44 protein-coding genes and 1 tRNA gene (1 of these 45 only partly in view) are annotated in these 47,957 nt (G+C 63.0%); 22 read left to right on the plus strand and 23 right to left on the minus strand.

The annotated features are described in order from the left end of the window. From AC5ZG1_RS30340 to cyoA, 8 genes are all read right to left on the minus strand, one after another. A protein-coding gene (locus tag AC5ZG1_RS30340; protein WP_496135002.1) for a GAF domain-containing protein crosses the window boundary here: on the minus strand, positions 1–2,776 show its 5' portion. It extends 272 nt beyond the left edge of the window; only the first 2,776 of its 3,048 coding nucleotides appear in the window; its start codon is at positions 2,774–2,776; its stop codon lies off the left edge, out of view. 147 nt (positions 2,777–2,923) lie between these two features. Then, positions 2,924–3,457 carry a response regulator transcription factor gene (locus tag AC5ZG1_RS30345; protein WP_130225987.1) on the minus strand — a complete coding sequence of 178 codons (534 nt, stop codon included), beginning with the start codon at positions 3,455–3,457 and terminating at the stop codon, positions 2,924–2,926. After that, entirely contained in the window at positions 3,447–4,784 is a 1,338-nt protein-coding gene (locus AC5ZG1_RS30350; RefSeq protein ID WP_456641427.1) for an ATP-binding protein, read from the minus strand. Before AC5ZG1_RS30350 ends, AC5ZG1_RS30345 begins: the two co-directional genes overlap by 11 nt. 25 nt (positions 4,785–4,809) lie before the next feature. Continuing rightward, entirely contained in the window at positions 4,810–5,634 is an 825-nt protein-coding gene (locus AC5ZG1_RS30355; protein ID WP_456641426.1) for an SURF1 family protein, read from the minus strand. Beyond that, positions 5,631–6,026 (minus strand): cytochrome o ubiquinol oxidase subunit IV, encoded by a 396-nt coding sequence (gene cyoD, locus AC5ZG1_RS30360; RefSeq protein WP_130225985.1) that lies wholly within the window; start codon positions 6,024–6,026, stop codon positions 5,631–5,633. Before cyoD ends, AC5ZG1_RS30355 begins: the two co-directional genes overlap by 4 nt. Next, entirely contained in the window at positions 6,023–6,652 is a 630-nt protein-coding gene (gene cyoC / locus AC5ZG1_RS30365; RefSeq protein ID WP_130225984.1) for a cytochrome o ubiquinol oxidase subunit III, read from the minus strand. Before cyoC ends, cyoD begins: the two co-directional genes overlap by 4 nt. Further along, positions 6,649–8,658: a cytochrome o ubiquinol oxidase subunit I gene (gene cyoB / locus AC5ZG1_RS30370; RefSeq protein ID WP_496135003.1), complete on the minus strand. Its 2,010-nt coding sequence runs from the start codon at positions 8,656–8,658 to the stop codon at positions 6,649–6,651. The genes cyoC and cyoB overlap by 4 nt, the downstream gene beginning before the upstream one ends. A gap of 10 nt (positions 8,659–8,668) precedes the next feature. Then, positions 8,669–9,835, minus strand: a complete 1,167-nt coding sequence (cyoA, locus tag AC5ZG1_RS30375) for a ubiquinol oxidase subunit II (RefSeq protein WP_130225982.1) — start codon at positions 9,833–9,835, stop codon at positions 8,669–8,671. A 186-nt stretch (positions 9,836–10,021) separates the two neighbouring features. On the opposite strand from cyoA, the gene AC5ZG1_RS30380 reads away from it, so the two are divergent. After that, complete coding sequence (locus AC5ZG1_RS30380) at positions 10,022–11,338, plus strand: MFS transporter (RefSeq protein ID WP_496135004.1); 1,317 nt, start codon at positions 10,022–10,024, stop codon at positions 11,336–11,338. A 121-nt stretch (positions 11,339–11,459) separates the two neighbouring features. Here AC5ZG1_RS30380 and AC5ZG1_RS30385 read toward each other — a convergent pair whose 3' ends face one another. Both AC5ZG1_RS30385 and AC5ZG1_RS30390 read right to left on the minus strand, forming a co-directional pair. Beyond that, positions 11,460–12,956 carry a M48 family metalloprotease gene (locus AC5ZG1_RS30385; RefSeq protein ID WP_456671158.1) on the minus strand — a complete coding sequence of 499 codons (1,497 nt, stop codon included), beginning with the start codon at positions 12,954–12,956 and terminating at the stop codon, positions 11,460–11,462. Positions 12,957–13,134: 178 nt separating this feature from the next. Next, the gene (locus AC5ZG1_RS30390) at positions 13,135–13,929 is read right to left on the minus strand and encodes a thermonuclease family protein (RefSeq protein ID WP_456641422.1); all 795 of its coding nucleotides are present in this window, start codon (positions 13,927–13,929) and stop codon (positions 13,135–13,137) included. Between the two features lie 212 nt (positions 13,930–14,141). Here AC5ZG1_RS30390 and AC5ZG1_RS30395 point away from each other — a divergent pair, with 212 nt between their 5' ends. Genes AC5ZG1_RS30395 through AC5ZG1_RS30405 form a run of 3 tightly spaced genes read left to right on the plus strand, consistent with a single transcriptional unit; the run spans position 14,142 to position 16,387 of the window. After that, complete coding sequence (locus AC5ZG1_RS30395; protein WP_130225979.1) at positions 14,142–14,660, plus strand: Mpo1 family 2-hydroxy fatty acid dioxygenase; 519 nt, start codon at positions 14,142–14,144, stop codon at positions 14,658–14,660. A gap of 25 nt (positions 14,661–14,685) precedes the next feature. Next, complete coding sequence (locus AC5ZG1_RS30400; RefSeq protein ID WP_456641421.1) at positions 14,686–15,735, plus strand: NAD-dependent epimerase/dehydratase family protein; 1,050 nt, start codon at positions 14,686–14,688, stop codon at positions 15,733–15,735. A 25-nt stretch (positions 15,736–15,760) separates the two neighbouring features. Beyond that, positions 15,761–16,387: a methyltransferase family protein gene (locus AC5ZG1_RS30405; protein ID WP_496135005.1), complete on the plus strand. Its 627-nt coding sequence runs from the start codon at positions 15,761–15,763 to the stop codon at positions 16,385–16,387. A 133-nt stretch (positions 16,388–16,520) separates the two neighbouring features. On the opposite strand, the gene AC5ZG1_RS30410 is transcribed toward AC5ZG1_RS30405, so the two are convergent. Both AC5ZG1_RS30410 and AC5ZG1_RS30415 read right to left on the minus strand, forming a co-directional pair. After that, positions 16,521–17,555: a LysM domain-containing protein gene (locus AC5ZG1_RS30410; protein ID WP_130225976.1), complete on the minus strand. Its 1,035-nt coding sequence runs from the start codon at positions 17,553–17,555 to the stop codon at positions 16,521–16,523. Positions 17,556–17,701: 146 nt separating this feature from the next. After that, the gene (locus AC5ZG1_RS30415) at positions 17,702–18,445 is read right to left on the minus strand and encodes a hypothetical protein (protein ID WP_051396755.1); all 744 of its coding nucleotides are present in this window, start codon (positions 18,443–18,445) and stop codon (positions 17,702–17,704) included. A gap of 511 nt (positions 18,446–18,956) precedes the next feature. On the opposite strand from AC5ZG1_RS30415, the gene AC5ZG1_RS30420 reads away from it, so the two are divergent. The 3 genes from AC5ZG1_RS30420 (at position 18,957) to AC5ZG1_RS30430 (ending at position 21,851) form a co-directional block, all read left to right on the plus strand. Then, complete coding sequence (locus AC5ZG1_RS30420; protein ID WP_496135006.1) at positions 18,957–20,165, plus strand: ABC transporter substrate-binding protein; 1,209 nt, start codon at positions 18,957–18,959, stop codon at positions 20,163–20,165. Positions 20,166–20,304: 139 nt separating this feature from the next. Continuing rightward, on the plus strand, positions 20,305–21,099 hold the full coding sequence (locus AC5ZG1_RS30425; protein WP_496135007.1) for an enoyl-CoA hydratase: 795 nt from the start codon (positions 20,305–20,307) through the stop codon (positions 21,097–21,099). 2 nt (positions 21,100–21,101) lie between these two features. Continuing rightward, on the plus strand, positions 21,102–21,851 hold the full coding sequence (locus AC5ZG1_RS30430) for a VOC family protein (protein WP_496135008.1): 750 nt from the start codon (positions 21,102–21,104) through the stop codon (positions 21,849–21,851). Positions 21,852–21,972: 121 nt separating this feature from the next. On the opposite strand, the gene AC5ZG1_RS30435 is transcribed toward AC5ZG1_RS30430, so the two are convergent. Genes AC5ZG1_RS30435 through AC5ZG1_RS30445 form a run of 3 tightly spaced genes read right to left on the minus strand, consistent with a single transcriptional unit; the run spans position 21,973 to position 25,032 of the window. Then, on the minus strand, positions 21,973–22,773 hold the full coding sequence (locus AC5ZG1_RS30435; RefSeq protein WP_496135009.1) for an enoyl-CoA hydratase/isomerase family protein: 801 nt from the start codon (positions 22,771–22,773) through the stop codon (positions 21,973–21,975). 18 nt (positions 22,774–22,791) lie between these two features. Next, positions 22,792–23,952, minus strand: coding sequence for an acyl-CoA dehydrogenase family protein (locus AC5ZG1_RS30440; RefSeq protein WP_496135010.1), 1,161 nt, complete (start codon positions 23,950–23,952; stop codon positions 22,792–22,794). Between the two features lie 15 nt (positions 23,953–23,967). Next, complete coding sequence (locus AC5ZG1_RS30445; protein ID WP_496135011.1) at positions 23,968–25,032, minus strand: acyl-CoA dehydrogenase family protein; 1,065 nt, start codon at positions 25,030–25,032, stop codon at positions 23,968–23,970. A 270-nt stretch (positions 25,033–25,302) separates the two neighbouring features. Here AC5ZG1_RS30445 and AC5ZG1_RS30450 point away from each other — a divergent pair, with 270 nt between their 5' ends. Continuing rightward, positions 25,303–26,085, plus strand: a complete 783-nt coding sequence (locus tag AC5ZG1_RS30450; protein WP_464346404.1) for an SDR family NAD(P)-dependent oxidoreductase — start codon at positions 25,303–25,305, stop codon at positions 26,083–26,085. Between the two features lie 183 nt (positions 26,086–26,268). On the opposite strand, the gene AC5ZG1_RS30455 is transcribed toward AC5ZG1_RS30450, so the two are convergent. Both AC5ZG1_RS30455 and AC5ZG1_RS30460 read right to left on the minus strand, forming a co-directional pair. Then, positions 26,269–26,547: a GlsB/YeaQ/YmgE family stress response membrane protein gene (locus AC5ZG1_RS30455; RefSeq protein ID WP_028164282.1), complete on the minus strand. Its 279-nt coding sequence runs from the start codon at positions 26,545–26,547 to the stop codon at positions 26,269–26,271. Between the two features lie 51 nt (positions 26,548–26,598). Further along, positions 26,599–27,204, minus strand: a complete 606-nt coding sequence (locus tag AC5ZG1_RS30460) for a YidB family protein (RefSeq protein WP_028164283.1) — start codon at positions 27,202–27,204, stop codon at positions 26,599–26,601. A 155-nt stretch (positions 27,205–27,359) separates the two neighbouring features. Here AC5ZG1_RS30460 and AC5ZG1_RS30465 point away from each other — a divergent pair, with 155 nt between their 5' ends. Both AC5ZG1_RS30465 and AC5ZG1_RS30470 read left to right on the plus strand, forming a co-directional pair. Continuing rightward, a complete protein-coding gene (locus AC5ZG1_RS30465; RefSeq protein WP_496135012.1) occupies positions 27,360–28,355 on the plus strand; it encodes a 2-dehydropantoate 2-reductase in 996 nt (331 codons plus the stop codon). A 60-nt stretch (positions 28,356–28,415) separates the two neighbouring features. Next, complete coding sequence (locus AC5ZG1_RS30470; protein ID WP_028164285.1) at positions 28,416–28,634, plus strand: hypothetical protein; 219 nt, start codon at positions 28,416–28,418, stop codon at positions 28,632–28,634. A 103-nt stretch (positions 28,635–28,737) separates the two neighbouring features. Here the strand turns inward: AC5ZG1_RS30470 and AC5ZG1_RS30475 are convergent, their stop codons facing one another. After that, entirely contained in the window at positions 28,738–29,352 is a 615-nt protein-coding gene (locus AC5ZG1_RS30475) for a hypothetical protein (RefSeq protein ID WP_496135013.1), read from the minus strand. A gap of 371 nt (positions 29,353–29,723) precedes the next feature. After that, positions 29,724–31,073 carry a protoglobin domain-containing protein gene (locus AC5ZG1_RS30480; protein ID WP_496135014.1) on the minus strand — a complete coding sequence of 450 codons (1,350 nt, stop codon included), beginning with the start codon at positions 31,071–31,073 and terminating at the stop codon, positions 29,724–29,726. A gap of 299 nt (positions 31,074–31,372) precedes the next feature. Between AC5ZG1_RS30480 and AC5ZG1_RS30485 the strand changes: the two genes are divergently transcribed. Beyond that, a tRNA-Arg gene (locus AC5ZG1_RS30485) sits at positions 31,373–31,449 on the plus strand. A gap of 168 nt (positions 31,450–31,617) precedes the next feature. Here the strand turns inward: AC5ZG1_RS30485 and AC5ZG1_RS30490 are convergent. Beyond that, entirely contained in the window at positions 31,618–32,547 is a 930-nt protein-coding gene (locus AC5ZG1_RS30490; RefSeq protein ID WP_496135015.1) for a LysR family transcriptional regulator, read from the minus strand. Positions 32,548–32,733: 186 nt separating this feature from the next. On the opposite strand from AC5ZG1_RS30490, the gene AC5ZG1_RS30495 reads away from it, so the two are divergent. From AC5ZG1_RS30495 to AC5ZG1_RS30525, 7 genes are all read left to right on the plus strand, one after another. Beyond that, positions 32,734–33,720 (plus strand): ABC transporter substrate-binding protein, encoded by a 987-nt coding sequence (locus AC5ZG1_RS30495; RefSeq protein WP_130225967.1) that lies wholly within the window; start codon positions 32,734–32,736, stop codon positions 33,718–33,720. A gap of 5 nt (positions 33,721–33,725) precedes the next feature. Continuing rightward, positions 33,726–34,595: an ABC transporter permease gene (locus tag AC5ZG1_RS30500; protein ID WP_496135016.1), complete on the plus strand. Its 870-nt coding sequence runs from the start codon at positions 33,726–33,728 to the stop codon at positions 34,593–34,595. Further along, the gene (locus AC5ZG1_RS30505) at positions 34,592–35,353 is read left to right on the plus strand and encodes an ABC transporter ATP-binding protein (RefSeq protein ID WP_496135017.1); all 762 of its coding nucleotides are present in this window, start codon (positions 34,592–34,594) and stop codon (positions 35,351–35,353) included. Before AC5ZG1_RS30500 ends, AC5ZG1_RS30505 begins: the two co-directional genes overlap by 4 nt. Before the next feature lie 17 nt (positions 35,354–35,370). Then, the gene (locus tag AC5ZG1_RS30510; protein ID WP_496135018.1) at positions 35,371–36,165 is read left to right on the plus strand and encodes an enoyl-CoA hydratase/isomerase family protein; all 795 of its coding nucleotides are present in this window, start codon (positions 35,371–35,373) and stop codon (positions 36,163–36,165) included. Between the two features lie 206 nt (positions 36,166–36,371). Next, positions 36,372–37,340, plus strand: coding sequence for a thiolase family protein (locus AC5ZG1_RS30515; RefSeq protein ID WP_496135019.1), 969 nt, complete (start codon positions 36,372–36,374; stop codon positions 37,338–37,340). Positions 37,341–37,342: 2 nt separating this feature from the next. Further along, positions 37,343–37,759, plus strand: a complete 417-nt coding sequence (locus tag AC5ZG1_RS30520) for a Zn-ribbon domain-containing OB-fold protein (RefSeq protein ID WP_496135020.1) — start codon at positions 37,343–37,345, stop codon at positions 37,757–37,759. 9 nt (positions 37,760–37,768) lie between these two features. After that, positions 37,769–39,325 (plus strand): class I adenylate-forming enzyme family protein, encoded by a 1,557-nt coding sequence (locus AC5ZG1_RS30525; protein ID WP_496135021.1) that lies wholly within the window; start codon positions 37,769–37,771, stop codon positions 39,323–39,325. A 152-nt stretch (positions 39,326–39,477) separates the two neighbouring features. Here AC5ZG1_RS30525 and AC5ZG1_RS30530 read toward each other — a convergent pair whose 3' ends face one another. Genes AC5ZG1_RS30530 through AC5ZG1_RS30540 form a run of 3 tightly spaced genes read right to left on the minus strand, consistent with a single transcriptional unit; the run spans position 39,478 to position 42,202 of the window. Beyond that, on the minus strand, positions 39,478–39,801 hold the full coding sequence (locus AC5ZG1_RS30530) for a 2Fe-2S iron-sulfur cluster-binding protein (RefSeq protein WP_496135022.1): 324 nt from the start codon (positions 39,799–39,801) through the stop codon (positions 39,478–39,480). An 11-nt stretch (positions 39,802–39,812) separates the two neighbouring features. Then, entirely contained in the window at positions 39,813–41,027 is a 1,215-nt protein-coding gene (locus tag AC5ZG1_RS30535) for a cytochrome P450 (RefSeq protein ID WP_456641406.1), read from the minus strand. 26 nt (positions 41,028–41,053) lie between these two features. Continuing rightward, positions 41,054–42,202: an ABC transporter substrate-binding protein gene (locus tag AC5ZG1_RS30540; RefSeq protein WP_456641405.1), complete on the minus strand. Its 1,149-nt coding sequence runs from the start codon at positions 42,200–42,202 to the stop codon at positions 41,054–41,056. Between the two features lie 217 nt (positions 42,203–42,419). Here AC5ZG1_RS30540 and AC5ZG1_RS30545 point away from each other — a divergent pair, with 217 nt between their 5' ends. From AC5ZG1_RS30545 to AC5ZG1_RS30560, 4 genes are all read left to right on the plus strand, one after another. After that, positions 42,420–43,211, plus strand: a complete 792-nt coding sequence (locus tag AC5ZG1_RS30545) for a helix-turn-helix transcriptional regulator (protein WP_456641404.1) — start codon at positions 42,420–42,422, stop codon at positions 43,209–43,211. 156 nt (positions 43,212–43,367) lie between these two features. Continuing rightward, positions 43,368–44,534: a cytochrome P450 gene (locus AC5ZG1_RS30550; protein WP_456641403.1), complete on the plus strand. Its 1,167-nt coding sequence runs from the start codon at positions 43,368–43,370 to the stop codon at positions 44,532–44,534. 250 nt (positions 44,535–44,784) lie between these two features. Then, positions 44,785–45,012 carry a formate dehydrogenase gene (locus AC5ZG1_RS30555; RefSeq protein ID WP_456671159.1) on the plus strand — a complete coding sequence of 76 codons (228 nt, stop codon included), beginning with the start codon at positions 44,785–44,787 and terminating at the stop codon, positions 45,010–45,012. 12 nt (positions 45,013–45,024) lie between these two features. Next, a partial coding sequence (locus tag AC5ZG1_RS30560) for a formate dehydrogenase subunit alpha (protein WP_496135023.1) occupies positions 45,025–47,957 on the plus strand: 2,933 nt, incomplete at its 3' end.

Below are 47,957 nucleotides of genomic sequence, written 5' to 3' on the forward strand. Positions count from 1 at the left end.
CGCTGACCTCCGGTTCAAATCCTGGACCATTTTCACTGCCCCGCTTGGCGACCGCATAAAAGCCGTTCGAAATCAGGTTCAGCAACACACGCGTGATCTCCTGCGGGAACACCTCGGCCGTGCCGGCATCCGGGTCGAGGTCGCACCTGAGGGTCACGTTGAACCGCGGCTTCTCGGCGCGTGCGCCGTGATAAGCGAGGTTGAGACTCTCCTCCACAAGCGCGTTCACGTCGGTCGGCCGGTGCTCACCGCCGCCCTCCCGCGAATGTAGGAGCATGTTCTTGACGATGGAATCGGCGCGTTTGCCGTGCTGCACGATTTTTTGCAGATTGCCCTTCAGGAGGCCGCTCAGCTCATCGACCTCGTCGCGGACGCTGTCGGCGAGTGACGCTGACGCCAGCAAATCGCTCAGCTCGCCCGTCAGTTCCGCGGAAAGTGCGGCAAAATTGTTGACGAAGTTGAGCGGATTCTTGATCTCGTGCGCGATGCCGGCCGTGAGCTGACCAAGGGAGGCGAGCTTTTCGGTCTGGATCAGGCGATCCTGCGCGGCGCGCAGATCGTCGAGGGACTTTGCAAGTTCCCTGGTGCGGGCCTGCACTTGCTCGAACAGCCGCACATTGCCGATCGCAATCACGGCCTGGTCGGCAAAGGTCTGCAACAGTGCAATCTGCTTGTCGGTAAACGGGTGCACCTCGTTGCGGCGGAGCACGATCGCGCCGATGCTCTCGTTTTCCCGCAGCAGCGGCACGCTCAAGATGGTGCGGTGTCCCATTTGAAGCGCAAGCTCGCGGCCTTCCGGAAAGTCAGTTTGCTCGTCACGGAGATCGGCGACATGCACAGGGGTCTGGTCGACAAAGGCGCGGCCCGCAGTCCAGTTGCGATTGATCGGCCATTTCTCAAGGGGAATGGGAATCGGCCCGTGATGAGCGCTGAATCGCAGATCGTTGCCGTCCTTTAGCGCCACGGCGGCGTCATAGGCATCGCAAAGCTCGCAGGCGCTGTCGACGATTGCCTTCAATGCCGGTCCGACATCTGTCGGCGAGGACGCAATCACTTTCAGGATGTTCGCGCTGCCGGTCTGATAGGTGAGGGCTTCCTGCAGATCGCGGGTCTTGGCCTGCACTTCGTTGAACAGCCGCGTGTTCTCGATGGCGATCACGGCCTGATCGGCAAACGTCCTGAGCAGGGCAATCTGGTTGTCGGCGAACGGGCCCGCTTCGGCGCGCGAAACACCGATCGTGCCGATCGCAACGCCTTCGCGCAGCATCGGCACGACGATGATGCTTCGATATCCTCTGGCGCGCGCCATCTCCTTGACGGCCTGGGAGACATCGGGTTCGGTTTCGATATCGTTGCGAAATGCGATGGTTGAACTCTGTGCGACCCGGCTGTGAATCCCCGGGGACGTCAGCGGGGTAGGGAACGAATTCTCTATCTCCCTGTCCCCGGCTTCGCTTCCCGCCGTGTGGGCTGCCAGATGAAGCATGTCATCCACAACGCGCGTGACGAGCGCCGTCTGGCCGCCGAGCAGCCGCTTCGCACTTTCGGCGATGGCGTCGAATACCGGCTGCACGTCGGTTGGCGAGCTCGCGATGACGTTGAGAATGTCGGCGGTCGCCGTCTGTCGCTCCAGCGCTTCTCTTGTCGCGTTGAACAGGCCGACGTTCTTGATCGCGATCACGGCCTGGTCGGCGAAAGTCTGCAACAGCCGGACCTGGTGCTCGCCGAACGCGCCGGTCGCCCGGCGCGTGGTGATGATGATGCCGATGATCTCGCTCTCGCTGACCAGCGGGGCGAACAACATGCTGCGATAGCCGCGCGCACGCGCGATATCCCGTGCGGCCGGCTCGAGCTCGGTGTCGGGCAGTTGCGCGGCCGTACCATCAGCCACGAGCTGGTAGGGCGGGAATTGAGCGAAGGGCATTGGAAACGCCGCCTGCAGCGCAAGGTCACCGGCAGGATCGGTCGGGGTGAAGGCCGCCAGATGGGCCGCGCCGCCCGCATAGCGAAGCACCGCGGTGGAAAAGCCGCCGATCAGCCGGTTGGCGTTGGCCGCGATGGCCTCGAACACCGGCTGCACGTCGGACGGCGAACCTGCCATCACATTCAGGATATCGGCGGTGGCGGTCTGCCGCTCCAGCGCTTCCCGCGTCTCGTTGAACAGACGCGCGTTCTCGATCGCGATCGCGGCCTGATCGGCGAAGGTCTGCAGCAACTGCACGTGGTCAGCGGCGAACGCGCCAGGCTCGGCACGTGTGACGCTGATCATGCCGACGGGCGTTCCCCTGTTCATCAGCGGCATGAACAGGACGCTGCGGAAACCGCGCAGCCTTGCCAGCTCCTTGTTCAGTTGCGGGACGTCGTCGGCCTCGCTGTCCGGAAACTGAACCGTCTTGCCATCGCGAACCAGGGCAAAGGTCGGAAAGTCTGCGATCTGTCGCGGGAATGATGACTTCAGTCCCTCGTCCGCCTCCAGGCTGATCGGCGTGAACGCCACCAGATGCAGCTCGTCGCCGATGAATTGGAGCACGGTCGCGGAGAAGGCGCCAAGCAGGCGCTTGGAGCTGGACGCGATGGCCTCGAACACCGGCCGGGCATCGGACGGGGAGGCTGCGATGGTGCGCAGGATCGCCGCGCCCGCGCTCTGGCGATCACGCGCAACCGCAAGGTCGCTTTGCAGGCGTGCATTCTCGGCTGCACCGGAGCGCAATTGCTGCTCGAGCTCGTCGATCCTGCGCCTCAGCTCGGCGGCGATATCCTGGGAAAGCGCGGTCATTCGTGATCCGGTTCGGCGTCGCTGCACGAGCAGGCGCACTGCGCGGCCGACGGAGGCCGGCCTGTCTATTTGCCGCATTATCACATTCCGCCCGGCCGGGGGCCAGTGCCCGCAAGCTGCCGATATCTGCGCTCGAGAACGCTCCAGTCACTTCACCTGGCGTTTTTCCAGCTTTCGGGCCAGGGTCCGGCGGTGCATGCCAAGCCGCCTTGCGGCTTCGGAGATGTTGAAATCGGTTTCGATCAGGGTCTGGTGAATGCGTTCCCATTCCAGGGTCTTGATCGAGGTGGGACGCGCGGCCACCTCGATATCGGCGTTGCCCTCCGCCTTGCGGAAGGCGGCTTCGATATCGTCTGTGTTCGACGGCTTGGCGAGATAATGGCAGGCGCCGAGCTTGATGGCTTCCACCGCGGTGGCGATGCTGGCAAATCCGGTCAGCACGACGATCAGCATCTCGGGATCGTGCATATGCAGCGCTTCCACGCAGGCCAGCCCCGAGGCGCCGCCCAGCTTGAGATCCACCACGGCATAGCCGGGGGTTTTCTCTTCAAGCACTTTGCGGGCCTCGTCGAGCGAGGCCGCCACGACGACCTGATAGTCGCGCCGCTCGAACGAACGTTTGAGGGTGCGGGCAAAGCCTTCTTCGTCTTCCACGATCAAAAGCAGCCGTTCATCCGTCAAGGCTGCCTCCGATCGCAAGCGTTGCCAGGGGCAGTTCGAGGCTGATGGTTGCACCTCCCTCTGCATTGTTTCGCGCCGTCACGACCCCGCCGAGCTTGCGCACGACATTGACGACCAGGAACAGGCCGAGGCCGCTTCCCGGGCGGCCCTTGCTCGATTGGTACGGCTTGCCCAACTGCGCCAGCATTTCCGGCGCAAAGCCCGGTCCGCGATCGGTGACCGACAGCATAAGCCGGTCGTCGGCGCGCTCGGCCGCGAGCTCGATCCAGTCGCGCGAGACTTCTGCGGAATTGTCGAGCACGTTGAAGATCGCCTGTTTGAGCGCGACCTCGGAGACAACGGGCAGGTCGGTGCCGAACTCGTTCCGGAAGTACAGCGTAGCCGACGGGCGCGTCGTGCGCCACTCCTGGACCAGCGCCGCGAGAAATGCAGTTACAGTCGTCGGCGACGATTCTTCGCCGCGCGCCTCGCCGGCCGAGACGAGAATACCCGTGACGATCGACTTGCACCGTTGCAGCGACGTCTCCATCTCGAACAGATCGTCCGAGAGCTCCGGATTCGATGTGAGGGCTGGCATGCGGCGCCAGTCGCTCAGGATCACCGACAGCGACGCCAGCGGAGTGCCGAGCTCATGGGCCGCCCCGGACGCGAGCAGGCCCATGCGAACGATGTGATCCTGCTCGGCGGCATGCTGGCGCAGCGCGGCCAAATTGGCATCGCGTTTCCGCAGGTTGTGGTTGATGCGCGTCACGAACACCACGAGCAGGACGGCATTGAGCGCAAAGCCGATGAACATGCCGGCGACATGAAGGCTGAACGGATCGCTGAAGCCGTACTGCGGCAGCCCGAGCGGGCGATAGGCGACGGTCAGCCCGGCGAAGCTCAAACAAGCCAGCCCGACCAGCGACCAGGTCGAGCGCGCATCGAGCAGGACCGCGCCGAGCGTCACCTGCAGAAGGTAGAGCGATGTGAACGGATTGGTCGCGCCGCCGCTCAAATAGAGCTGGCAGGTCAATGCAGCGACGTCGAGCATCAGCGCGAGCAGGAGTTCGCGATTGTTGATCTCCGCCCGGTAGCGCACCCAGACCAGGCTCAACAGGTTGAGCGCCACGAGGGCTGCGATCACGCCGGCCATCGGCAGGATCGGCAGGGCGATGCCAAGCCATTGATCGACGAACGCGATCGTCACGATCTGGCCGATCACCGCGGTCCAGCGGAGCTGGATCAGCAGCGCCATGTTCTTGCGGTTGGTGGTGTCGTCGGTCGATTTTGGCGCATCCAGCGCGACCGGGGCTGTGCCGGCGCCGGCCTTCGCCGGCTCCGTCATGGCCTCGCCCGCCGTTTTCCCGTGGTCATGCTGATCCGATATGCGCTCGAGCATCTGGGCCCGTCTTGCGAGATAAATTGCGTGCGGCGGCCACCAGGCTCCGCACGGCATCGCGCCGCGCATCGAAGTCGCGGACATGGTCCCTGACGCGCAAAGCGCGCAGGAGTGCGGCCGCCAGCATAATGGCCATGGCGAACCATGTCAGCGCGTAAATCAGATGGTTGTTTGGGAACCTGACGACGGTCAGCCCGCCGATCGGATAGCCGCCGCCGTTCGGGGTCGCGTCCGCATCGACGAAGAACGGTGCGACCTGCGACTGTCCACGCGCCGCGGCGATCGCTGCGACGTCGCGGGAATACCAGCGGTTTGCCGCCGGGTCGTTGCTGCGCAGGAAGCCGCCCTCTGGCTCGGTGATCCGCAGCAGGCCGGTAACGCTCACTATTCCGGGCGGGTTTCCCTCGCGCCGTGTTGAGGGCTCCCGCCGCTCCGGGGGAACAAAGCCGCGATTGACCAGGACCGTGACGCCGTCCGTCGTCTGCAGCGGCGTCAGGACCCAGAAGCCGCGGCCATAGTCGGTCACCGCCGCCACCAGCGTCTCGCGCTCATGCAGGAAGTGGCCGCTGACGGTTACCCGCCGGTATTCGTCGCTCGACGCGGTAATCGCGTGCCACGACGAGGGCGCGGGGATCGGCTGAGGGGCTGCATGCTGGCGCTGCTCGACCCGGTCGATCAGTGCCAGCTTCCATGTCCTGCGCTCAAGCTGCCACACGCCGAGCGCGGTCAGCGCGACCACGCCCAGCGCCGCAAGGGCGACCAGCAGCAGCGAGAGGGCAGATGGGCGCGCCGTCACTGCATGGTGCTCATGTCATGCCCGGGCATCATGTTGACGTTGAGGTGATGCATGACCCAGAGCGTTCCGGTCAGTCCGATCACCACCATGATGATGGTGAAGATCAGCGCCATCATGGTCCAGCCGCCCTCGGAGCGGGTGTTCATGTGCAGGAAATAGACCATGTGGACCACGATCTGGATCGCCGCCAGCGCCGTGATCGCAAGCCCGGTGAGCTGCTTGTCTCCGAGCACGCCGCTCATCACCAGCCAGAACGGGATCGCGGTGAGGATGACGGAGAGGCCGAAGCCGATCAGGTAGCTTTCGCGCGAGCCGCCGGCATGGTGCTCGCCATGTCCGTCTGCAGGGTGTGCGTCGTGAGCGGGTTGCAGGGAGTGAGTATCGGCTTTCATCGGAGCATTCCCATCAGGTAGACAAAGGTGAACACGCCGATCCAGACCACGTCGAGGAAGTGCCAGAACATGCTGAGGCACATCAGACGCCTGCGGTTGGCCTCGATCAGGCCGTAGCGCGCGACCTGCACCATCAGCGTCACCAGCCAAACCAGGCCGAAGGTGACGTGCAGGCCGTGGGTGCCGACCAGCGTGAAGAAGGACGACAGGAAGGCGCTGCGCTGTGGCGTCGCGCCCTCGTGGATCATGTGGGCAAACTCGAACAGTTCGATGCTGATGAATGCCAGGCCGAACAGCCCGGTTATCACGAGCCAGGCCTGCATCGCGCCGACGCGCGACTTCTCCATCGCCAGCATCGCGAAACCATAGGTGATCGACGACAGCAGCAGCATCGAGGTGTTGACCGCCACCAGCGGCAGGTCGAATAGATCCTTGGGCGCCGGGCCTGCCGCGTAGTTGCCGCCGAGCACGCCAAAGGTCGCGAACAGCATCGCGAAGATGAGACAGTCGCTCATCAGGTAGATCCAGAAGCCGAGCATGGTGCTCGCGCCTTCCGGATGCTCGTGCTCGTCGACGACGTAGAAGACCGGTTCGGAATTTTGTGGAGGGACGACGGCGAGTGTCATGACTTGGCTCCAGCGGCAAGCAGGTGCGTGCGCGCATCTTCCACCCGGACGACCTCATCGGCCGGAATGTGATAGTCGCGGTGATAGTTGAAGGTGTGGCCGATCGCGACCGCGAGCAGGCCGATGAAACTCACGGCCGCCAGCCACCACATGTACCAGATCAGGCCGAACCCCATCGCCGTGGCCAGCGCGGCGAGGATGACACCCGTGCCGGTGTTGCTCGGCATGTGGATCGGCTTGAACCCGGTGAGCGGACGCCGATAACCGCGGCGCTTCATGTCCCACCAGGCGTCGTTGTCGTGAACGACGGGGGTGAAGGCGAAGTTGTAGGCCGGCGGCGGCGACGAGGTCGCCCATTCCAGCGTGCGTGCATTCCAGGGGTCGCCGGTCACGTCCTTCAGCGCTTCGCGCTTGAGCACGCTGACTGCGATCTGAACCAGGAAGGAGATGATGCCGAGGAAGATCAGGAATGCACCAATGCCGGCGATGATGAACCAGATCTGCAGGCTTGGGTCGTCGAACACCCGCAGGCGGCGTGTGACGCCCATCAGGCCGAGCACGTAGAGTGGCATGAAGGCGAAGTAGAAGCCCACCACCCAGAACCAGAACGACAGCTTGCCCCAGAATGGATCGAGCCTGAAGCCGAAGGCCTTCGGAAACCAGTAGGCGATGCCGGCAAACGCGCCGAACACCACGCCGCCGATGATCACGTTGTGGAAATGGGCGATCAGGAACAGGCTGTTGTGCAGGACGAAGTCGGCCGGCGGCACCGCCAGCAGCACGCCCGTCATGCCGCCGATCACGAAGGTGAACATGAACGCGACCGTCCACATCATCGGCAATTCGAAGCGGATGCGGCCGCGATACATCGTGAACAGCCAGTTGAACATCTTCGCTCCCGTCGGGATCGAGATGATCATGGTGGTGATGCCGAAGAAGGAATTCACGCTGGCGCCCGAGCCCATCGTGAAGAAGTGATGCAGCCAGACCAGATAGGACAGGATCGTGATGACGACGGTGGCGTAGACCATCGAGGTGTAGCCGAACAGGCGCTTGCCCGAGAAGGTCGAGGTCACCTCGGAGAAGATGCCGAACGCCGGCAGCACCAGGATGTAGACCTCGGGGTGGCCCCAGATCCAGATCAGGTTCACGTACATCATCGGGCTGCCGCCGAAGTCGTTCGTGAAGAAGTTGGTGCCGATGTAGCGATCGAGCGACAGCAGCGCCAAAACCGCCGTCAGCACCGGGAAGGAGGCGACGATGAGGACGTTGGTGCACAGCGAGGTCCAGGTGAAGACCGGCATCCTCATCATCGTCATGCCGGGCGCGCGCAGCTTGACGATGGTACAGATCAGGTTGATGCCTGATAGCGTCGTGCCGACGCCGGCCACCTGCAGCCCCCAGATGTAGTAATCGACACCGACGTCAGGACTGTAGCCGATATTCGACAGCGGCGGATAAGCGAGCCAGCCGGTGCGCGCGAATTCACCGACGAACAGCGAAATCATCACCAGCACCGCGCCGCCGACCGTCATCCAGAAGCTGAAATTGTTGAGGAAGGGGAACGACACGTCGCGCGCGCCGATCTGCAGCGGGACGACGTAGTTCATCAGCCCGGTGACCAGCGGCATGGCGACGAAGAAGATCATGATCACGCCATGCGCGGTGAAGATCTGATCGTAGTGGTGGGCGTTGAGATAACCTTCGGAGCCGCCAAAGGCGATCGCCTGCTGCAGGCGCATCATGATGGCGTCGGCAAAGCCGCGCAGCAGCATCACAATGCCGAGGATCATGTACATGATGCCGATGCGCTTGTGGTCGACGGTGGTGAACCACTCGCGCCACAGATAGCCCCATAGCCGGAAATAGGTGACGGCGCCGAGCAGGGCGACGCCACCCAGCGCCACGACGACGAAGGTGCCGACGACGATCGGCTCATGCAGCGGCAGCGATTCCAGTGTCAGGCGGCCGAAAATCGCTTTGGCGAGGGAGGAAGTATCGAACATGCGGCGCTCTTTAGGAGTCTGATTTCGGACGCGGTCCGAGAAGAAGGGAACTCGAGGATGGATTGGCGGGCGAGAACAGCGGACGCTTGAGGCCGGCCCCGCGCAGCGGTGTCGTGTCGAACGGGACGGTGCTCTCCGGCTCGGATTGCCCCTTGAGTTCGTCGACCGAGCAGATGCCCGCCACGTAGGTCGGTTCGGGCCCGAACACCGCGCCGCGCCGGGCATATTTGTCGTAAGTCAGCGGCAGCGTGTTGTTCAGTCCTTCGCGACCAAGCCCACCCTTGGCATCGATCGCCATCATCTCGCTGGCGCACATCTTGCCGGGCTCGACGCACATGTTGACGATCGCCTTGAACAGGTCGCTATCGACGGAGCCGTAGCGGCGGACCGGCTCGTTGGCGCTCGGGCGTTCGAGCACGAGGTATTCGTTGCGGCCGAGCATGTCGCCGCTTGCCTTGACGTTCGTGATCCACTTGTCGAATTCGGCCGTCGTCAGGCTGTGGAACGCGAAGTACATCCCGGAGAAGCCGGCGCCGCTGTAATTGGCGGAGAAACCCTTGTAGACGCCGGGCTTGTTGGTCACGGCGTGCAGCTTCGTCTCCATGCCCGGCATGGCGTAGACCTGGCCGGCCAGCGCCGGAATGTAGAAGGAGTTCATCACGGAGGAGGCCGTGATTCGGAAACGAATCGGGCGATCGACGGGAGCTGCAAGCTCGTTGACGGTGGCGACGCCGTACTCCGGATAGATGAACAGCCATTTCCAGTCGAGCGCGACCACCTCGACATTGAGCGGCTTGTCTTGGGCCTCGATCGGGCGGTCGGCGTCAATGCGGCCAAGCGCGCGGTAGGGGTCGAGCAGGTGGGTGGCCATCCAAGTCAAGGCGCCCAGGCAGACGATGATCAGGAGCGGCGCCGACCAGATGACGAGTTCGAGCTGGGTGGAATGGTCCCATTCGGGCTCATAGCGGGCTGATGTGTTCGACGCCCGGTAGCGCCAGGCGAACAGCGCGGTCAGCGCCATCACCGGCAGGACGATCAAGAGCATCAGAACGGTGGAGATCACGACCAGGTCGCGCTGCTGCACGGCCACGTCGCCGGCCGGGGCGAGTACGACAAAATCGCAACCTGAAAGAGCGGCTGCGAGCGGCAGCAACGCCAGAATCCTCAAGACACGCACGGTGGAACCTTGTTGGAAATTTCCTATGTGAAACAGGGGGTAGCTGCGATGCAACAAAGAGGACATTGGACAATTTGTCCAATGTTGCAGTGCGCAATAGCGGCCCAAACAGCGCCTTTGAGGCCGCTAGCGGCAAGACCGGATGGTGGCCGTCTCAATCAAGAACGGAATAAGGCATAAGGCGCGATGGCGATGACACAGGCCCCAGCAATGGCTCACGGCCACCCGATGACGGCAGGTCACGAACCGGCGCGCCCGGGGGAGATCGCCATCGGCGTCATCATCGGCCGCACGTCCGAATTCTTCGATTTCTTCGTCTATGCGATCGCATCCGTGATCGTGTTTCCGCGCCTGGTGTTCCCATTCGCGAACGAGCTGACCGGGACACTTTATTCTTTCGGCATCTTCGCGCTGGCCTTCGTGGCGCGTCCGCTCGGGACCGTCATCTTCATGACGATCGACCGCCATTACGGTAAGAGCGCGAAGCTGATTATCGCGCTGTTCCTTCTGGGCACGGCGACGGTGGCGCTCGCCTTCCTGCCCGGCTATGAGACGATAGGCGTCGTCGCGATCTGGCTGCTGGCGCTGGCGCGTGCCGCCCAGGGCCTGGCCTGGGGCGGGGCCTGGGACGGCCTTGCCTCGCTGCTGGCGATCAACGCGCCGCGACATCACCGCGGCTGGTACGCCATGGTGCCGCAGCTCGGCGCGCCGCTCGGACTGATCGTGGCAAGCGCCCTGTTCGCGTTCTTCGCCGGCAACCTGTCCGCGGAGGATTTCTTCGACTGGGGCTGGCGCTACCCGTTCTTCGTCGCGTTCGCGATCAACGTGGTCGCCCTGTTCGCACGGCTGCGCATGGTGGCGACTCCGGAATATGATTCGGCATTCGAAAGCCGCGAGCTGCAGCCGGCTCGCATCGTCGATACGGTTCGTGACGAGGGGCGCAACATCCTGCTCGGCGCCTTCGCGCCGCTGGCGAGCTTTGCGCTGTTCCACATGGTCACGGTGTTTCCGCTCTCCTGGGTGTTCCTGTTCACCCGAGAAAGCCCGGTGCGGTTTCTCATCATCGAGATGATCGGCGCCGCGTTCGGCGTGGTGGCGATCGTGGCTTCGGGAGTGATCGCCGATCGCGTCGGGCGAAAATTACTGCTGACCGGGTCGGCGATCGCGATCGCCGTCTATAGCGGCTTCGCTCCGCAACTGCTCGATGCCGGCGCCGTCGGTGAAACCATCTATATGGTGCTGGGCTTCATTCTGCTGGGCCTGTCGTTCGGCCAGTCTTCGGGAGCGATCGCCTCCAGCTTCGCGCCGATGTACCGCTACACCGCCTCGGCGCTGACCTCGGACCTCGCCTGGTTGTTCGGGGCCGGGTTTGCGCCGCTCGCCGCACTCTTGCTGGCGACCCATTTCGGCCTGATCTCCGCCGGCGCCTATCTCTTGTCCGGCGCGGTGTGGACGCTGCTGGCGCTCTGGCTGAGCGGGCTGCGCGAAAACATCATCGAGTAGCGGCGAACGGAGAAAGACTAGAGCTTCGGTTCTGATTGAATCAGAACCGAAGCTCCAGATTCTTGTTTTGACGCGTTTTCCTCGCGCGAACCGGTAATCCACTTCGCTCGAAAACGCTACGTTACTCCACCACGATCTTCACGCGATCGCGGGGTTTGACCTGGGCGTGGGCGTCCAGCCCGTTGAGGACGCGGAAGCGCTCGGTCGGGTGGTCGACGCCGCTCATGCGGTGCGAGAGCGATTCCACGGTGTCGCCGGGCTGCACATTGATGACCTTGATGCGCAGCGGACGCGCGGCCTGGATTTCCTCGAGCGTCAGGCGGCGGAACGAATTGACGGTCTCGCGCGCATTGCGCTCGCTCTCGGTGGTCTTCTGCTTGGCCGCGAAGATGAAGCGATAGACGTCGCTGCCGAAGCGCAGTGCGTAGACTTTGAACTGCCATTGGTCGCCCCGCGCGGTGGCGGACGCCGCCGGGAAGCCGTTGACGGTGATATCCTCTGTGGAAGCCTTGTCGACGCCTTCCATCCAGCCGGAGTTGAGATAGTCGCCGAGCGACTGTTCCGCCGGCACCCGCACCACATCGAACCGCATCGCCTGCGCGCCGCCTTCGCGAACGCCGATCACCGCCTGCGCGGTGTTGTCGAGCGTGAAGTTCTCCGGGGCCTGGAAGGTGAACCCGAGCTTGGGGTGCAGAAAGCGGCGGCCGCGGACGAAACCCTCGCTCGGGTCTTCGCCATAGACGATGTTGTCGATCGCGGCGAGATAGGTCTCGCGGTCGCGCTCGGCACCTTCAGGCGCCGCATATTGCCGCGCTGCGGCCTGCGCATTGGAAATGCGTTCGGGCGTTGCCGGATGCGAGGATAGGAAGTCCTGCGCGCGCGGATCGAACGAGGTCTTGCCGACCTTCAGCGCCGCATTGCGCTCCATCGCCGTGAGGAAGCGCGAGGCACCATAGGGGTCGAAATGCGCGCGCGCGGCGATGCCGACGCCGATGCCGTCGGCCTCGAATTCCTGCTGGCGCGAGAAGCTCGCCATCGTGAGCTTGGTCTTGGCCAAAGCGAGCGCAGTGAGATCGGGATCATTGCTCATGTCCGTGACGACGCGCGTCACCACCGCCGCCTGCCGTGCCTGGTCTTCGCGGATGGAGGCGTGCTTTGCGAGTACGTGCGCCATCTCGTGGCTCAGCACGGACGACAACTCCGAGGTGTCGCTGGCGAGTGCGATCAGGCCGCGCGTGACATAGAGCTGGCCGGTCGGCAGTGCGAAAGCGTTCACCGCGCCGGAATTGAGGATCGTCACCTTGTATCCCTGGTCGGGACGGTCGGACGCGGCGACCAGCCGATCGACGGTCTTGCTGATCAGGCCTTCCAGCTTCGGGTCGTCATAGGCGCCGCCATAGGTGGCAAGGATCCGCTCGTGCTCGCGCTCGCTCGCCGGCGTCTGCGCGACCGTGGGCTTCGGTTTTGCCGCTTGGGGCGCCGCGACCGGTGCTGCGGTTTCGAACCGGCCGGCGCCGAGATTGCCGCAGGCGGACAGCAGGGTCGCCGCGCACAAAAGCGCCAGCGCAGCCGAAAGGCCGCGGCCCGTCCTGTCCCGCCGTCCCACACCCTCAATCACGCCAGCTACTCTCAAGCTGCCGGAAGATATCATGGTCCGACCCGCCGGATCACGACCCCATCCCTGTTTGCGCCCTGTTTACGCATGATCTCTCGGAAGAACGAGCTTCCCGGATCATGCTCTCATCTGTTTGCTTGAGCACGACCTTTTCGGAGAGCCGCTTCCCCTTTTCATGCCCTTAGTTCCCGCCGAGCACTTCTAATTGCCCCACCCGGAGCAGTTCGATCCGTGGCCCGTTGCGCGCTTCGATCCAGCCGCGGATGCGAATCCGTCGATTTTCCAGTGACTTAGGCGCAAACCCAGCCGCCTCGAGCGCGGGGATCATGCGCCTTGGAATAGTCACAGCAAAGTCCCGTGTCCAGTTCCGGCCAAAGTTGAGGTAGGTGGTTGCTCCCGCCTGACGGACGGACAAGACCTTCCCCTCGACCACCGCAAAACGCCCGATCCCCGCCAAAATATCGCCCGGACTTTCCGCGTTTTTTATGGCCGAGGCGTCGGCCCACGTTCCCCTTTTGGCCTGCCTCGCCTCGGCCTCGGCGGCAAGCAACAGGGTGGCGCAATCCCGATTCGAGACATCAGGCGATACCATCGCCTGGCCCTGCTTCAATAGCTCGCTTTGCACGGCCGCGTCGGAGCCCGAGACAAAGACGAACGCCGCCTGGCGTCCATAGCGGTCCGGCGCGTCGTCCTCGCCCTGCAGCGAGATGTCGCGTCCCATCACCAGCGCCGACAGGGCTGCGGCCCCTTTCTGCCGGTCCGCAATCTCGATGCCGGCGAGGCGGATCTCGCGGCCGTCGTCGAGACGAAAGCTGCGCCCGCCGGTCACGGACACGACCCGGCCCTCGCCCTGGGCTTCGAAAGCGCATCCCGCCGCGCGGGCCGAATCGGCTATCACCGGAGGCATGAGGCACAACAGCAACATTTGTGCACAAAATTTCGCGTGATGCGCTGTCACTTTGTGGCCCCGTGTCATGACGCCGCTGCTAGCCGACTGAATTAGGACATGATTTTCCGTAACGACGTCGGTCTCCGTCCGACACTATCCCCGGGGCATTTTGACTTGAGGCCGATTGCGAGCATAAGTAGCACCCCATCGGCGGGGACCAGCAATGAAGCCGGAGCGCTGGATTTCGCGCAAGCCAGTCTTGCCGTGCGTCCGGGCACAACAGGAAAGATAAGTGCTGCATGAACTCGTTTTTTCGGCGGCAGTTGACCGATTACGTTGAATATCATCGTGACCCCTGGAATTGCGTGATGCATGTGTTCGGCATCGTGTTCCTGTTCCTGGCGGCCATTCTCCCCCTCAGCCTGTTGTCCTTCACTCTGTTCGGAGTTGAGGTCAGCGCGGCCGTGCTCGCCGTGCTGCCGGTCCTGTTCTACTGGTTCTTGCTCGATCTTGCGCTTGGTGCGGGAATCTTTTGCGGGGCTGTCGCTCTGCTGTCACTGGCCGCCTGGATTGTCAGTCATGTGACCATCACCGGCTTGTGGTCGCTTACGGCGGTCCTCCTTGTCGTGGGAGTCGCCTCGCAGATCATCGGGCACCAGGTGTTCGAACGCAGGAAACCCTCGATGGCCGACCACCCCGCCCATCTGCTGCTCGGACCGATGTTCGTGATGGCGAAATTATTCATCGCGCTGGGCTTTCGGCACGATCTCGCGCGTATTATCCAGCCTCCGCAAGATTCCCTGTCGTATTCCCAGTAGCTCCAGCCGTACTGCATCCCACCGCATGACACGAATCCTAGTTACAGGCGGTAACGGCTTCATTGGCAAGCACCTGGTCTCGGCGCTCGTCGCGCAAGGCAGCGACGTGCGTGTGCTCGATCTGCAGCCGCCGTCGCGGGCGTTGCCGAAGGTCGAGTATGTCAAGGGATCGGTGCTTGACCGCGACCTCGTAGACAGCGCCATCGACGGCGTCGACGAGGTGTATCACCTTGCCGGGTTGCCCGGGATGTGGCTGCCGCGGAAAGCCGATTTCCACGATGTCAACTGTGGCGGCACCGAGGTCGTGATCGGGACCGCGTGCAAGCGCGGCGTGAAGCGGCTCCTGCACTGCTCCACCGAATCAATCCTGTTCCGCGCCTTGCGATCGGACGATCGCCTCGCCGACGACGCGCTATTGCCCGACGACATGCCGGGGCCCTATACGCGCTCGAAAATGCTCGCCGAACGCTATGCGATGCAGCAGGCGGCAGCGGGATATCCTGTCGTCATCGGCTGTCCCACGATGCCGATCGGGACCCACGACCACAATTTCACGCCGCCGACGGAAATGCTCCGGCTGTTCCTGAGCCAGCGCGTGCAGCTCTATCTGGATTTCGTCGTGAACCTGGTCGACGTGCGCGATGTCGCGGCAGGGCTGATCCTCGCCATGCAACGCGGGCAGTTCGGACATCGCTACATTCTCGGCGGCGAAGGCATCGCGCTGAAGCAGGTGCTGCGGATCATGGCGCATGTCAGGGGCCGGCGCACGCCGCGCCTTGCGATCAATGGCCGCCTTGCCGAGATCACCGCGGGCATCCTGGAGTTCGTTGCCGATCGCGTAACCCACCGGCCGCCGTCGGGCACGGCCGAAGGGGTGCGGATCGCGCGGCGGGCAGAGGCGCTGTCGATCGAAAAGGCGCAGCGCGAGCTCGGCTACGCGCCCGGGCCGGTCGAGCCCGTGCTTCGCGAAACCATTGCGCATCTGCTTGGCTCCGGTCACAATCAGGCGGAATGGGAACCGGCGTCGAGCCCGGGCGCCCAGTCGTTCAATACCACGCGCCGGTTTGGCGTCTGATCCAATCGCCTGATACGGTTGCAATATGTCGCAAGACCCTAGTCAATGGTTCGCGTTTGTCTGGAGCGGGTGGACCGCCACCTGGCCCACCCAGTTGCTCGCCATCATCTGGATTCTATGGGTCATGAGCTGGGTGGCGGCATCGGTCTGGTCCGGCCAGACCAAGAAGCACGTCATGACCTCGGACTCGCTGAGGTACCGCATCCCGATCCTCGTGGGCGCGATTCTGTTCCTGCCATGGACCGGACAGGTGCTGGGGGAAAAGCCGTTGTGGCAGTTCGGCAGCTTCGGCATCTACGTAATGGCGGTCCTGACGCTGGCCGGAATCTCCTTCACCTGGTGGGCGCGAATCCATCTCGGACGGTTCTGGTCGAACGCGATCACGCACAAGGAAGGCCACCACGTCATTGACACCGGGCCGTATGGCCTCGTGCGCCACCCGATCTACACCGGCCTGATCGCGGGAATGCTGGTCACCGGTGTGGCGGTCGGGACGGTGACGGCGATCCTCGGCGCCGTGCTGATCTCGCTTGGCATGGCGCAGAAGGCCCGGATGGAGGAGGTGTTCCTCAGCGCCGAACTCGGCGCGGAGGAATATGGAGCGTATCGCCGTCGCGTTCCGATGCTGATCCCGTTCATGCCGGCCGGTTAGCCGCAGCACGGTTTTTACTTAAATCAGAATGGCGCCGTAGCCCGGGTGAAGCGCCAGCGGCCGCTGGTAAAGGCTGACGCAGATGTCCCGGGTTGCGCGTTCCGCTCCAACCCGGGCTACGTGCAGACATCTATCACCGTGGTCGCGGAGACGACTTCTCGCCCGAAGCCTGGCCCCGCGAAGGGCGGGGAGTGGGACTTGCCGGTCGCTTTGCCGGCTCCGCGGCCGTCGCCGTCGTTGCGGGCTGCTGCGAGACTGGCATCAGGTGGCGCGGGATGACGACGCGCTGGCCAGCGGTCAGTGGGGCATTATCGGAGAGTTGATTGGCCTGGATGAGCGACCAAAGCGGGACGTGGTTCACTGTGGCCAGACCCTGCAAGGTGTCGCCTGCGCGGGCGTATTGCGGAATGCCGCTGTCCCACAGCTCGAGCGGCGCATCTTGCGGAACGACGTAGCGCAGCGGTGCAGTCTCGCCTTTGATCTGCATCGGTGTCGTCCCGAGTTGCACGACCGCGTTCACCAACTGGTCGTGGATGGTGTCCATCTTGTCGATGTTGATGTGGGTGACTTCCTTGTGGTCCTTCAGGTCGAAGCTCGCATAGTGGCCTTGATAGCCCGACTCGGCGACGACATCGCCGCCCCCCAACACGCTGTCGGACATGAAGATATTGATGAAGCGCTCGACATTGAGCGGCACTTTCCCCGTTGCGTGCGCCGGATCGATGGCGACGATCAGGCTGACCGGGATGTTCTCCTCCTGAAGGACTTCGGCGAATATCACGGAGCAAAGTCCGCCCATCGAGTGCCCAATCAGGACGATCGGAAGAGGATCCTTTTTGTATTCGCGGATCGCCTTGGCGGCGATGAGCCGGCAGATGGTAAACTCGTTAACGTCGGCCTCGACGCCGACCTCCTGGAGGCGGCTGGTCAGCTGATCCATGCCGCGCGAAAAAATCGGGCCCATGGCGCCGCGAAACAGATAGGCGCGCACCCGTGGCGTCGGAGCGGGTTGTTCGGCGGCAGGGGGCGGTAATGCGGCCACCGTGGCAGCGGTATTGGCCTGCTTTGCGGCCGGAGCCGCGAGCGCGAAATGGCAACCGGCCGGCCAGATGCAGGCGACAAGCATTGCCCGAAACACAATGGCCATTAGCGGTTTCGGATTGATCATGCGCCTTCCGCCTGTGGTTTCGGCGCGCAGATACGCCGGCGCCCGATTGCCGGCTGGCCACTTGCCCGCGTTTGAGATGAACTATCGCGCAGGAATTGGCAAGAATTGCGGCGCAACGTGCGCGCCGCAATTCGACAGGCCCGGGATCAGTTACGGACCGCAGCCGCGCTGGCGGCCGCCCGTGGTGGTACGGCGGCGCTTGCCTCACTCGGCTGCCGCCGCTTCGTCGGCGATGCCGGGCTTGGCCGGCCGAAGACGACAGCGTCGATCTCGCTGATCACCTTCTGCTGCATGATCTGGCTCTTTTCGATCGTCAGGTGCCCGACGCCCGGCACGCTCTGGACATTGACGTTGTCAAGCGTACCCTGGAATCCCCTGGCTCTTTCGACCGGAGTGCCGGCGCCGTTGGCGACGTAGAAATTGATGTATCGTCCGACCCGTCCCGAAAGGCTGGTGTGGAACACCGAGTCGAGCCCGATGGCAAGCTTCACAGGAACGCCGAGCTGGTCCAGCCTCGCGACCATATCCGGCAGGGAGGTCGCGCCCGAGGAGTGACCGACCAGGATGACGGTTTTGATCTTGCCGCTGCGGTATTCGGCTGCGGCCTCGTTGGCGAGCGATGACCAGAACACGTAATTGCTGATCGTCACGCGCATGCCCTGCGCCTCTAGTTTCGCGGCAATCTCGTCCAGTCCCAGCGAGAAGATGTTCAGGACCCCGCGGAGCAGAAAGACGTGGGCGGTGGAGGCGCGAGCGGCGGCCGATTCCGGCGCAGCCTGTGCGGGGCTTGCGACGACCGGAAGCAGCAGCAACAGCGCGGTCGCGACGGCGCGCAGCCGCGGAAACAAGTGCCGGCCGACCAGTCCGGTGTGGCCGCGATATGCGTTCATGGCTCCTCCTCGAAGGGCTACCGAATATTGGCGACGACCGTACCCCCAGCCCCCTCGCAACCGCAACAAAAGCGGTACGCGCGGCGTGGCTTTACTGAGGCGGCGTGTCTCGCGAGCAACACGGAGTCAGGGATTCGTTAATCTCTGTCGTGAGCTAGGGGCGTGGGAACTAGGCGAGAAAATGGCGGCCACCGGGAGGCAATCGAAATCAGCAGCGAGGCACGCGCTTTTGATTGCCGCATGTCCGGACGCGCCTGCGCCTGTGGGCTCAATTGCAAGTCGCTGCTCGGGGCGAGACCCGTGATCAAAGCGCTGTTTCGTTCGACCGCAAACTTCGATCGACGCCGAGATATTGTATCGGGCTGACGCCCCCGAAGACCATTCCGCTTAACGGAAAACCACTGGCGGATTCATGCATTGCCGCGGCTTGCTGCCACCAATCTCATGCGGCATGATCGCGCCGCAAAATGGTAGACCGCAGTCAATGTGGCTGACGAACCGGGAGGACTTCATGAAACGGATTCTGTCGGGCGCATTCGCCTGCATGCTGGCGGTCTCGGCCACCGCGGCGTTGGCGCAGGGCAAACCGCCGCCGCTCAAGATCGGCGGCATCCTCGACATGTCGAGCCTCTATGCCGACATCACAGGCCCCGGCAGCGAAACCGCCGCCAAGATGGCGGTGGAGGATTTCGGCGGTGAGGTCTTGGGCCGCAAGGTCGAGGTCGTGGTCGGCGATCATCTCAACAAGGCCGACCTCGCCGCGAACATCGCGCGCGATATGCTCGACAACCAGGGCGTCGAGATGATCTTCGACGTCGCGGCTTCCGCCACCGCGCTCGCCGCGGGCGAGATCGCCAAGGCGCGGGGCAAGATCATCATCTTCAACGGCCCCGGCTCGATCCGCCTCTCCAACGAGGCCTGCGGCCCCTATACCGTGCACTATGTGTTCGACACCTTCGCGCAGGCCAATGTGACGGGTCTCGCGGCGGTCAAATCCGGCCTCGACACCTGGTTCTTCCTGACCGCCGACTACGCCTTCGGGCAGGATCTCGAGAAGGACACCACCAATGTTGTGGTCAAGACTGGCGGCAAGGTGCTGGGCAGTGTCCGCCATCCGCTGAATACGTCGGACTTCTCGTCGTTCCTGCTGCAGGCGCAGGCCTCGAAGGCGAAGGTGATCGGGCTTGCCAATGCCGGCGGCGACACCATCAACGCGATCAAGCAGGCGGCCGAATTCGGTCTGACCAAGAGCGGCCAGAAACTCTCCCCGTTGCTCGCCTTCGTCACCGACATCGACAGTGTCGGCCTCGACACCGCGCAGGGGCTGTTGCTCGCCGAAGCCTTCTACTGGGACCTGAACGACGATACCCGCGCATTCACCAAGCGCTTCATGGAGCGCACCAAGCGCGTGCCGACCTCGGCGCAAGCCGGCGTCTATTCGTCCGTCACGCATTACCTGAAGGCGGTGAAGGCCGCGGGCACCACGGATGCCGCGGCTGTGATGAAGGTGATGAAGGAGACCCCGATCAACGACATGTTCGCCAAGAACGGCAGGATCCGCGAGGACGGCCGCATGGTGCACGACATGTATCTGTTCGAGGTGAAGAAGCCGTCCGAGTCCAAGGGACGCTGGGACGACTACAAGCTGCTCGCGACCGTTTCCGGCAACGAGGCGTTCCAGCCGCTGGAAAATTCGCGCTGCCCGCTGGTGAAGAAGTGACGCGAAGCGTGGCCGTCATTGCGAGGAGCGATAGCGACGAAGCAATCCATGGCTCCGCAAGCGGCGAGATGGATTGCTTCGCTCCGCTCGCAATGACGGTGGATGGATCTAACTAACAACAACCAAGAAAGCCAAACCCATGACTGAAAACAGCATCGTCCTGCAAAGCCTCGACAACGGCCTGCTCACCATCACCATGAACCGTCCGGAGCGGCGCAATGCGCTGAACCCGGACATGACGCGCGGCCTGGTGGAGGCGGCGCGGCGGGCAGCCGAGGATCACGAGGTGCGCGCGGTGCTGATCAAGGGCGCCGGCGGCACCTTCTGCGTCGGCGGCGACGTGAAGTCGATGGCGGAAGGGCGGGCGCCGCTGCCGTTCGAGGCCAAACTTACCAACTTACGTCGCGGCATGGAGGTCTCGCGGATCCTGCACCAGATGGCAAAGCCGGTGGTGGCGCAGCTCGACGGCGCTGCAGCCGGCGCCGGGCTCTCGATCGCGCTGTCCTGCGACCTGCGGGTGGCGAGCGAGTCCTGCAAGATCACGACCGCCTTCGCCAAGGTCGGCTTCTCCGGCGACTATGGCGGGACCTATTTCCTGACCCAACTCCTCGGCAGCGCGAAGGCGCGCGAGCTGTATCTGACCTCGCCGGTCCTCACCGCACAGGAGGCGCATGCGCTTGGCGTCGTGACCAAGGTGGTGCCGGATGCGCAGATTGACGCCGCCGCGCGCGAGCTTGCGATATCGCTGGCACAGGGACCGTCGATCGCGCTCGGCTTCATCAAGCGCAACATCAACAATGCCGAGCATCTGTCGCTCGAGGATTGCTTCGACGGCGAAGCCATCCATCACACCCGCTGCGGCGAGACAGCCGACCACAAGGAAGCGGCCAAGGCGTTCGTCGAGAAGCGCAAGCCCGTCTTCAAGGGCGAGTAGGGATGGCTGGCTACCTCAGGCTGCGCCAGATTTGTCTGGTGGCGCCAGAACTCGAGCCCGTGATTTCAGCTATCGCCGATATCATGGGCCTGAGCGTCTGCTATCGCGACGGCAATGTCGCCAAATATGGCCTGGAGAACGCGCTGCTGCCGGTTGACACCATCCTGCTCGAAGTGGTGGCACCGTTTAAGCCGGGCACGGCGGCAGGCCGCTTCATTGAGAAGACCAGCGGCCGCGGCGGCTATATGGCGATTTTCTGCTGCGACGATCCCGACGCGCGCGGCGCGCATGCCAACGCCATCGGCGTGCGCACCGCGAACGTGATCACGCACGGGCCCTATCACGGCGTGCAACTCCACCCGCGCGACTGCCGCGCCGCCTTCATCGAGTTCAACCACACCGATGGCAGCGACGATGTCCTGGGGCCTTATCCGCCGGCCGGGCCGGAGTGGCAGAAGCACATCCGAAAGGATGTGACGCAGGCGCTGACCGAAGTCGAGATGCAGAGCCCGGAGCCGCAAGTGCTCGCGGCGCATTGGGGGCGGATCCTTGAGGTGCCGGTCAGCGGGACCGAGCTACGATTGCCGAATTGTACCTTCCGCTTCGTCAACGGCGAAAGCGAGATCATGAGCGCGCTGACGTTCAAGGTGGCGGACGCGGCGAGGGTGCGCGATGCTGCAAGGAAAAAGGGACTTGCGGTGACCGGCGACGAGTTCTCGTTGGGTGGCGTCACGTTCCGGCTCGCCGCCTGAGCCACGCGCTTCACCGTCATGCCCGGGCTTGTCCCGGGCATCCACGTTCTTCGGCTCCGCGCGAGGGGATGCGCGTGGATGGCCGGGACAAGCCCGGCCATGACGGCGAGTAGCCGCCGTACTATCGCCCCTTGAAATTCGCAACGCGGCGCTCGGCGCTGGCTTTCACGCCTTCCTTGAAATCTTCCGTGGCGCGCAGCCTGGTCTGCTCGATCAGCTCATGGTTGGTGGCGGCGAGCACGCGGTCGGCGAAGTCGCTGCGCATGGTGGCGCGGGTGGAGATGAGGCCGAGCGGGGAGCACTCGGCGATCTCCTGCGCGAGCTTCAGCGCCTCGGCGCGCACCTGATCTTGCGGCACCAGCACGTTGGCGAGTCCCCAGCGATAGGCCTCCTCGCCGGTGACGCGGCGGCTGGTGTAGAACATCAATTCCGCGTTGTTCTTGCCGATCAGTTCGGGCAGCGTGAATGTCAATCCGAAGCCGGGATGGAAGCCGAGCTTGGTGAAGTTTGCCGAGAAGCGCGCCTCGGGGCAGGTGACTCGGAAATCCGCGGAGACGGCAAGGCCAAGTCCGCCGCCGATGGCGGCGCCATGGACAGCGGCGACGATCGGCTTCTTGTTGCGGAAGATGCGCACCGCCTGCACATAGAGATGGTTGATCGGCAGATTGGCGGCCGGATCGGAGGCTGCGCGCTCTTCCTGCTCCTGCCGCGCCGGATCGTTGAAATTGGCGCCGGCGCAGAACGCCTTGCCTTGCGCAGCCAGCACGCTTGCGCGGATCTCGAGGTCGCGGTCGAATTCCTCCAGCGCGTCCGCGATCTGGTTGATCAGCGCGACGTCGAAGAAGTTCAGCGGCGGTCTGCGGATTTCGATCAGGCCGACGTGGCCCTGCTTCTCGACGCCGATATCGGTATATTTGCTCATGAGCGTTCCCTACAAAAATTAGCGTAACCCAAGCCCGCGGGCGATGATGCCGCGGAGCACTTCCGTGGTGCCGCCCTGGATCGTCAGTTTCGGCGCCGTCCGAAGCGCGAATTCGAGCTGCTTCTCCAGCGTCTCGCGGTTGGAGGCGGTCTCCTCGACGAAGGCGGCGAGGTCGCGCACGCGATGCGGCAATTGCTGCTCCCATACCGTGCCGATGTCCTTGACGATGGAGGCCTCCACGACCGGCTCCTTGCCGGCCTGCAGCATGCCGGCGACCGAGACCGACATGCGGCGCATGGTGTGAAGCTGCGCCACCAGACGGCCGATGCCTTCGGCGCTGCGCGTATCAGGCTTGTCGCCGACGGCGCGCACCAGCTCGGTCAGCACGTAATAGGTCTCAAGGAAGCGCTCGGGGCCACTGCGCTCATAGGCGAGCTCTGACGTCGCCTGCTTCCAGGCGCCATCGATCTCACCCAGCACGTGATCGTCGGGCACGAAATAGTCGGTGAAGACGACTTCGTTGAACTCGAATTGCCCCGTGATCTGGCCAATCGGATTCACCTTAATGCCCGGCTGTTTCATCTTGACCAGGAACTGGGTCAGGCCATGGCGACGGTTTTCTTTCGTCGGCGGCGAAGTCCGGAAGATCGCGATCATGTAGTCGGCGATATGCGCCGAGGAGGTCCAGATCTTGCTGCCGTTGATGAGGTAGCCGCCGTCGGTCTTGGTCGCGCGCGTCTTCGCCGCGAACAAATCCGAGCCGGAATTCGGCTCGCTCATGCCGATCGCAAAACAGAGTTCGCCGCCGCAGATGCGCGGCAGGATGTCCATCTTGATATGCTCGGGCGCGTACTTCAAAAGGACCGGCCCGCTCTGGCGGTCGGCGACGAAGAAGCGTCGCGTCGGCGCGTTGGCGACCCGCATCTCCTCGGTGACCACATAACGTTCAAGGAACGAGCGCTCCTGGCCGCCATATTTCTTCGGCCAAGTCATGCCGAGCCAGCCCTTGGCGCCGACCCGGCGCGAGAATTCCGGCGCGTCGGTATCTTCGCGGTTGGGCTTGTTCGGATCAAAGGTGCCGGCGGCGATCTCCTCGGCAAGGAAGGCGCGCACCTCTTTGCGTAATTGCTCGCATTCGGGCGGCAGACGGATCGGATCGAAACGTAGGGCTGCAGTCATGGCTCTTTCCGTAAATCAGCGCGAGGCCACCAGCGGCCACAATTCGTCGGCGCCTCTGGCGGCGACACGCTTGCCGAGCTCAACCGCCCAATGGCTTTCCGAGCCGAAATCGTCGCGCCAGGCCAGCGCACGCAGCGAATAGCGATGCAGGATATGCTCCATGGTGAAGCCGATCGCGCCGTGCACCTGGTGTGCGATGGCGCCGCCTTTCTCGGCCGCCTCCGCGCAGCGGATCTTGGCGGACGCTGCTTCGAGGTACACTGCGTCGTCGAAAGAGGTCGCATTCGCAACGGCGTCGGCGGCAGAGGTCGCGGCCGCAAGCGCGGCGGCGGATTCGCCGGCGAGGCGTGCGAGATTGTGCTGCACCGCTTGGAATTTCGAGATCTTCTTCTCGAAGGCGACACGTTCGTTGGAGTAGCGCACGGAAATGTCGAGCATCGATTCCAGCGCGCCCGCGATCTGGAGGCTGCGGACCACGCCGCCCATCAGCATCAGCGTGGTCTGGTCAAAGCCCTTCGGCGCCGGCTTGATCGTGATTGGCTCGACCTTGTCCAGCGTCACAGTGTCCGAATTGTCGTAGCCGACATTGATGCCGGCCTCGATCCGGCCTTTCGCGGCATCGACCAATGCGATCGAGATGCCGCCGTTGCCATGCGCCAGCACTGCGAAATGCTTTGCCGCTTTGGCAAAGGGCACGCCGCGGGCGCGGCCGGACAGGCTGCCATCGGCATTGAGCGTGATGCGGTCCTTCGGGCTCGCGGGAACCACCGTCATCTCGCCGTCGGGGGAAGCGGTCTTCGCTTGCGCGAGCAGCCAGCCCGCAAGCATGGTCTCGGCGAGCGGCACCGCGATTGCAAACCGGCCCGCGGCGTTGAGCACGCCAAAGCCTTCGGCCAGACTCGCGCCGGAACCGCCGAGATCGTCCGGCACCCAGGCGAGCGGCAGGCCGGCCTCGCTCAGCGCCTGCCACAGCGGCGCTTTCCAGCTTCCCGTCGTGTCACTGTTGATGGTCTGGGCGTCGGCGAGATCGGCAAAGATTTTCTGTGCGGTCTCGACGACAATATTCTCACTCTCCGCCACGGCGTTCCTCAAGCTATGGAATTTGGCACGTCTCGGACGCGCCAAACGGTCGCGCCAAGTGCATTTCGTTCTTGCGCTTTATGATGGGGAAAAGCCATAGCCCTGACAAGCGCTGTCCGCAGGGCCGCCTGCGGCCGCGGCATGCGAGCCATCGCGCGGAAGCAGAAATTCCACGCAACGGAGTTCTGGCTTGTCGCCTTGGCCGCGCGATATGGTATGCCAGCGCGGGAACGTTTTGAGCGCAAAAGCTAAAGAGGGAGTGGAGTGCTAATGTCGAAGGATGGTTTGTATGCGATCGTAACGGGCTCTGCGTCCGGCCTCGGGGCCGCGACCGCGCAGATCCTGGCAAAGAGCGGTGGACGCGTCGTCGTCAACTATTCCAACAGCAAGAACGAAGCCGAAGAGACCGCCGATCTTTGCCGCAGCGCCGGCGCCGAGGTCGTGGTGGTGCAGGGCGACGTGTCGCGCGACGAGGATTGTCGGAAGATCGCCGCAGCGGCGGCATCCTGGGGCAGGCTGGATGCACTGATCAACAATGCCGGCACCACCAAGCATGTCGCGCACGACAATCTCGACGGGCTCTCGGCGGAAGATTTCCAACGCATCTACGCGGTGAACACCATCGGGCCGTTCCAGATGGTGCGCGCGACCCGACCGCTGCTTGAAGCCGGCGCGAACGCGTCGGGGCGCGCCTCGGCGGTTGTGAATGTCTCGTCGGTTGCGGGTATTTCCGGCGTCGGCTCCTCGATCGCCTATGCCGCCAGCAAGGGCGCGCTCAACACCATGACGCTGTCGCTCTCGCGTGCGCTCGCGCCGCTCATTCGCGTCAACACGGTATGCCCCGGCTATATCGACACGCCCTGGTTCACCAAGGGCCGCGGCGAAGCCGGCGCCAAGCAGGTGCGCGACGCTGTCGTGGCGAGGGTGCCGCTGAAGGTGGCCTCAACGGCGGAAGATATCGCGCAGCTCGTCTGCTTCCTGGCGACGCCGGCCTCGAGCAACATGACCGGCGAATGCGTGCGCATGGATGCGGGAATGCATCTGATTTCGTAGGCGCATCCTCTATGTCATGCCCGGGCTTGCCCGTCTTCGCTATCGCTTCGCCGGACCGACGCTGGAGTGCCCGGCAAAGCCTTGGCGTAGCCGGGTCCCGGCCATCCACGATCTTGGCCGCGGATACGAAGAACGTGGATGCCCGGGACAAGCCCGGGCATGACGGAGCGAGAGCAAAGCGCGCTACCGCCTGCCGGGATCGGGAATGACGCCGCTCGCCACCAGCCGGTTCCAGATGAACAGCACGACCACCGCCCCGATGGTGGCGGTGATGAAGCCGGCACCTTGATCGGGGCTGTAATGGCCGATGGCCTGTCCGACCCAGGTCGCGAGAAACGCGCCGGCGATCCCGAGCACCGTCGTCAGGATGAATCCGCTCGGGTTGTTCGGTCCGGGTGAGAGGAAGCGCGCGATCAGGCCTGCGATGAAGCCGACGATAATGATCCAAAGAATGCCGCTCATGGCGGTCGTCCTTTCCTGAAACGAGAAATCAGCCTTTGTCCGCGGCCGCAATCAAACCCGCCGCGACATTTCCTCGTCGCTCGGCAGTCGCCCGTCCGGCGTCAGGTGATTGACCGCGTCAGGCAAAAACTGGCTCAAGCCACTGAGCAGGTCGTCGCGCGATAGGCCGCTTTGCGCGGAGATCTGGTCGATCTGGTCGGCACCCAGCGCGTTGGCGAGATCGCCCGGCGCGACCTGCTTGTTTGGGCCGTTGCTGACCCAGGAATTGGCCTGGTCGCCGAGGCCGTTATCCTGCAGTTGTTTCAGGAGATCGCCGAGCCCGCCGCTCAGGACGGTGCCGGCAGCACCACCGGCGAGCAGTCCGCCAAGGCCGCCCTTGAGCAGATCGCTCAATCCGCCGCCCGCCGCACCGCCGGGCACGTTTGCTGCGACGACGTTGCCGGGCGGAGGAGCGGGTGTCTGAGTTGGCGTCGGCGCCGGCGCCTGCCGTGGGGCCTCGCCGGGCTGATTGGTGAAATGCCTGACCGCCTTCCAGGCCAGCAGTGCCAGGATGGCCATGGTCATTGGCGACATGCCGCCCTTGTCGGATTCGGCGCTCGGCGTGCTGGGCCCGCGCGGGCCATTCTGCATGCCGTTGAGTACGTCGAGTAAACCCATCGTCTTCTCCCGCGTATCTGCCCCGCGCCGAAAACATAACGGCCGCCCATGACGGTTACAAGGCACGGCCGCAGGCTGCGGCTCCGGTTCGGTAGGCACAAAATACCAACTCTGCTATCGATTATGGTCGTGGGGTTGAACGGCGGATGAATGCTTTGGATCGACCGATCGGGATCGCCGGCGCCGGCAGCATCGGCTGTTTTGTCGGCGGCATGCTGGCTGCTGCCGGCCGCAAGGTGGCGCTGTTGGCGCGGCCGCGCGTGGTGGATGAAATCAGGGGTAACGGGCTGCGCCTGACCGGCTTCGACGGGTCAGAGCAAAGGCTTGCTGCAAACGAGATCACGCTGTCCGACGATCCCTCCATTTTTGCCGACGTCGGCACGGTGCTGGTCACGGTCAAGAGCGCGGATACCGCTGATATGGCTGACCTCATTGCGAGGCACGCGCCTGACGATGCAGTCATCGTCAGCCTGCAGAACGGCGTCGGCAATGTCGGCCTGTTGCGCCAGCGCCTACCCGGTCGAAAGGTGCTGGGCGGGATGGTGCCGTTCAACGTGGTCGGTCTCGGCGAGGGCAGGTTTCACCGCTCGACATCGGGCGCAATCGTCGTCGAACGGGACGCGGCGGGCACGGCGCAGCAATTGTCGGTGCCGGGCCTTGCGATGCGCGCGACGGACAATATCGACGGCGTGCAGTGGGGCAAGCTGATCGTCAATCTCAACAACGCGCTGAATGCGCTGTCCGACATCCCGCTGCGCCGGCAGCTCGCACAGCGCAACTGGCGAAAGCTGTTCGCCGACCAGATGGCGGAGGGGCTCGCGGCGATCAAGGCGGAAGGCATTAGACCGGTGTCGCCGACGCCGATTCCGGCCGGGCTAATACCGCCGCTGTTGCGGCTGCCGGATGCGATCTTCGAGGCGCTGCTCGGGCGTACCATGAAGATCGATCCGCAGGCGCGCTCCTCAATGTGGGAAGATCTCAAGCGCGGCCGACGCACCGAGATCGATTATCTACAGGGCGTCATCACAGATATCGCCGACCGGCGCGGCCTGAAGGCGCCGCTGTCACGGCGTATCGTCGAACTGGTCAAGCAGGCCGAGGCGGCGGGCAACGGCTCGCCCGGGTTGACGGTCGGGCAAATCCGAGGCTGATGCCTTGAAAAGGCGCCGGCCCCGCACGAATTCCAATGGGGACATGATGGAGGAGGATCGATGAGACGGATCGCCACCGCAGTGTGGTCGGTTGTGACCCTGACTCTAGGTTCAGTCGCGGCCTCCCATGCCGCGCCGCCGACGGTCGTCCCCTCACCGGGCTATGACGCACGATTGCAGGAGAGCCGCGCGGCATCGCGGGCGCCGGCCTTGGATCCGATTGCGCCTGCGCCCAAGCGGGTCGTGCCGCACCGCGCCAAGCGCACGCATCTGCGCTAAGGCACCTCGTAGCCCGGGTGGAGCGAAGCGCAACCCGGGATCTTTGCCTTAGGGGGCGGCCCCGGGTTACGCTGCGCTTCACCCGGCTGCAATTCCGAAAGGGTCAGCTCCGCTGCTTCGCCTTGGCGGGCGGCGCCGGCGGCTGCGGGGCGAAAATCTTCTTGAACTCGTTCCAGCTCGCGGAGACCCGCGGCCAGTCGCAGGAAAACGAGTCCTTGGCGCATTTGGCGGCTCTGATGCGCTCGGCCCGTTTGACCGGGCTTGCCACCGGCACCGGCACCCGCACCGTCTCGGTCCGCAATGTCACCTTCTGGACGTCCGGCTGCGGGGGCGGTTGCATTGGCGGCAATTGCACTTGCGCTTCCTGCTGCTGCTTCAAGGCGAGCGCCGCGGTCATGCTCTCGCGGCGCTGCTTTTCCAGATAGCGGGCATATTCCTGGTCGATCTTCTTCTGCTCCTCCGGCGTCGGGTTGGGGCCGGAGATGTCGAATGAGCGGTCCTGCAGGAAGTCATAATAAGTGTAGCCGCCGCCGGGCTTGCGGCGGCCGGCGAATTTCGCGTTGCAGTCGCCAAGCTGCGAGGTCTTGTCTTCCTTGGTCTTCGCCTTCTCGGCGACGTCGGCGCATTCCTCGAAATCCCTCGGCGTGCCGCGCCACCATTGCGCGTCGACGCGCGCGGGCGCAAGCGCGGCTGCACCGGCGGCGGCAACACTGAGCATTAGCAAACGCGAGGCGATCACAGAGGCATTCCCAGCCAGATTCGGACGGGCGAGAGAGTTGGGCGGATTGTCGTCATTTTGATGGCGCTTGTCACGGTGGAACCGTGCGTCCACAGGTGTGGGCGAGGTCTCATAGCGCATCTGGTCACGTCTGGCTTCGACTAAAATTTTGTAGGAATTTCAAGGCGAAAGACAGCATGCAAGCTGGTGGCGTTCGTCGCAGGCGAGGCTGCCGCCTCGATTTACATAGCGGGCTTGGCTCCGGATGGAACCCACGCGACCGCGACGAGGAAGCCGCTTACCTCGCCCGGCCGCCACCGCCTTTGCCCGGCCAGGATGCGGAATCACAGCGGCGTCAGCTCGGAACGTTCTCAGGCGGCCTTCACGGTCGCGAGGAATTTTGACACTTCGTTGCGCAGCAGCTCCGATTGCCGCGACAATTCGCCCGCCGCATCAAGCACGTTCGATGCGCTGCCGCCGCTCTCCTTGGCGGCATGCATGACATCCTCGATGTTCTCAGACACATCCCTGGTACCGACCGCCGCCTGCTGGATGTTGCGCGAGATCTCGCTGGTGGCGGCGTCCTGCTGCTCGACGGCGGAGGCGATTGCGCTCGACACTTCGCCCATCGAGCGGATCACGCCGACGATATCACCGATGGCGCTGGTCGACTCCGTGGTCGATTGCTGCATGTCGCCGATCTGCGCGGCGATGTCGGCGGTCGCCTTGGTGGTCTGCTCGGCAAGCGACTTGACCTCCTGCGCGACCACGGCAAAGCCGCGCCCGGCGTCGCCGGCACGCGCCGCCTCGATGGTGGCGTTGAGCGCGAGCAGGTTGGTCTGGCCGGCAATGTCGGTGATGAGACCGACGATGGTGCCGATCTGCTGCGCGGCGGCCGAGAGTTTCTGCATCTTGTCGCCGGCGGCATTGATTGCCGCGGTCGCCTCCGTCGCGATCCGGGCCGAATCGGTGACGCGTTCGCCGATCTCGCGGATCGAACCGGTGAGTTGCTCGACCGCGGCGGCGACTGCGTTGACATTCGTGGTCGCCTCGCGCGAAGCGACCGTAACCAGGCCGGACTTAGCCGAGGTGCGATCGGTCGCGCCTCGCAGCGATTGCGCCGACGCCTGCAACTCGGTGGATGCGGAGGCGACGATGTCGACGACACCGCCGATCGCGCTCTCGAAATCCGTCGCCAGCCGGTCCAGCGTCTGGCGCCGGTCGCGGCGTTCGGCCTCGGTGTAGACGGCGAGCGCAATATCCATGTCGAGCAGTGCCGCGTTGACGATCGCGCGCTGCATCGCGGCCTGCCTCGCCGCCGAGCCGCGACTCAGCATGCGCGTCGGCATGCGGATCGCGACCTCGCTCACGAGATCCGACAACAGCGCATTGTAGCCGCCGATGTACCAACCCGGCTCGAGCCCGAGCTTGTTGTGAATCTCGCCGATCCGCGTCACGGATGCTTCGTAGTCGGCGTCAAAGCGCCCCTCCAGGATGATGGACCAGTGCTTCATCTGCATCTGCTTGGCATGCATCATGTGCTCGCGGCTGCGGAAGAAGCGCGCGGTCTCTGCGAAGCGACTGACGTGATCGTAGAAGCGGTCAAGGATCCCGGGCAGCGCATCGATGACGAGGCTGCGCGCCTCGCGCAACAGCGCAGTGGTCTTCCGGTCGATGCGATGGAAGGCGAGACGGGTGGCAAGGCTGCCGGCGCTGTTCACAGAGTGCTCCGGATGGGGAAGGAGTGAGGTGGGACGGCCGAAAGCGGCCGCTCTGGATTTTCACGTGATTCGCGGCCGATGACCTTGATCTGGCTCAACCAAGGCTTGTCAGCCGGTTAACTTGTTGTTCACATCTGGCGTGCGCGTATTCGCGGAAGCAGCCCTTCGCCCAGGCGCCGACAGCGCGCCGGAACCCTGTCTCACGCGGATCATCCGCGAGCGGCGCCGACCGCTGCGGAGTCTGGCGATCGGCCTTTCAGTCTGCTATGAGGTGCCGAAACTCCGAGAGAGGGGTTCGCGGTCCCGTAGCTCAGCCGGATAGAGCGGCGGTTTCCTAAACCGTAGGTCGGAAGTTCGAGTCTTCCCGGGATCGCCATTCTTGCCGATGCAGGAAATCCGATAAAGACTGCGGCTTCCTCGTACGCGCGTCGTTCCGAGGCCATTGACCGGCACTCATCGAGATCAAGCATGTGTACCAGAATTGCGGAGTGATCGCGCGGTGATCGGATCCGTGTCCACTCCTGGCATTACCGTCGTCGCCGACTTAGAGCGTGCCGGTTCTGGACGAAACGGAATCACCCTCGATCTTGAGCTTGGTTTCCATGAAATCCAGGAAAGCCCGTAATCGTCTGGATTCCTTTCGCTTCCCCAGGAAGGTCGCGCTAACTTGCAGCGACGGGCTCTCCCAATCGGTAAGAACTCGCACGAGTCTCTTCGCTCTTATGTCGTTCTGACACATGACGTTCGGCAGAATACCCAGTCCCACGCCGCCGATTACGAGTTCTCGCGCAACGCCGATATGATTTACCGATATGCGTCCCACGACGTCGATCACCTTGACGCCGAGGCTGCTCCGGAAAGTCCAGACCCCTTCGGCGCGTTGATGCTCGGTTACGACGCAGTCGAAATGTTCGAAGTCGTCGACACTCGATGGTACGCCCCTACGTTCGAGGAATGCCGGGCTGGCATATACGCCTCGAGTTATGCTCGCGAGATGGCGCACGCCCCCGTGGGCTTCCGGCAACGTCCCCAATTGCACGGCGACGTCGTAAGATTCGACCGAAACATCAACCCAGCGGCTGTTCGTATCGATAGCCAGATGTATGTCGGGATAGTTTACGGCGAATGCGGCAATCGCGCTGCTTAGCCATCCCGTTCCAAAGTCTACAGGCATGCTGACGCGCAGCATTCCACGCAATTCCGTTTGCATCCGGGCAGTACCCAGTCCTGCCTCGTCGATCTCGGCGGCGATCCGTTCGCAGTGCTCGTACAGGGCTTGTCCGATGTCGGTCAGGGAAAGTTTGCGGCCGCCTTTCTTGAAGAGCACGGCGCTCAGTTGGTCCTCCAGGAACATCAGCTTGCGGCTGATGGTGGATTTGGGGATGTCCAACTTCTTCGACGCGCCGCTAATGCTCCTTGCATTGACGACCTCAAAAAACAGAAGCAGCGCGTTCAGATCCAATTTTCTTGCCACGCCGACCTCCGGGCTCGCTCTACTTGTCCCATTTATGGAACGAAGGGGAGGCGAAAATGCGCTATCGTTCCGACTTTGGCAAGTTTAGGCTTCTTTCAACAGCGGAATTGCGGACTTTTCTCCTCACGCCCCTCGGCGTTGAGGCCGGAAAAGAATGAACGCGAGCGCGGTACGGGGGAGGAACGAATGATCCAGTTGACCAGGCGGAAGCTGCTCGCGTTGTCGGTGGCCTCGGTTTCCGCACCGGCGATTATCCGCAATGCGCTCGCCGCCTCGGACATCAATGTCCGCTGGGCATCGCTGCAACCCGGATTTACGGTGCTGCCCGTCCAATACATTCTCGCCAATCATCTCGGGCGCAAGAACGGAATCATTCTCCCCGATCCGTCGCCGTATACGGCCGTTTCGACCTACTACAACGACTTCACTGCGGGAAATTACGACATCTGCATCGGAAGCTGGGACACCTTCGCTGCCCGTTATCAGGCGGGCGTCCCTCTCAAGTACGTCTGTTCGATCACCGATGCGAACATGATCGCAATGCTCGCGCCGAAGGGCGGCGTCGAGGACGTCTCCAAACTGAAGGGCAGGACGATCGCGGCGTTACAGTCGACAGGCACCTACCGAATCGTGAGAGCATTGATCAAGGTGGCGTTCGGCTTCGATATGGAAAAGGACGCGACGATTCAGAACGTCGACAATCCGGCCGCGTCCGTATCGTTACTTATGGCCGATCGTGCCGATGCCGCCATATCATGGGAGCCCAACATCACGACCGGCCTGATAAGGAAGCCCGACTTGCGCGTGCTCCTGAAGGCCGGCGATGTGTACAAGAAAATATCCGGGGGCATTGAACTACCTTACTTCGGGGTCGCGATCCGGAAAGAACTGGCTGACGCCAATCCCGGGATAGCTGCGAAGATCAGCAAGATGTTCGAGGACTGCCTCGCGGGAATCAACGCCGACACGACGAAGGCGGCCGATCTCTTCGGCAGCAAAACCGGAATTCAGATCGATGTCCTGAAGGAGGCGATGAGTTCTCGCCGACTGGAGTTCGGCTATCGCCCCATGAGCGACGAGCTTTCCAGGTCGGCCGTCATGATCGCAAGCGATTTTCTCGCCAGCAACGGCCTGTTGAGCAAGCCGATCGACGAAAACTTCTTCGCCGTTTGACGCACATGCCGGAAAAGCAGATGTCTATCTCAGCCGCCGCCGGGCAATCGCGAATTCAATCTGGAGATGCAGCCAAGATCGCCAAGCCGCTTGCCGGTTTTGCCGGGGCTTGGCCCAACGCCGAAAGTCGACGGGATATCGTCGCAACCGTCGTCGTGGTCGTCCTGCTTCTTGCGGCAATGGAAGTAACCAGCCGTTTCGTTCCGGACTACATAATGCCTTCGCCGGTCGCCGTCTGGAATGCCGCGCGCGAACTGTTCTTCACCGACCCATACCATGTGGCGGTAACACTCGTCCGCCTCGCTATTTCGGTTACGATCGCAATGACGGTAGGCGTTCTCATCGGACTTGCGATGGGAATGTTCACTCATTTGCGGGCCTATCTCAAAGCTGTTGTCGTCATCGATACCGGCATTCCCGCGCTTTCCTGGATGTTGATCGCCGTGTTCTGGTTCAAGAACCCAGAGGCACGAATATTCTTCATCCTGCTGGTTATCTTGCTGCCATTCTATGCACTCAACGTCTACGAAGGGGTGCGAGCGCTACCCAAGGAGCTCGTCGATATGATCGAGAGCTTTCGGCCCTCGCGGTGGCAGGTGCTCCGCTATCTCATTCTGCCGCACATCGTTGCTTACGTTTTCCTGACGACCAAATCCGTTATCGGATACGCGATACGAATGGTGATATTCGCGGAGCTCGTAGCATCGGCGATCGGCATAGGCGCGCGGATGAATCTTGCTCAATCGACGTTTCGGATCGACCAGGTCCTTGCGTGGACCTTCTTCCTCGTAATCCTCAATGTGGCGCTGCAGGCATTAGTGAATGGCTTGGAAAAGCTCTTCCTGAAGTGGCGCGCGGAGGCGACCGTAAGATGACCGAAGAAAACATCATCGAACTGCGCGAAGTGTCAAAGACTTTCGGAAGCTACCTCGCCGTCGACAACCTGTCTCTGAACGTCAGGCGAGGAGAAATCGTCGTTCTTCTTGGGCAGACAGGCGCAGGAAAGAGCACGGTGTTGAATCTCATCATGGGAACGACCTGTCCGAACAAAGGACAGATCAGAGTGGCGGGGTTCGATCCCTACGCATCCTTCAAGGCGCTGAAAGGGCGTCTTTCCGTCAGCTTTCAAACCGACCGTCTCTTGCCCTGGCGCACGGCTCTGGAAAACGTCGAACTAGGATTGCTTATCCTGGGAAGACCCAAGAATGAAGCCAGAAGAAGCGCGCGGGAATGGCTGGGACGAGTGCGTCTGGATGGGGCGGACAACAAGTATGTTCACGAGCTTTCCGGCGGCATGCGCCAGCGCGTATCTCTTGCCAGAGCGCTCGCGATAGATCCTGAGATCATATTCCTGGACGAGTCCTTCAGTCAGCTCGATCACGTTACCTCGAAAACCCTTCGCGGCGACTTCCTGCAAATTGCAAGGGAATTTCGGAAGACCTGTCTACTCATCACGCACAGGATCGATGATGCACTCGAGATGGCCGATCGCGCGCTCGTGCTCAGCCCACCCGCCAGAGTGGCTCTAGAGGTGCGCATAGACGATGAGGCCAGGTCGAGCCCACGCGCGATAGTCGATCTGCACGCTCAGATAGCGTCCGCGATGGGCGCGGAACGACCAACCGACCATTGAATCATCGGAGACCAAGAATGAGCTACCAGGACGTCATCCTGAACCGGGAAAAGGGCTGGGTCGAAATCACGATCAACCGACCGGAAAAGCTGAACTCACTTCGCGAGCAGACCGCTGAGGAAATCCTCGGAATTCTCAATGAAGTCGAGCACCAGAGGGACGTGAGGGCAGTTATCCTTCTCGGCAGTGACAAGGCCTTCTGCACCGGCATCGACACCAGCGAATTCCAGATCACGGAGAACGGCTATTTCGACTTCTACCGTTTTCGGAAGCGAGCGCGGAAGGTGAACCGGCTGTTCAAGGATATCGGCGGCTTCACCAAGCCTCTGATCACCGCAATCGAGGGATTCGCTTTGGGAGGAGGTCTCGAGCTGGCCCTGGTCGGAGACATCATCGTCGCGGGCGCAAGCGCGAAATTCGGCCTACCGGAGATCAAGCTCGGGATGATGCCAGGCGGCGGCGGCACCCAAACCCTACCCCGACTGATCGGAAAGCCTCTCGCGAAGGAGTTGATGTGGACCGGTCGACGGATCTCCGCGGCAGAGGCCGAGCGCTATCGGATCGTCAGCCATATAACCGATCAGGGCAAGGCGCTCGACAAGGCCAGGGAGATCGCCAAGAGCATCAGCGAGAACGCGCCTATTCCGGTCATGATGACGAAGGCCGTTATTGACCGCGGTGTGGACATGTCGCTTGCCGACGGCTTCGACGCCGAGGGCGACGCATCCTTTCTTCTGTATTTCACAAAGGATCGCGACGAAGGCCTGAAGGCCTTCCGGGAGAAGCGGTCCCCCGAATTCCGCGGAGAGTGACCATGTCAGGAAAGAAGCGTGATATCGTAATCGCCGGCTATTCCGAGACCGCAATCGACTTCAAGAGCGGTCGAAGCGCATTCGATCTAGGAGGTGAGGCGCTGGCAAAATTGCTTGCGGCTACCGGCATTCCGAAGGACGCGATCGACGGCCTCTCAGTGACAGCTCCGCTAAGCGAATGTCCGAATCCGTTCTTCGCCGTCTACATGACCGAAGCCCTCGGCATCACGCCGACGTGGCTCAACTACGGAGGGACCGGAGGGTGTTCCGCTACCGGCGGCGTGGCTCGTGCCGCATCGGCCATTCGCGATGGGTACTGCGAGGTGGCCGTCGTCCTGTCGGCGGACGCGCCGAGCACCGCCTGGCGGGCGAACTACGGAGCTTATCGTTCCGAATTTCAGGACCCGCCCGGCGTTCAAGGTCCTCCTGCGACGTTCGGGCTTCTCATGAGCCGATACAACCACCAGTTTGGGATCAAGCCCGAGGCACTGGGAAAGATCGCCATCACGCAACGCGAGCACGCGCTGCATAACGACAACGCGTACACGAAGTTCAAGACACCGATCACGATGGCCGACTACGAGAAGTCGCGCGTCATCGCGGATCCGCTTCGCCTCCTCGATTGCGTCATGTTCTGCGATGGCGCGAACGCCTTCCTCGTGACGACCGAGAAGAAGGCGCGGGAGCTCGGAATCACGAAGATGGTCTATCCGACAGCATATGCCGAGGTGACGAACTTCAACGGAAGCGATCCGCTCGCGGATATAACAGAGACAGGGTTCTCGAAGATCGCGCCGATCGTGTACGGACAATCGGGGCTCGCTCCGAAAGACATCCGGATGTTCCAGCCCTACGACGATTTCACGATCGCGGTCATGATGAAGTTCGAGGATTTCGGCTTCTGCAAACGAGGGCAGGGCAGCGAGTTCACCCTCGACACCGATCTTTCCCACAAGGGGACCCTGCCTCTTAACACCGGCGGAGGCCAAATCTCCGCGGGGCAGCCGGGATTGGCCAGCGGCGGCCTCAACCTGGCCGAAGCGGTACGTCAAATGTTCGGCGAGGGCGAGGGTCGGCAAGTACCGGATCCGAAGAACGCACTCGTGACGGGTATCGGCGTAATTCCCTACGCGCGCAACTGGGGTACCAGCGCCGCGATGATTCTGGAGGCATGAAGATGGCTGACGAAAAGACCGGACGTCCCGTCCCGAAACCGTCGATCTACGTTGATACCAAGCCCTTCTGGGAGGGGGCGAAGGCCGGCAAGCTGATGCTGCAGTATTGCAAGGACACCAGGCGGTTTCAGCACTATCCGCGCCCGGTGAGCATTTTCACGGGCAGCCGGAATCTCGAATGGCGCGAAGTGTCGGGCAAGGGTACGATCTACGCGTGCACCGTCATTCGCGTGCCCGGTCCCGGTCTGGAGGGGCGCCTTCCTCTTTCCGTCGCGACGGTTGAGCTCGACGAAGGCGTACGGATCCTCGGCAACATCCTGAACAGGGATCCCAATACAGTCGCCATCGGTCAACGCGTCGAGGTCGCTTGGGATCGGATTTCCGACGACGTTCGCTACCCGGCCTTCGACGTCGTTTAAGGAGCGGACATGCGCCTGGAAACCATCCTCCGTGCGCAGGCGGTGCGTCATGCGAGCAAGGTCGCATTGGTCTGCGGATCGGAAAAGCTCAGCTACAGCGAGCTCGATCGGAGAATCCGCAGCGTCGCAAACGGGCTCAGGGAGAACGGTATCGGTCCGGGCGACCGTATCGTCGTATTTCTATCCAACGGTGTGGAGGTCGTCGAGCTCTTCTTCGCCGCATTCTCGCTGGGCGCAATCGTTGTCCCCGTAACGACCCGTCTCACTCCGAACGAGCTTCTGCACATATGCTCTGACAGCAGCCCCGTCGCCATCGTGTTCGAAGACGACGGCGCTGCCATAAATGAAGTTTTGCAGGCGAATCCGGACGCCGTCTGGATAACGACGGGAACGAATTGCACAGGCGCCGTCGAGTATGCCGAATTGCGGAAGTCGGAACCGACACCGGTGCCATCTCTCCCGATCGGCTGCGATGATGCCATTATCATGTACACATCTGGTACGACGGGCAAACCAAAGGGTGCGATCATCACGCACTCGAACGTCGTCGTTCAGCATTGTTTCGTCAATGCGATCGAATGGAGAATATCGAGCGACGACGTCTATCTGGTTACAACTCCGCTGGCCCATCGAACCGGTTTCGCCCGGCTTGCCAATTCGCTGACGCTTGGCGGCACCCTCGTGGTGATGAAGAAGTTCGATTCTCGCGAGGCGGTGGACACGATTGCCAGGGAGAAAGTTAGCGTGGTCGGTATGGTCCCGACCGTATGCAGGATGCTGCTTCCGGAGATAAAGCACGATCCCGGTCGCTGCGCGTCCCTCAGGCGCATTGTCGTCACGGGCGAGGCATTCCCTGTCGAGCTGAAACGCCAGTTCCTCGCGTTGCTCCCGCAGGTTCGTCTCGTGTCGTTCTTCGCGATGACGGAGGTCGGTGGTGTGACCTCCCTGTCCCATGAGGAGCAATTCGACCATGCCGCTTCGATCGGTCGCCCCACGCCTGGCGTCGAGGTCCGCATCGTCGACGACGCCGGCATCGAGGTCAAGACCGGCGAGCCCGGCGAGCTTCTCGTCCGCGTAGGCGAACCTGGGAGATATTCCGTGATGCGGGGCTACTACAACCGCCCCGAAGATACGGCGAAAACCATCAAGGACGGCTGGATCCACACCGGCGACGTCGCGAAGGCGGATGAGGACGGCTACCTCTACATCGTCGACCGCAAGAAGGACATGGTGTTGAGCGGAGGGTTCAACATCTATACCAAAGAGGTCGAGCAGGCTCTGCTCCAGAATCCGGACGTGTCGGATGCGGCTGTCGTCGGGGTACCCGATGCCATCTTCGGCGAAGCCGTCGCGGCATTCATCGAACGATGCGAGGGGACGGGTCCGACTCCGTCGTCGATTGTCGAACACGTTCGCAATCTGGTCGCCGGATACAAAAAGCCCAAATACGTCTTCATCGTCGATGCGCTACCGCGGAATTCGCTCGGCAAGGTCCTCAAGCGAGACTTGAGGGCTCAAGCGGTCGAACTGGTCGGCAACGCCGGGGGGCTGGAACAGAGCGCCTAGTTCCGATTGCATCCAGCAAGGATGAGACCGATGCGACACGATGTTGTCGGAGATCTCGGCGCTCGCTGCGGTCAGGTTTCCGAGTAACACAAGGGTCCAGCCCAGCCGCTTCATCGTCCTCTCCTCCAAGTTTTCGCGCAGCCGATCGTTGCTCAGACCTGCCGTTCCGGCAGGCGCAGCACGAGCCCGTCGAGGTCGGGCGTGATCCTGATCTGGCAGGACAGGCGGCTGCTCGGTAGGCGGTCGCAGGCCGTGCCGTCGAGCAGGGCGTCTTCCTCGTCGCCAATCGGCGGGAGGCGCGCCAGCCAGCCATCGTCGACATAGACATGGCAGGTGGCGCACATGGCGTTGCCGCCGCATTCGGCCAGGATGCCATCCAGCCCGTGACGGGTCGCGGCCTGCATGGCGCTCTCGCCGTCGCTGGTCTCGACTCGATCGCTTCGGCCATCGGGATGAATGAAGGTGATCGCAGTCATCGCACCTCTCGTCAGGCCGGAGTGATCGTAACCGGCAGGCTGTCGAGCCCGCGCAGCGTGTTGTTGAAGCGCCGCTTCGGCTCCCCCGTGATCTCGATTTTGGCGACGCGGCGCGCCAACGCCGACAGCATCACCTCGCCTTCGAGCCGCGCAACGAGCTGGCCTACGCACATATGGATGCCCGAGCCGAAGCCGACATGGCCGCTGGTGCGTCGGTTGATGTCGTAGCTGTCGGGCTTGTCCCAACGCCGCGGATCGCGGTTGGCCGCGCCGAGGAACATCAGGACTTTCTCGCCGTCGCCGACCGGCGCGCCACCGAGTTCGACCTCCCTCGTCGTGGTGCGGAAGAAGGTCTGGACCGGGCTTTCGAAACGCACCGCCTCCTCGAAGGCATTGCGCGCCAGCGCCGGATTGTCGCGCAAGAGCTGCCATTGATCCGGAAAGCGCGCCAGGCAATAGATGGCTGCACCGAGGCCGTTGACGGTCGTATCGAGACCGGCCGACAGCAGCGAGCGTACCAGGAGCGGCGCCTCGGTGGCGGTGATCTCGCCTTCATCGACGCGCGCGTGGATACAGGCGCCAAAGCCGCCGGGTGCGAGGTTCTCGCGCTGGCATTGCTCGGCAATATAGGCCTGGTGCGGCGCCGAACGCTCGATCGCCTCCTGCCGCAACTGGTTCGGCGGACCGAACGCGTTGAACACCAGGCTGGCATAGGGGAGCAGATGCTCGCGGCCCTCGGCCCTCAGTCCGAGCGCATCCGGGAACACCGAGAGCGGATAGGCTTCCGCAAGATCCTCGATCGCATCGAAGCTGCGCTTGTTCAATAGCGCGTCGACCCTTGCTTCGGCCGCCTTAGCGAAGCCGTCGCGCACTTGCTTCATGACGCTCGGCGACAGCACGCCGCTGAGCACGGCGCGCGTGCGGGTATGGGCGGGCGGATCGGCCTCGAGGATCAGGCTCGGCGGCCGCCAGGGCTTCTCCTTCTTGAAATCGCTCAAGCCAACGCCGCGGCTGGAGCAGAAGGTGAGGGGATCGTTCAGCATCGCATGGACTTCGGCGTAGCGTGCCACGCCGTAGACATTCCATTTGTCGAGATACACCACCGGCCCTGCTTCCCGCAGCACCTCATGGGTCGGGAAAGGATCGGCGAAGAACGCGATCGCGAAGGGATCAACGTCCAGATGCGGAACGGCGCTGGTCCTGGAAGAGGAGCCGAGTGCACTCATTCAAGTCGTCCCTCGTCTTGCCTGCCCTATCGCATCAGCCGGAATTTTCCACCTTCCACCTTGATGAGAAAGGCGGAACGTTCATCGTAGCCGTTGTGGTCGGTCGGACTCATGGTGGAGAGGCCGTTGTTCAAATAGACGTCCTTGCCGCGTTCGAGTTCATCCCGCAGTGCAGCCCGGAATTCTGGCGTACCCGGCTTGGCGGTCTTCAACGCGCTTGCCGCCGCCCTTTTGAACAGCGCGACGGCATCCCACAAATGCGCGGCGAAGATGTTCGGCTTCTGGCCATTCGCCTTTTCGTACGCAGTGACGAGCTCCTCTCGCACCAGCCGGAACGGATCGTTCGCCGGGAGATCCTCAGCGATGGTGAACGCTTCGCCGGTGAACACGGCGCCTTCGACATTGGCGCCGCCGAGCTTGATGAACTCTTCCGTCGCGACGCCGTGGGTCTGGAAAATCTTGCCGGCATAGCCGCGTTCGCGAAGGGCCTGCTGGGGCAATACGGCTGGCGTGCCAGCGGATGCGACGAACACTGCCTCCGGATCGGTCGCCATCACCTTCAAGGCCTGACCGGTCACGCTGGTATCGGCGCGTGCGTAAACCTCATGCGTCGTCACCGTCAGGCCAAGCGTCGGCGCGAGCCGGCTGACTTCCTTGTAATAGCCCTCGCCATATCCATCCGAAACGCCGATATAGCCGAGCGTCTTGATCCCCGACTTCGCGATATGTTTGAGAATGGCGGCTGCCATTAGGTCATCGTTCGGCACGACCTTGAACGCCCATTTCCGGCGGTCGTCCATCGGCTGGACGATGGCGGTCGCGGCCGCCAGCGAGATGATCGGGGTCTTCGATTCCATGGCGATGTCGAGCATCGGCATCGTCACTGGCGTCAGCGACGATCCGATCAGGATGTCGACGCCGTCCTGAATCACCAGGCGGCGCGCGTTCTGGACGCCCTTGGTGGGATCTGACTCATCGTCGAGCGGGATGTAGACGATCTTTTCGCCGCCGATCTCCTTCGGTAGCGCCGCCACCGTTCGCATCTGCGGTTGCCCGAGCGCCGAGCCCGGTCCGGACGCGGAGACGACGATCCCCACCTTGATGTCCGCCTTTGCGTCCACGGCGCAGAGAACCGCGGTCACGAAGATCCAAAGCCCGGCAAGGCCCAGCCTCATTGTAGTCCCTCCCGCAAGAATTCTTTTTTCAAGGTGCGCAGATACGCCGAGGACGTCAGGCACGTCAGCGCTTTGCAATTATCGCTTGTCTCGCAGCGCGCGTCTGTCCCCTTTATTGGTGACACATGCCGGCTCAAAAGGGGGCGGGATGCCGCATGAGACCGCTTCAAACTTGCGGATGTTGCTGATAGGCTTGAAGAAAAATTCGGAGGAAGCGATGGGGTCAGCGGCGGTGGAACCGGGAGATTCGTCAGGCGTCCTTGCGCCGATGGTGCTTGCCATCGGTCGCCCGTCGTTCTCGCAGGTCCTGATGGACACGGTTCGGGCCGTGGGTGGCGTCGGCCATTGCATGGTGTTTGCCTTCGAGGCGGAGCGGACGGCGCGTTGTGCGCTGGGAATCGGGCACATCGCCATCGGGTCGGACCTCGGCGCCGCGTATTCCGAGCATTTTCATCTAGCCGATCCGAACCGGGAGACGATCCTGCACCAACGGGCGGCGCCTCGCCCGGTCGTCCTGCCGAGCTTCTCCCGCCGCATGTACAGCGATGGCTATCGAAAGATATTTTTTGAGGATGCGGAGATCGTCGACAAGATCGCTGCGGCGATCTGGGTCGACAGTGCCTGCTTTTATGTGAATTTCTACCGGACCACTGAGCAAGGCCGGTTTACGCGGAGCGAAGCCGCACGTCTCTGCAACATGGCGCCAGCCATCACCGCGATCGTGGCGCGTCACTGCCAGGAGGAGGTTGCAGCAGAAGCTCCGACAAAACTGCAGACGCTGTTTTCGACCCGCGAGCCGTTCCTCAAGCTGACCGGCCGGGAAAAGGACGTCTGCCTGCGGATCCTATCAGGCTATGGGTCCGAGGCGATCGCGGCGGATCTCGGGATCAGCCTGCACTCGACCTTCACCTATCGCAAGCGAGCTTACGAGAAGCTTGGCATCTCCTCGCAAAACGAACTGTTCGCCATCGCACTGCGCCTGATGGCGCTTCCCCGCTCTGCGCATTAGGGCGCGACGTCACTCGATTGAACCGGTCTGGCCGCAAGTGCACCTCTCCCTAGGGGAGAGGTGCAGAGAGGCAGCGCCACTTCCTGTCCCTGTCCAACGGGACAGACGTCCTTTCTGCTCCTCGGTACCCTTGAGGAATACAGGGAGGGCCAAACCGTGAGCACTGCGCCTCGTATCGATATCGACGTCGCGGCATTCTGGAGCGATCCCTATCCGACGCTTGCCAAGTTGCGCCGCGATGCTCCCATCGCGTTCGTGCCGCAGCTCGGCAGCACGCTGCTCTGCAGTCGCGACGACATCTTCGTCTCGGAGAAGCAGATCGACGTCTTCTCATCGCACCAGCCCGCAGGCCTGATGAATACGCTGATGGGCCACAACATGATGCGCAAGGACGGCGAGGCGCACCTGTCGGAGCGGAAGGCGATCTTTCCTGCAGTATCTCCGAAGACCGTCAAATCTCACTGGACGGCGCAATTCCAGGCCCATGCCGACCGCATCATCGGCGAACTCGAGCCTGCGGGCGCATGCGATTTCGTGCGCGATTTCGCGCTGCCGTTCTCGGCGGAGTGTTTGAAATCGATCACCGGGCTGACCAACATGCGCTTTCAGGACATGAACGCGTGGTCGCAAGGGATGATCGACGGCATCGCCAACTACATTGGAGATCTCGCCGTCGAGGCGCGCTGTCATGCCGCGACGTCGGGCATTGATGCGGCCATCAACGACATGCTGCCGGTGCTCAGCAAGAAGCCCGATCAAAGCCTGCTGGGCGTGATGCTCGCATCCGGCATGCCGATGGAGAGCGTGCGCGCCAACATCAAGCTTTCGATCAGCGGCGGTCAAAACGAACCGCGGGATGCGATCGCAGGCACCGCGTGGGCGCTGCTGACGCACCCCGATCAACTGAGATCGGTCATGGAAGGCAAGATTCCCTGGATGCAGGCATTCGAGGAATATGCCCGCTGGATTTCGCCGATCGGCATGTCGCCGCGCCGCATCGCCAAGCCGTGGAAAATCCGTGACGTTGCCTTTGAGCCCGAGGAGCGGGTGTTCCTGATGTTCGGCTCGGCAAACCGCGACGAAAAGCATTTCGAACGCGCTGATGAGTTCGACCTTGAGCGCGATACCAGCAAGAGCATCGCGTTCGGCGCCGGGCCGCATTTCTGCGCCGGCGCCTGGGCCTCGCGCGCCATGGTTGCCGATGTTGCGCTCCCGGCCGTCTTCGCCAGGCTGAAGAACCTGCGCATTGTTGAGAGCGAACCTGTGCGGATCGGTGGCTGGGCGTTTCGCGGACTGCTTAATTTGCCTGTCGCGTGGGGTTAGGCGGCCCAGAAAATTCGCGTTCGCCGCTTATCCTCACAGAACAGCACGTCCAGGTTTTTCCGAGCGGCTGCGGCCGGCTGTCGCGGCACGTGGGTGCCATGCGATCGTGCGAATTTGAAAAGTCGCTCCTAGTAAACCGCACCGGAAATCTCGATAACGGTTGCTGCAGTGCGGGGTGACCGACAATTGAAGTCCGGCATCGCGCGGAGTACGCTAACGAGTAGCGAACCTGGTTTAGGAGCGCGCCGCGATGAAGGAAAATCCTGAGAAGGAAAATCCTAAGCGAAAAATGCCTCGGCGTGATTTGCTTCGTCTGACCATCGCCGGCAGCAGCGTGGCCGCCGTCGGCGCATTGCTGCCGCGGCAGGTGCCCGCCCAATCGGTCAATCTGAAGGACAAGCGCAGAGCGCGCTATCAGCCAAATTCCGCCGAGGTTCGAGACTTCTACCGCGTCAACAGCTATCCCGGCGCTCGATAGAGGGAGGCGTTCGTGCTGATCAGGAAGGCGGATCGTCGCCAGGGAAGTGCAAAGCCTGTCCTCGCCGGAGACAGGCCAGGCAGCGGATTGGATCGCCGTACTTTTCTGAAGCGTTCGGGCATCGCTGCCGGCACGCTGGCGGCGCTCGGCGAATTCACGCTGAATGGCGTGCGCAAGGTGGAGGCCGGCCCGCCGGCTCCTCCCGGTGCACCCGTCGCGACCCGCAAGAATGTCTGCACCCACTGTTCGGTCGGCTGCTCTGTCATCGCCAAGGTCGCCAATGGCGTGTGGATCGGCCAGGAGCCGGACTATGACAGCCCGATCAATCGCGGCTCGCATTGCTGCAAGGGCGCCGCGGTCCGCGACGACGTCCTGAGCGAGCGCCGCCTGCGCTATCCCGTCAAGCTCGTCAACGGCCGGTGGACGCGGATCTCCTGGGAGACCGCGATCAGCGAGATCGGCGACAAGCTGATGGAGATCCGCCAGAAGGCGGGTCCCGATTCGGTCTATTGGCTCGGCTCGGCCAAGTTCACCAACGAGGCCGCCTATCTTAACCGCAAGTTTGCGGCGTTCTGGGGTACCAACAATTCCGACCATCAGGCCCGCATCTGCCATTCGACGACGGTCACCGGCGTAGCCAATACCTGGGGCTACGGCGCGATGACCAACAGCTACAACGACATCCGTAACTCCCGGACCATCCTGCTGATGGGCGGAAATCCGGCGGAGGCGCATCCGGTCTCGCTGCAGCACATCCTCGAGGGCAAGGAGCTCAACCGCGCCAACATGATCGTGGTCGATCCAAGGATGACGCGGACCGCGGCGCATGCGACCGAATATGTCCGGGTGCGGCCGGGTACCCACATCGCCACCATCTATGGCATGCTGTGGCACATTTTCGAGAATGGCTGGGAGGACAAGGAATTCATCAGCCAGCGCGTCTACGGCGTGGATGATATCCGCAAGGCGGCGGCGAAGTGGAATCCGAAGGAAGTCGAGCGCGTCACCGGCCTGCCGGAGGCGCAGGTCAAGCATATTGCCGAAGTGTTCGCCAAGCAGAAGCCGGCGACGCTGATCTGGGCGATGGGCCAGACCCAGTTCGCCACCGGAACCGCCAATGTCCGCGCCAGTTGCCTGTTGCTGCTCGCCACTGGCAATGTCGGCATGGCCGGCGGCGGCGCCAACATCTTCCGCGGCCACACCAACGTGCAGGGCGCGACCGATCTCGGGCTCGATGTCACGACCCTGCCGCTCTATTACGGTCTCGCCGAGGAGGCCTGGCGGCACTGGTGCCGGGTGTGGGAAGTCGAGTACGAGTGGATGAAGTCGCGCTTCCCGAGCAAGCAGTTGATGGAAACGCCGGGCATTCCAAGCACGCGCTGGTTCGACGCGACCTTGCTGCCGAAGGACCAGATCAACCAGCCTAATCCGGTGCAGGCCATGTTCGTCATGGGGCATGGCGTCAATACTATCACCCGGATGCCGGAAGCGGTGCGCGGCATCGAGAAGCTCGAACTCCTGGTGGTCTGCGATCCCTATCCGACGGCGTGGTCGGTGGTCTCCGAGCGCAAGAACGGCACCTATCTGCTGCCGGCCTGTACCAGCTTCGAGATGGACGGCTCGCGCACCGCCTCCAACCGCTCGCTGCAATGGGGCGAGAAGATTGTCGAGCCGGTCTTCGAATCCAAGAACGACTACGACGTGATGTATATGCTCGCCAAGAAGCTCGGCTTTGCCGACCCGATGTTCAAGAACATCAAGGTCGAGAACGGCTCGGTGTCGGCGGAGGACATCCTGCGCGAGATCAACCGCGGCGGCTGGTCGACCGGCTATTGCGGGCAGTCGCCGGAGCGGCTGAAGGCGCATATGAGGAACCAGCATAAGTTCGACCTGGTCACGCTGCGGGCACCGAAGGATGATCCGGAAGTCGGCGGCGACTATTACGGTCTGCCATGGCCGTGCTGGGGCACGCCGGAGTTCAAGCATCCCGGCACGCCGATCCTCTACAACACCAATCTTTCGGTGAAGGACGGCGGCGGCACCTTCCGCGCCCGGTTCGGCGTCGAGCGCGTCGTCAAGCGCAAGGTGATGGAGAACGGGCAGGAGGTCGAGCGGGAGGTTCATGAGAATCTTCTCGCCGAGGGCTCCTATTCGGTCGGCTCCGCAATCAGGGACGGTTATCCCGAGTTCACGCTGGGCGTGCTGAAAAAGCTCGGCTGGGACAACGAGCTGACGCCGCAGGAGATGGAGATCATCCAGCGCGTCAATTCGGCCGACCCTGACAAGGTGTCCTGGTCGCTGGATCTGTCCGGCGGCATCCAGCGGGTCGCGATCGAGCACGGCTGCTCGCCTTACGGCAACGGCAAGGCGCGCATGATCGCCTGGAATCTGCCCGATCCGATTCCGGTCTATCGCGAGCCGATCTATACGCCGCGTCCGGACCTCGTCGCTGACTATCCGACCTTGCCAGACGCCAAGCAGTTCCGCATGCCGAATATCGGCTTCTCGGTGCAGAAGGCGGCCGTCGATCGCGGCATCTCAAAACAGTTCCCGCTGATCCTGAGCTCGGGCCGGCTGGTGGAATATGAAGGCGGCGGCGAGGAGACGCGCTCCAACAAGTGGCTCGCCGAGCTGAAGCAGTTCATGTACGTCGAGATCAACCCGGCCGACGCCGCCGAGCGCGGCATCAAGGACGGCGGCTGGGTGTGGGTGACGGGCGCCGAGAACAGTTCGCGGACCCACGTCAAGGCGATGGTCACCGAGCGAGTCGGCAAGGGCGTCGCCTGGATGCCGTTCCATTTCGCCGGCTTTTTCGAGGGCGAGGACCTCCGCGCCAGATATCCGAAGGGCGCCGATCCGATCGTGCTTGGCGAAAGCGTGAATACTCTGACGACCTATGGCTACGACCCAGCAACCGGCATGCAGGAGCCGAAGGCGACGCTTTG

It is taken from the genome of Bradyrhizobium sp. Leo78 (assembly GCF_059512425.1).

Excerpts from the sequence above, each read along its gene's own strand:
- AC5ZG1_RS30405 (WP_496135005.1), top strand. The coding sequence starts at position 15,761 with ATGTCGCAAGACCCTAGTCAATGGTTCGCGTTTGTCTGGAGCGGGTGG.
- AC5ZG1_RS30380 (WP_496135004.1), top strand. The coding sequence starts at position 10,022 with ATGGCGATGACACAGGCCCCAGCAATGGCTCACGGCCACCCGATGACG.
- AC5ZG1_RS30510 (WP_496135018.1), top strand. The coding sequence starts at position 35,371 with ATGAGCTACCAGGACGTCATCCTGAACCGGGAAAAGGGCTGGGTCGAA.
- AC5ZG1_RS30515 (WP_496135019.1), top strand. The coding sequence starts at position 36,372 with ATGACCGAAGCCCTCGGCATCACGCCGACGTGGCTCAACTACGGAGGG.
- AC5ZG1_RS30505 (WP_496135017.1), top strand. The coding sequence starts at position 34,592 with ATGACCGAAGAAAACATCATCGAACTGCGCGAAGTGTCAAAGACTTTC.
- AC5ZG1_RS30540 (WP_456641405.1), bottom strand. The coding sequence starts at position 42,202 with ATGAGGCTGGGCCTTGCCGGGCTTTGGATCTTCGTGACCGCGGTTCTC.
- AC5ZG1_RS30425 (WP_496135007.1), top strand. The coding sequence starts at position 20,305 with ATGACTGAAAACAGCATCGTCCTGCAAAGCCTCGACAACGGCCTGCTC.
- AC5ZG1_RS30410 (WP_130225976.1), bottom strand. The coding sequence starts at position 17,555 with ATGATCAATCCGAAACCGCTAATGGCCATTGTGTTTCGGGCAATGCTT.
- AC5ZG1_RS30525 (WP_496135021.1), top strand. The coding sequence starts at position 37,769 with ATGCGCCTGGAAACCATCCTCCGTGCGCAGGCGGTGCGTCATGCGAGC.
- cyoD (WP_130225985.1), bottom strand. The coding sequence starts at position 6,026 with ATGAAAGCCGATACTCACTCCCTGCAACCCGCTCACGACGCACACCCT.
- AC5ZG1_RS30495 (WP_130225967.1), top strand. The coding sequence starts at position 32,734 with ATGATCCAGTTGACCAGGCGGAAGCTGCTCGCGTTGTCGGTGGCCTCG.
- AC5ZG1_RS30530 (WP_496135022.1), bottom strand. The coding sequence starts at position 39,801 with ATGACTGCGATCACCTTCATTCATCCCGATGGCCGAAGCGATCGAGTC.
- AC5ZG1_RS30460 (WP_028164283.1), bottom strand. The coding sequence starts at position 27,204 with ATGGGTTTACTCGACGTACTCAACGGCATGCAGAATGGCCCGCGCGGG.
- AC5ZG1_RS30470 (WP_028164285.1), top strand. The coding sequence starts at position 28,416 with ATGAGACGGATCGCCACCGCAGTGTGGTCGGTTGTGACCCTGACTCTA.
- AC5ZG1_RS30430 (WP_496135008.1), top strand. The coding sequence starts at position 21,102 with ATGGCTGGCTACCTCAGGCTGCGCCAGATTTGTCTGGTGGCGCCAGAA.
- AC5ZG1_RS30420 (WP_496135006.1), top strand. The coding sequence starts at position 18,957 with ATGAAACGGATTCTGTCGGGCGCATTCGCCTGCATGCTGGCGGTCTCG.
- AC5ZG1_RS30390 (WP_456641422.1), bottom strand. The coding sequence starts at position 13,929 with ATGACACGGGGCCACAAAGTGACAGCGCATCACGCGAAATTTTGTGCA.
- AC5ZG1_RS30415 (WP_051396755.1), bottom strand. The coding sequence starts at position 18,445 with ATGAACGCATATCGCGGCCACACCGGACTGGTCGGCCGGCACTTGTTT.
- cyoC (WP_130225984.1), bottom strand. The coding sequence starts at position 6,652 with ATGACACTCGCCGTCGTCCCTCCACAAAATTCCGAACCGGTCTTCTAC.
- AC5ZG1_RS30545 (WP_456641404.1), top strand. The coding sequence starts at position 42,420 with ATGGGGTCAGCGGCGGTGGAACCGGGAGATTCGTCAGGCGTCCTTGCG.
- AC5ZG1_RS30350 (WP_456641427.1), bottom strand. The coding sequence starts at position 4,784 with ATGACGGAGCCGGCGAAGGCCGGCGCCGGCACAGCCCCGGTCGCGCTG.
- AC5ZG1_RS30455 (WP_028164282.1), bottom strand. The coding sequence starts at position 26,547 with ATGAGCGGCATTCTTTGGATCATTATCGTCGGCTTCATCGCAGGCCTG.
- AC5ZG1_RS30500 (WP_496135016.1), top strand. The coding sequence starts at position 33,726 with ATGCCGGAAAAGCAGATGTCTATCTCAGCCGCCGCCGGGCAATCGCGA.
- AC5ZG1_RS30450 (WP_464346404.1), top strand. The coding sequence starts at position 25,303 with ATGTCGAAGGATGGTTTGTATGCGATCGTAACGGGCTCTGCGTCCGGC.
- AC5ZG1_RS30435 (WP_496135009.1), bottom strand. The coding sequence starts at position 22,773 with ATGAGCAAATATACCGATATCGGCGTCGAGAAGCAGGGCCACGTCGGC.
- AC5ZG1_RS30555 (WP_456671159.1), top strand. The coding sequence starts at position 44,785 with ATGAAGGAAAATCCTGAGAAGGAAAATCCTAAGCGAAAAATGCCTCGG.
- AC5ZG1_RS30520 (WP_496135020.1), top strand. The coding sequence starts at position 37,343 with ATGGCTGACGAAAAGACCGGACGTCCCGTCCCGAAACCGTCGATCTAC.
- AC5ZG1_RS30395 (WP_130225979.1), top strand. The coding sequence starts at position 14,142 with ATGAACTCGTTTTTTCGGCGGCAGTTGACCGATTACGTTGAATATCAT.
- AC5ZG1_RS30535 (WP_456641406.1), bottom strand. The coding sequence starts at position 41,027 with ATGAGTGCACTCGGCTCCTCTTCCAGGACCAGCGCCGTTCCGCATCTG.
- AC5ZG1_RS30475 (WP_496135013.1), bottom strand. The coding sequence starts at position 29,352 with ATGCTCAGTGTTGCCGCCGCCGGTGCAGCCGCGCTTGCGCCCGCGCGC.
- cyoB (WP_496135003.1), bottom strand. The coding sequence starts at position 8,658 with ATGTTCGATACTTCCTCCCTCGCCAAAGCGATTTTCGGCCGCCTGACA.
- AC5ZG1_RS30440 (WP_496135010.1), bottom strand. The coding sequence starts at position 23,952 with ATGACTGCAGCCCTACGTTTCGATCCGATCCGTCTGCCGCCCGAATGC.
- AC5ZG1_RS30400 (WP_456641421.1), top strand. The coding sequence starts at position 14,686 with ATGACACGAATCCTAGTTACAGGCGGTAACGGCTTCATTGGCAAGCAC.